The sequence below is a fragment of the Luteibacter sp. P4_D7_3 genome (genome assembly GCF_056401735.1).
This window is the reverse complement of record NZ_JBFUIT010000012.1, coordinates 1-40,720: the sequence shown is the minus strand read 5'-3', so window position 1 is coordinate 40,720 and position 40,720 is coordinate 1. Positions and strand designations below refer to the sequence as shown.

The window sequence follows — 40,720 nt, the reverse complement described above, 5'->3', positions numbered from 1 at the left end:
CCATTGATGTACGTCAGCGTCGGATCGTAGCCGGGTGTTTCGCTGTAGTACTTCATCTTCTGCTTGCCGTAGAGGGCGGTAAGCGTCAGGTCGTCGGTGATGTAGCTGGTGAACTTGGCAACGTAGACATCGGCACTGTCCTTCGTCGACGTGTCGTAGCTGTTCAGGGCGCCGGTGGTGTTGGTTGCATAGTCGTAGTCGTAGAGGTTGCCCTTGTACGAATGCTTCTGCGATGCRCCTGTCAGTTCGAGGATATTGTTGTCGGTGATGTTCCAGTCGACCTTCGAATACCATTTCGGATTGTGATATTCGTACGCCGTGTTGTAAGACGAGGTCACGGCGCCAACGCTGTCACCGACGTTCTTCGATTGCTCGACGGCGGCAAAGAAGAACAATTTGTCCTTGATCAGGGGGCCGCCGACATACGCGCTTTCGGTGGTCGTCCACGACGTGTTGTTCGAGTAGCGACGGTAGATGTCGCCCGCACTGGCACCCGAGACGTAGTACGAGCTCGGACTGACGCCTTCGAGCGAGGCCGGCGACCACTGCACCTGCGCGCCGAAATGCCACTCGTTCGTCCCGCGCTTGCCGCTCTGGCTGATGACGCCGCCGTCGGAACGGCCATAGGCCGCACCGTAGCCGCCACTGAGGATTTCCTCCTGGTCGATGGCGCCGTACGGCAGGCTGATGCCGCCAAAGCCGCTCAGCGGATCCGTCGTGTTGAAACCATTGAGGTAATAGGCGTTCTCGGTGACCGACGAACCGCTGAACGAGACCAGCGAGCCACCCGACGTATTGCCCGTGAAGCCGCTATAACCCGGCACGACACCCGGCGCGAGCAAAGCGATCGCTTCGGCGCTACGCGAGAGGGGAAGCTTCGCCAGCTGCTCGGAGGTGATCACGGTACGCGAGTCGACGCTCGTCACGTCGATGGCCGGCAAGGCATTGGCTGAAACGGTGACCGAGCCGAGGCTCGTGGCGGCCCCGGTAGCGGCGGCGAAGGATACTTCCGTACCCGAACCGACCCGTAGCGTGACATCGTTACGTGCATCGACGGCCTTGCCGCCCTGCATGAGCGCCACGGTGTATGACCCCAGCGGCAGCGAGCCGATGCTGTAGCGACCGTCCGTACCCACCGCCACTTCACGCGTCAGGCCCGACGAGCTCTTCGCCTGTACCGTCTCGCCTTCGGCGGCAGGCGCCTGGCCGAAGATGCTACCGGTAGTCGACTGGGCGATGGCCCCTGCGCTTCCGAGGGCCACGCCGAGCGCAAGGCTGATCCGGCTTAGGCGCACCCATTGAAGTTTATTGATTCGCACTTTTAAACACTCCCCAGAGAACGTGGCAATCCCCACGACCTCAATTTAGTGTTAAGACGACGTTCGCATGCGGCCGAAAGTGCCACGTAACTTGACTATTAATCGGACGTATGGACGTCCGTAATCGCTTTCGCCCTATGACTTCCATCGAGGACAGCCTGGCGGTATCCGCGCGGGGAAACACCGAAAATGTCGCGGAATGAACGACTGAAGTGGGTCATGTCGCCAAAGCCCCAGGACTGAGCTATCTGAGCGATACTGCGGTGACGCAATGCGGGATCCGCAAGTTCACGACGGCAACGCGCGATTCGCTCGGCACGTACCCAGCGCATCAGGGTCAGCTTTTCGTCGGCAAACAGCTCGAAGAGGTAGCTAGGCGAAAGTCCCACGCCAGCGCCGATCATTTCCACGCATAGCTTCGGGTCGGCAAGATGATCCCGCGCGAAGCGGCGTACCTGCTGTTTGTACTGCTGTCGAAGTTGCGATGGCGAAGCCTCCACCGAAACCATCGACTCGAAGGCAGCGGCGAGCATGTGCGGGACGGCATCCGCCACGCGGTCGGCCACGGCCTCGGTGAGCTCGGAGGCATGCGCGAACAGTTCCTGGAAGAGAACGCGCAGATAGCCGACGGCACTGAGGTGTCCGTGAAGGCCGACCGCCGACATCTGGTCCAGCCGCGGCATCGTCTCCCGCAAGGCGGCCAACGGCATGTAGAGCGTCTGTACCGTGGATTGATGGGTCTGCAGGCGAAAGGGACGGGACAGGTCGATCAGGCAGAAATCCCCCGGCGAGATGTCGCCGCGACGACCGTGTTGTTCCACCGATGCGCTGCCCTCCAGGTGGTGACTGAGCAAGGCGGCGCCTCGGTGAATTCGCGCCACGTTGTCGTAGGTCAGGACATGCGGCGCATGGCGGAAGGTCCCCAGCCGAAGGCGCTCCCCGGCGTAGCCGTCGAGCATCACGCTCATGCCTTGCCGCTGGCAGACGCTTTGCCAGAAGGTCCGGGCAGCGACAGTTCCGCCCTGGGCACCCGGGAGCGGCGATGAATCCTGGAACTGGGTCGACAACGGAGGCTAACTCCCTTGATCAGCGGATCGGGCGGCGCGGCGGGGGCCCGCCGTCCGGGCCTGGCGGTGGACCGGGCGGTGCATCGAAGCCCTTGTCGTCCATGCACAGATCCATCAGGTCGGCATCGACGCCGTCATCCGGGTCGTCCGCCTTGCCATCGATGTCGATCCAGCAATCGTCCAGCGCGGCCGCGAGCTGCGGGTCCTGGGGCAGCGGGGCGCGCGGCGGCTCCTGCGCGGCGGCAACCGCCGCTAGCGCCGTGCCGAAAGCGAACAGCAGGGAGGGCAGCGTGGGAAAGGGCTTCATGCGTTGGATATCCATGGACCGACGTTGAAGCCAAACTAAGGGGCGCCCGTCACCACCGGTTGTCCGTGTGTGTCCGGTTTGTGTCGGCTTTTTTGCCGGGCTGACAAACGCGCCGTAGACTGGTCTGGTATCAAGCTATCGCATGGCCATGGATCTCCAGTCGCTCATCCTTGTCGTCGACGACGACCCCGAACTGCGCCGCCTGATCACGGCGTTTCTCGGTGGTCACGGCTATAGGGTGCAGGCGGCTGAGAATGCCCTGCAGATGAACCTGGCGATCGAGCGTGAGCGTCCCGATCTGGTCGTACTCGACGTGATGATGCCGGGAGAGGACGGCCTGAGTGCCGCCCGCCGCCTGGCCGCGGACAAGGGGCCGCCGGTGATCATCCTCAGCGCCCTGGGCGGCGATACCGACCGCATCATCGGTCTGGAGGTCGGGGCCGACGATTACCTCGCCAAGCCCTGCAATCCGCGTGAGCTGCTCGCGCGCGTGCGTGCGGTGTTGCGCAGAACCGGCAACAGCGAACCGGTAGCGGTCGAGGATGCACGCCCCTACGGCTTCGCCGGCTGGCGCCTGGACGTGACCCGCCGCGACCTGCGCGATMCCACGGGCATCTTCATCAACCTGTCCGACGGCGAGTTCGCTCTGCTGCGAAGCTTCGTCGAGCATCCGCAGCGCATTCTCAGTCGCGACCAGCTGCTCGACCTGGTACATGGCGGACGCTCGGAAGTATTCGACCGCGCGATCGACACCCAGATCAGCCGTCTGCGACGCAAACTCAACGACCGCGTGCACGAGGAGATGATCCGCACCGTGCGCAACGAGGGCTACATGCTGGTCCCCAGGGTGTCGCGCCTGTGATGCATCTGTCCCGCYTTTCAATTTTCTCCCGCACGTTCCTCATGATGATCTGCGCGGTACTGGTCGCCGCGGCGATCGGCTTTGCCGTGCTGTTCATCAGGCCACCCTCGCGCCTGTCCGCCGTGAGCCTGTTCGAACTGGCGGCCGTGCTGCAGCCGGAAACCTCGCCCTTCGGCAACCGGCCTTTCGGCGCACAACACCCCTTCCCCGGCGAAGGCGGCCCTCCGCCGGGCGCCGATTTCGACCGCGGCGGCGACGCCGACCTGGAGGTCGCCACGATGCCGGGCCCGCCAAGCGCCCCGGCCTCATTCGACGAGAAAGGTTCCGAACGCATCGCCATGCACGTGGCGGACATGTTCAAGGTATCCAGCGACCAGGTTCGCGTGTTCATTACCGAGCACGACATGCCCGGCGCGCATGGCCCGATGCGCCTCGGTCTCGGAGGCGGCTCGGTGGTCGCTCTGAAGMAAGCGGACGGCCGCTGGCGCGTGGCCACCGTTCCGGTCGAGTCGTTCCCCACCGTGCTCCAACAGCAGGTCTTCCTGTTACTCGCACTCGGCATCCTCGTCCTGCTGCCTCTCGCCTTCCTCTTCGCCCGCGCCCTTGCCGCACCGATCCGGCGTTTTTCAGAGGCCGCACAGCGGCTGGGCAGCGACACCAGCGCGCCGCCCGTCGTGCGCGAAGGGCCGCCAGAGATGCGCCAGGCCGTCGACTCCTTCAACGCCATGCAAGCGCGGATCAATCGCTTGCTGCAGGAGCGGACGCAAATGATCGCAGCGATCGCGCACGACTTGCGCACGCCGCTCACACGTCTCACCTTCCGCCTGGATGGACTGCCCTCGCCGCTCGCGGAGAAAGTCGACGCCGACATCCAGGAGATGAAGGCGATGATTTCCGCCGCGCTCGATTTCATTCGCGACCGTTCCCTCGGTGTGCATCGCCAGCGCCTGGACGTCCGATTGCTGGTAGAAAGCGTCGTCGACGACCTGGCCGACATCGGCCACGACGTGACCGTACAGGAGGGTTCGGCCATCACGATCGAGGGCGACCCGATCGCGCTGCGTCGCGCGGTGGTGAACCTGGTGGAGAACGGATTGAAATACGGTGAGCGCGTGCGGCTGCGACTGCGTAGCACCGGCGACGGCTGCATCCTGGAGATCGACGACGATGGACCGGGTATTCCCGAAGCCATGCAGCAGCAGGTGTTCGAGCCGTTCTTCCGCCTCGAGGCCTCGCGCAACCGCGACACCGGTGGGATCGGCCTGGGACTGGCCACCGTTCGTGCGATCGTCCTGGATCACGGTGGTACCGTGACGCTGCGCAATCGCAAGGATCGCGGCCTTCGCGCCGTGGTGAGCCTGCCCGCCACGGCGCCTCCAGGCAGCTGAGCCTGGCCATCCATGACTTCCTACCTACGCGGGAGCACCCTCGCGTAGGGTCATAATCGACCTTTCCGTCCCCGGGGGTCCCCATGCGCCATACGCTTCGTCTCCACGCGCTCGCCGCGTGCCTTGCGCTCGCCTTTTCCGCCCATGCCGCCGACAAGGCCACGACGATTCCGGACAAGGCCGTGACCGCGGCGACCGAACTGCGCGACCGCGCAATGAACGACAACACGGGCTATGAGTTCGTTTCCGCACTCACCACCGAAGTCGGCCCGCGCCTCGCCGGTAGCTCCGCCGACGCCCGCGGCGTCGCGTGGACCGTCGCGAAGTTCAAGGCAATGGGCTTCGACAAGGTCTACACCGAGAAGGTGAGCTACCCGTTGTGGCAGCGTCGGAGCGAGCACGGTGCGATCGTCGCACCCTTCCCGCAGCCGCTGGCGCTCACCGCGCTTGGCTACTCCGCAGGCACACCTGCCGGCGGCCTCACCGGCGAAGTCGTCGCCTTCAACGACCTTGATGCACTCAAGGCGGCGGATCCGTCGACCGTCAAGGGCAAGATCGTCTACGTCAGCACCCACATGCAACAGCAGAAAGACGGTCACGACTACGGCATGGGCTCGGCCACGCGTACCCACGGCGCCGTGCTCGCTGCCCAGATGGGTGCTGCCGCCTACCTGCTCCGCTCCGCCGGCACCGATGCGCACAGCCGCACGCCGCACACCGGCGTCACCGGTTTCACCGACCCGAAGCAGGCCATCCCCGCCGCCGCCCTCTCACTGCCCGACGCGGACCAGCTGGAGCGCGTGCTGAAGGAAGGCAAGCCGGTCACGCTCAAACTCGATCTCGATGTCGGCTTTGCCGGGACATACGAAGGCGCGAATGTGATCGCGGAAGTCACCGGTCGTAAATACCCGAACGAAGTCGTCGCTATCGGCGGCCATCTCGATTCATGGGACCTGGGCACTGGTGCGATCGATGATGGTGCCGGCGTTGCCATCGCCGCCGCAGCCGCAAAGCTCATCAAGGACATGCCGCAGCGCCCGGACCGCACCATTCGTGTCATCGCGTTCTCGAACGAAGAGATGGGTTTGTGGGGTGGCCGCGCTTACGCCGAGGCCCATGCGAAAGAGGTGGCGAAGTTCCAGCTAGGCACCGAGTCCGACTTCGGCGCCGGACGCATCTGGCGCATGAGCGCGAGCGTGAAGCCGGAAGCCCTCGGCGCAATCCAGCAGATTGCGAAGGTGGTCGAGCCGATCGGTGTCGCTTACGACGCCAGCAAGCCCGGCGGCGGTGGCTCCGACCTGTCGCAGATGCACGGCAAGGGTATGGCCGCCCTGTCGCTCACGCAGGACGGCACGGACTACTTCGACTACCACCACAACGCCAACGACACGCTCGACAAGATCGATCCGAAGGCCCTGGCGCAGAACGTGGCGGTGTATGCGACGTTCGCTTACATGGCGGCGCAGGCGAATGGCGACTTCGGCTCGAAGCCGGGCGCGTTCGCGAAGGATGGCGCGCACGACTGATCCATGCCGAAGCACGCCGCAGCCCTGTAGGAGCCGCTTCAGCGGCGAACCCTCCGCGATGATGTAGCGAGAGAGGCTTTGTGTTGACTCGGGCGACGGTTTAACCGCTTGCGTGATCAGGGCAAAGCCTCAATCGCAGATCGGTTGAGCTGAGGGTTCGCCGCCACAGCCGGCTCCTACAACAGCACTGGCATCAGTGCACTGGATGAGGCTGCAGCTTCTTCGCGGGCGCGAGGCGCTCCTGCAGGCGGTTCATGTAGAGATAGATCACCGGCGTGAGGTAGAGCGTCAGGATCTGCGACACCACGAGGCCACCCACGACGGCAAGGCCGAGCGGCTGTCGTGTGGAGGCACCGGCGCCGATACCGAGGGCGATCGGCAGGGTGCCCGCAAAGGCGGCCGCCGTCGTCATCATGATCGGGCGAAAACGCACACGGCAGGCTTCCGCAATCGCCTCGGACGGCGCGACGCCACCGTCGCGCTGACGCTCCAGGGCAAAGTCGATCATCATGATCGCGTTCTTCTTCACGATGCCCACCAGCATGATGATGCCGACGAAGGCGAACAGGTCCAGCGACGCGTTGAAAATCACCAGCGTCAGCAGCGCACCCACGGCTGCAGCGGGAAGCCCCGAGAGAATCGTCAGCGGGTGGATGAAGCTCTCGTAGAGGATGCCCAATACCAGGTAGATCACGAACACCGCGAGCAAGAGCAGCAGACCCATGCCCTTGACCGAATCCTGGAAGGCCTGCGCCGTGCCCTGCACGCTCCCGCTCAATGTCGGCGGCAGCTTGAGCTCCGTCGTTGCGCGACCGATGCTCGTCACGGCATCACTGAGCGACACGCCCGGCGCAAGGTTGAACGATACCGTCACGGCCGGAAGCTGGCCCTGATGATTGACCGTCAGCACCTGCGGCTTGCGCTCGAAGCTTGCCACGGTATTCAACGGCACCAGCTTGCCGCTGTCTGAGGTGACATAAAGCCTCGACAGCACCGCCGGGTCGTCCTGCATGCGACGCTCGACCTGAAGGATCACCCAGTACTGCGTGGCCGAACCGTAAATCGTCGAGATCTGGTTCTCACCGAACGCCGAACCGAGTGCCGTCTGCACCTGGTCCATCGTCAGCCCCAGCGGCGCGAGCTTGTTGCGATTGACGGTGACGACCATCGACGGACTGTTGAGGTCGAGATCGGTGGTGACGTCCTGGAAGCCCGGCAGCTTCTGGAACGCGGTGACGAGCTTCCCGGACCAGTCGTAAAGCGCATGTAGATCGGTCGACTGCACGGTGTACTGGTACTGCGCCTTCGACTGGCGGCCGCCGACCTGGATCGACGGTGGATTCTGGATATACGTGCGGATGCCCGGCACCTCGGCGAACTTATGCCGCAGTTCCTGGATGATCTGGTCAGGCGTGGTGTGCCCGCGCTCAGCGGGATCCTTCAGCCGGAGCAGCAACGAGCCGGAGTTGATCGTCGCGCGCGCGCCTCCGGCACCCACGCTGGACATGACGCCTTCGATGTTCGGGTCTTTCTGTGCGATCTCCGCTAGCGACTGCTGGCGTGCGGACATCGCGGAAAAGGAAATGTCGGTCGGGCCTTCCGTGGTGACACGCAGCTGACCGCTGTCACCTGCCGGAATGAAGTCCTTCGGCGTGATCACGAACAACACGCCCGTCGCAGCGAGGCTCAGGGCGAACACGCCGACCACGGTTCGCGGATGGCGCATGCACCAGGCGAGCGTACTCGTGTATCCGTTGGTCATCGACGCGAAACCACGATCGAACCAGACGACGACGAAGCTGCGCTTGTCGTGTGCATGCGCCTTGACGAAGCGACTGCACAACATGGGGGTGAGCGTGATCGAAACGAAGCCGGAAATCAGGATGGAAACGCTGATGACGACCGCGAACTCGTGAAACAGCCGACCGACGATGCCGCCCATGAACATCACCGGGATGAACACGGCGACCAGTGACAAGGTCATCGAGAAGATCGTGAAGCCGATCTCGTTGGCACCCTTCACGGCGGCATCGAAGGGTGTCTCGCCGAGCTCGATGTGACGCATGATGTTCTCGAGCATCACGATCGCATCGTCGACGACGAATCCCACCGCGAGGGTCAGGGCCAACAGGGAGAGGTTGTCCAGGCTGTAGCCCAGCGCGAACATCGCACCGAAAGTACCAAGCACCGAGATAGGCAAGGCGACGGCTGGAATGAGTGTCGCCGAGGCATTGCCCAGGAACAGGTAGATCACGATGACGACGAGGATGCCGGCGAGGATCAGGGTGAACTGGACGTCGTGCACCGAATCGCGGATCGAGTCGGAGCGGTCGTACATCACGTCCAGCTTTACCGACGGTGGCAAGGTCGCGCTGAACGCAGGCAGCAGGGAGAGGATCTTGTCGACCGTCTCCACGGTGTTGGCACCCGGCTGCCGTTGAATGGCCAGGGTGATCGCACGATTGCCGTTGTACCAGCTCGCTTTCTGGTCGTCCTGCACGCTGTCGCGCGGCACGGCGATATCGGAGAGCCGCACGGGCGCACCATTTCGATAAGCGACGACGATCTGGCCGTAATCGGCAGCCCGCATCAACTGGCCATCCGACCGAATGGACAGCAGCTGCCGCCGACCATTGAGTGAACCGGTCGCCTTGTTGACATTCGCGGCGGCAATCGCGTCGACCATCTTGTCGACCCCGATGCCCGTCGCGGCGAGCCGGTCCGGATCCACGGCGATGCGCACGGCGTACTTCTGCGAGCCGTACACGCTCACCTGTGCCACGCCATCGACCATCGAGAGCCGCTGCGCCAGCTCGGTCTCGGCGTAGTCATCTACCGTGGACAACGGCAGCGTCGTCGATTGCATGGTGAGGAACAGAATCGGTGCGTCGGCCGGGTTGACCTTGCGGTAGGTGGGCGGCGTCGGCATGTCCTGCGGCAGCTGTCGCTGCGCGGCGGAGATCGCGGCCTGGACGTCCTGCGCCGCGCCGTCGATGCTGCGATCGAGCGAGAACGTCACGGTGATCGTGGTCGAGCCCAACGAACTGGACGAGGTCATCGAGTCGATGCCGGCCACGGTCGAGAGCTGCGATTCGAGCGGCGTCGCCACCGACGACGCCATGGTCTCCGGCGACGCTCCGGGCAATGAGGCACTGATGTTGATCGTGGGAAAATCGACGTTCGGCAGTTCGTTCACGGGCAGCCGCGGGTACGCAGCGATACCGAAGATGACCAGTGCCGCCATCAGCAGCGTCGTCATCACCGGGCGACGGATGCAGAGTTCCGGCAGGTTCATGCGCCTTCCTCAGCCTTTGTCGGCGCGTACGCGCGCACCGTCCACCAGAAGCATCTGCCCTTCGGTGACGACCTGTTCGCCGCCCTCGAGACCCTTGTCGATCACCGCGCGATCGGCCGTGGTCGCTCCGGTGGTGACGCTTCGCTGCTCCACGGTCTTGTCCGCTTTGACGACGAAGACGAACGAGCCCGACGTGGAACTCTGCAGCGCGATCACCGGAACGCTGACCGCGTCCGTAAGACGCGTCGTGGGCAGGGTCACGTCGGCGAACTGGCCGGGCGTGAGCCGACCGTCCGCGTTGTGGAACCGGCCTTTCAGGATGATCGTTCCCGTGGTCGGATCCACCGCATTGTCGATGAACTCGAGTTCGCCCTGCAGCGGTGTGCCCTTGTCGCCGGGAATACTCGCCTGCACGGGCAACGGGCCCTTGCGCACGCTGCTGCGCACGGCGGAGAGGCTGTCTTCCGGAATGGAGAATGCGACACGGATCGGGTCGACTTCGTTGAGCACCACGATGTCGGTCGTGTCGGCCGTAAGCGTGGCGCCGGGGTAGGCCAGCGGGGCGCCGGTCACCCCGTCGAAGGGGGCGCTGATCGTCGTGAAGTCGAGCTGGGTCTGCGCGGCTCTCGCCGCGGCCCGATCGCTTTCCAGTGCCGCACGGGCGACACCGAGGTTGGCCTTGTACAGGTCGTAATCGGCGCGGCTGACGAAGCCCTTGCCAAGCATGTTTTCGTAGCGGGCCAGGTCGGCCTCGGCTTTCACCAGCTGCGCCTGGTCACGCGACACATTGCCCTGCGCCTGGTCGTAGGCGGCTTTCAGCGGCCGCGGATCGACCCGGGCCAGCAGATCCCCTTTTTTGACGTGGGTGCCGGGAGTGAACGCGAGTGCCTCCAGCTGCCCACTGACCCGCGAACGCAGATTGACCGTGGAATACGCTTCGGCCCGACCGATCACCTTCAGCGATAGGTCGATCTCGCCGCGGGTCGCGAGCGCGGTGGTTACCGGCACGCCGGCCGCGGTCTTATCGCCGGGCTTCGGGCCGTCCTTGCCGCCGGCGTCGTGGCGCCAGATCGTCGCGGCAATGGCACCGACGGCGACCAGCACCGCTATGACGAGAAATTTCTTCCCTGGGGAACGTTGCATGTGGGCTCCGGCCGAATCCTGGGGGTCCGGTCGCCGCGCTCGGGAGCGCGGACTGGTTTTGGTTCGGACATCCTTCGTATAAACGCAGGTCGTGGCGTTTGGTTGACCGGCCGGTCAGCTTTCTTCGGACGGGCCGTCGAGGCTCTGGAGGTTCTCTTTCATGCGGTCCAGGACCGCAAGCATCGTGGTCAGGTCATCGGGAGAGATGCCGGCCGTGGCGTCGCGGCGAAGGCCACGGGCGATATCTTCCATGCCATCGATGACACCACGCGCCTGCTCGGTGTCGTGAAGACGCCAGGCGCGCCGGTCCTTCGGGTCGGCGCGTCGTTCCACGAAGCCGGCGGCCTGCAGGCGGTCAATGACGCGTCCCACGGCGATCGGCTCCATGTCCAGCTGTTCAGCCAGTTCGTTCTGCCGCATGCCGGGGCGCCGGTGAAGGGCCTTAAGGGCACGCCACTGGGCACGAGTCAGGCCGAAACGCACGGCTCTGCGGTCGAAGTGCTTGCGAAAGAGCAAGGTAACGTCATTCAGCAGGTAGCCGAACGAGATGTCTTCAACTTTGAGCTGATCGGCCATAACCTGGAGCATGCTGCGAAAGGGAGTACATCCATCGTAGCCAATTGCGGCGCCACCGTCACAGAAGGAGGCGAGATGGCTTTGGAGCTGATCGAGACGGATATCACGCGGCTGGCGGTCGACGCCATCGTGAACGCTGCCAGCGAGTCCCTGCTGGGCGGCGGCGGGGTGGACGGGGCTATCCACCGGGCCGCCGGACCGGCCCTGCTGGCCGCTTGYCGGGCGCTTCCGGAAGTGGCTCCCGGTGTGCGCTGCCCAACCGGGGAGGCCCGTCTCACGGCAGGCTTCGCCCTCCCCGCGCGCTTCATCATCCATACGGTGGGACCCGTGTGGCAGGGCGGTGGCCGGGACGAGGCCGACCGACTGGCCGCCTGCTATAGGAATGTTCTCAAAATGGCAGAGACGCATGGCATCGCGTCCATCGCGTTTCCCGCGATCAGCGCAGGGGTCTACGGCTACCCGGCCGATGCCGCCGCGCGCATCGCGGTCGATACGCTGCGCGCGGCGCCATGGCGTCCTGGACGCGTGGTGTTATGCACGTTCGGGCCGTCGATGACGCAGGCGTACGAGCGACTGCTCTGATCGAAACTACCGGGGATACAGGGGCGGRAGGCCCGACGGCTCCTTTCCATCCGGCAGGGTCGACCAGTCGAATCCCCGTGTGAACGCTGCCTTCAGCACGACGGGGTCGACCGCGCCACCGGCGAAGCGCGCGCGCTGGAGCATGACGATCGCGGCCCGCTGATCCTCTCCGGCCAGCGCCTCCGACAAAGCACCTGTGCTGCGAAGGGACGGCCGTACCGCCTGTGCCCAGGCCAGCAGCAGAGCGTCCAACGTCCCGGCATCAACGGATGTCGAGGAAAGAAACGCATCGCGTGCCGGTCGTTCGCGAACAGGCCCGTGGGACACGGGCGCCGCGGCGTTTGCCGCTGCCGTTGCCGATCCACGGCGCCGACCGAAAAACAGCCATGCCGCGACCGTAGCCAACCACAGCAGCACCGCCGCCAGGAACAGCCAGCGCCACGGCGTGGAAGAAGCTGACGGTGCCAGTGAGGTAGCGGAAGAGGTCGAGGCGGCCGCGGAGGGCTGCGCGACGGATGCGCCCGAGACGGGTGGCGGTGTCGCACCCGCACCGGATGCCACCTCGATATCGTGGGCGGGCACCGTGGCGACTTCCGGCTTGTCGGTCACCACGTTCCACCAGTGCAACGTGGTTTCGGGAATGTGCAGCGTTCCGCTGCGCGTCGGCACGACGGCGAAACCCTGCTGGCGACGACCGGTTATCCATGCCCCGTTGCTGCCACCACCCGTGACGGCTTTGTCCGGATAGACGTCCGCGCCGTCGATCCTGGGCAGCGAGAGCGCGGGCAACGCTTCGAAAGGCATGCCGACGGCGTCGAGCCGCATCGTCAACGTGATCGGCTGGCCGACGCGCCCCTTGCCATCGGCCGGCAGGCCTTCGAGGGAGAGCCTGAGCTCGCGCGCCGGAATCCAGGCGGCGTCCGGTGCCGACGCCGGACGATCGCGAACCGTCACACGCAGCCGCTCGGCCACGGCGCTGACCGGCGCGCCGGCACCGAAGAACGAGCCCCCATCGGATGGATCGATCGCCGTTCCCTGGAAGGTCGGTGGCTGGATATCCAGGCTGCCTGCGCGCTGCGGGAAAATGGCGTAGTGACGTTCGAGGACATTGAATCGCCGACCGCCACGCATGGCCTGGTAGTTCGCGTCCTGTCCCACGCGACGGACCTCGGCACCTTCCGCCGCAGGATCGCCGAGTTGACCGTCAGCGAGGTTCACCGCGAGATAAAGACGCAGCGTGTAGTCGATCTGTTGCCCGACATAGGCCTGCGTCGGCTCGGCCTTGCCTTCGAGCACGACCGGACGATCGGCGGCGGGTGCACTCGTGTTCGATGACGTCGCGACATCGAGCGGTACCGGCTGGGTGCGTTGACCGCCGACGACGAGGGCCGGGATCGTGACATGCCCCTCGCGGCGCGGACTCAACGAAACGCCAAGAATGGTGTGGGCTTCGCGACGTCCGTTGACGATGCTGAGGGAGTGGTTGGTCGACGTGCCCAGGATCACGAAGTCGTTCTGTAGCGGCGACAGGTCCGGTTCGTCCACGGACTCATCGCCAATCTCGATATTCAACGTCACCGTCTCGCCGACGCCCACGCTGCTGCGATCGAGCGAAGCGACCGGCGGCGCGGATTGCGCCATGGCCATCGAGGGGATCGCTAGCGCAAGGACCAGCAACAGGTAACGCATCGTCACTCCTCCGGCTCGGCGCCGTGACGACGCTGGTATTCGAGCATGAATTTTCTTCGCAGCAGGCCACCGGGATCGTCGGGGACGCGCATCAGCGCGCGGCGCACGTCGGCCGGCAGCTTCGACGAGGCGTCTTCGGCGGAGAGCTCGCCGAGGTCGTGTCCCTTGTCATCGGCCGGCTTGCCTTTCTTGCCGGCAAGCGCCGCATCCATCTGCTGTTTCAACGCGGCCTGGGCCTGTGCAGCCTGCTGGCGCTCGGCAGCGGACTTGGCTTCCGCATCGCCCTGGGGCGCCTGGGATTTGCCTGGCTCCTTGCCCTTGTCGCCACCTTCGCCTTCGCCGGTCTTGTCCTGTGAACCCTGTTGTTTCTGCTGTCCGTCCTTGCCATCGGCGCCGGGCTGCTGACCTTGCTGACCCTGTTCGCCCTGCTGGTCCTTGYCCTGATCGCCCGATTGGCCCTGCTTCTTGTCTTGCGGGCTTTTTCCGCTCTGCCCTTCGTCTTTCTTGTCCTGCTTCTGCTTCTGCTTCTGCAGAAAATCCGCAACCGCCTTGCGATTCGCCGCAGCATCCGCGTTGCCTGGATTCACTTTCAGGGCACGGTCGTACGCGGCAAGCGCATCGTCGTAGCGCTCTTGTTTGGCCAACGCGTTACCGAGATTGTATTGAGAATCGCTATCGGCACCCTGGGCAAGGGCGGCCTCTGATCCCGCGTAATCACCGGCCCGATAGGCAGCGGCGCCGAGCAGGCCCTTGCTCGTCGCCAGCGACTGCGCGCGCTTCGCATCGCCATCGGCCAGCGCCTTCGCCGCCTGCTGGTCGCGCGTACGGAATGCGTTCGTGACGCCGTCGGCGCGCGCGGGCGCCAGGGGCATCAACGTCAAGGCCAGCACGAGCAACCATCCACGCCGGAATGCCAGGGCGACGATCGGCAGAAGCGGAATGAGCAACCACGGCCCCCGATCCTGCCATAGGCCCGACGTGGCGCCTTCGACGGCCTTGCCCCCGCCATCGCCATGCAGCGCCGATGCGAGCGAGGCCACGTCGGACTGGTCGTCGGTGGTGACGACATAACGGCCACCGCCGGCGACAGCCACGGCGGACAGTGACGTGTCGTTACGGGCCGCCATGACGATCGCGCCTTGCTCGTCCTTGAGAAAGCCGCCGTCATCACCGGGAACCGGTCCGCCGCGCGGGGTGCCAAGACCGAGAACGGACACGGTGTTCCCGGCGGCACGTGCGCGGCCGGCAGCCCCCGCGGCCGAGGCGTCGGCGTGATCGGTCACCAGGACGATCGAACCGCCGCGAATACCGGCATGACGAATAAGCTCGGCAGCCATGTCGATCGCCTTGCCCGGATCGTCACCGGCCACGGGCATCGTGTCGGGTGCCAGCGCGGTGAGCAGGTCGTCCACGCTATGAGCGTCGGTCGTTAGAGGAGCCACCGTGAACGCTTCACCGGTATAGGCAACCAGCGCGTTCATCCCGTCACGATTCGCGGCATAGAGTTCACGCACCTTGTAGCGCGCACGACTGAGCCGGTCGGGCACGACATCGTGCGAGAGCATGTGTTGCGACATCGAGACGACCACGACCTGTGCGGCACGCTCGGCGAAAAGCGGCTGCGACTGGCGATCCCAGGCGGGGCCGGCCAGGGCGAGAACGGCGAGGATGGCGGCGGCGATAAAAGCGACCACGGGAGCGCGTGACGCACCGGGTTTACCGTCGAGCAGATGCGGCAACAAGAGCGGATCCGCGAGGCGCGTTAGCATGCGCACTGCCGCCGACCGCCTGCCGACAAGCCACGCGAGCACGGGCACCGAAAGCAGTAGCCAGAGCCAGCGTGGCTCGATGAAATGCAGATGGCCGAGCCACTCGGTCATGCGAAGGCCCTCCGCCCGAGATAGCGCGGCAACGCGCCGATGGCGAATAGCACGAGCGAGGCCAGCAACGGCCAGCGGAACAGCTCGTAGCGCGGCCTGAGGGCGGCGCCTTGCTGAGGTACGGGCTCCAGCGCATCGATCGCGCGGTAAGCCTGGGCGAGTTCGGCGCTGTCCGTCGCGCGGAAGAATCGCCCGCCCGTCTGGTTGGCGATATCGGTAAGCATAGACACGTCGAGATCGGCCGAAGGGTTTACCTCGCGACTCCCAAAGAAATCCGGAACGCGCATGGACGTCGCGCCGATACCGATCGTATAGACGCGAACCCCGGCAACCTTGGCGGCGCGCGCCGCCTCACGCGGCGAAATGGATCCCGCATTGTTTACGCCATCGGTGAGAAGTATGACCACGCGCGCCTGTTCGGGCATGTCGGCGAGGCGCTTCACGGCGACAGCCAGGGCATCGCCGATGGCCGTCTCCCGACCGGGCAAGCCGACCACCGCACCGTGCAACTGCGCGCGGACCGCATCCAGATCGTAAGTGAGCGGTGTGACGAGGTAGGCCTGCGAACCGAACAGGATGAGGCCCAGCTCATCGCCCGCGCGCCGATCGATGAAGTCGCCGGCGATCGCCTCGACGGCGGCAAAGCGCGTGACGTTGCGGCCAGCCAACTCCATGTCGTCGAGCGACATGCTGCCGGAGAGATCCACCGCGAGCATGGTCGCGCGTCCGCTACGCCGCTGTGGCTCCGGTGGTCCGAGCCACTGCGGTCTGGCCGCGGCGGTGACGAGGCAAAGCCAGGCAAGCGCCAGCAACAAGGTTGCCGAGAACGGCGCCCGGGTCACGGATGCCGCCACGAGCGACAGGCCCGGCTGCGGCAGGTTCATGGCCTGCGCGGGTTTCAAGGGGCGCAACACATGACGCAACAGCCAAGGTAACGGCAGGGCAGCGAACAGCCACGGCCATGCGAACTCAGGAAGCGACATGCGGCAGCCTCCTTCGCAGGGCGACGCGCACCCAGGCTTCGACATCGAGCGCTGTCGACGGCACGTCGAGCGCTGCCTCGGGACGGTAGATGGCGTCTTCAATCCGCGCCAGGCGGGTGACGTCCTGTCGGGGTGCCATGGCGGCGAGGGCATCGCGCCACGCCACGCCTTTCAGCACCACGCTGCGAGGGTCGTTCGTGCGGGCGACGCGACGCAGAAGCTGGCTTGCAACGGTGGCGAACGCGGCGACATTACCGTCTTGCGCGCAACGCGCGGTGGCGTCGCGAAGGTCGGCCAGCGCGGCATCGACACGACGGTTCCACGCCGCACGACGACGAAGGAACACTATGACAGCGACCGTCGCCGCGACGAGCAGGGCGAACAGGACCCACCACCCGGGGGCCAGCGGCCACCACATGGATACCTGTGGCACGTGGATGTCGCGCAGTTCGGGGCCCGGGGTCGGCATCAACGTGCCCTTCCCGAACCGAGTAGCGCGACCACGGCATCGAGCGGATCGGCCGTGGTGTCGATCGTGCGCGCCCGCACGCTGAGTCCATCGGCAAGCACGGATAGTCGCCGCACGCCTTCACCGAGCGTGCGCGCGAAATCCGCGCGCTGGCGCTCACCCTCAAGGACGATGTCGTAGTGAATGCCGCCGTGCGCAAGCGGGTAACGACCTGCCGGCGGCGGGGCGAGCTCCAGCGCATCGGCGACAGTGAGCACGGACACCTCCGCCTTGCCGACCAGGCCGAGCATCCGTCCGCGCGCGGTATCGTCCACGGCGAAACCGTCACTGACGATCAGCACACGCGATGCGCCGTGCATGAGACGGCCCGCACGTTGCAGGGCCGACGAAAGGGTTTCGTCCGCGCCGGGCGGCAACGCGTCCCATGCGGCGATCGCACCCACGACGGCAAGCGCCCCGCGAGCCCCGCCAAGGGGACGAAGCAGGTGGCGTTGACCACCGAACGCAAGCACACCGACGCGATCGCCGCCACGCACGGCATACCACGCGGCCATCGCCGCGGCGCGTGCCGCCTGCACGGATTTGAATCGCGTACGGGTGCCGAAGCGCATGCTCGCGTTGCTGTCGAGAAGGATCAGGAGACGACCTTCACGCTCTTCCTCGAAGAGCTTGGTATGCGCGACACCGCTACGTGCGGTCAGTCGCCAGTCCATGCGCCGTACGTCGTCACCGGCCTGGTAAACGCGAGACTCGGCGTAATCCATGCCCCGGCCGTGTAACCGGCCGGGCCGCTGGCCGCTGCGCTGCACCCTCGACACGACAGGGGGCGTCGGCGCACGTGCCACGCGTGCACGTAGTGCGATCAGTTCGGGCAGCGACACGTGGACGCGCCCCTCCGGAATGGGGACGACGGCACTCACGGCAGCGGCACGAGATCCAGCAGGCGATCGATCACCGAATCGATGCGCACGCCTTCCGCCTCGGCCTCATAGCTGGGCAACACACGGTGACGGAGCACTTCGTGCGCAATGACATGGATATCTTCCGGGATGACGTAATCGCGACCGGCAAGCCAGGCATGCGCGCGGGCGCAGCGATCGAGGGCGATGGTGGCGCGCGGGCTGGCACCCCAGGCGATCCAGCGCGCGAGCTCCGGGCCATATTTCGCAGCGTTACGGGTGGCGACCACGAGCTGGGTGATGTACAGCTCGAGCGGCGCGGCCATGTGTACGGCAAGCACGGCGTCGCGCCCGGCAAACACGTCAGCCGGACGCAGCATGTGCGCGGGAGGCGGCACCGGGTGCATGGCTTCGCGTGCCTGGTCGCGCGCCAGGCGAAGGATCGCCAGTTCGGCATCGGCGTCGGGATAGCCAATGGTGACGTGCATCAGGAAGCGATCGAGCTGGGCCTCCGGCAGGGCGAAGGTTCCTTCCTGCTCGATGGGGTTCTGGGTCGCCATGACCATGAACAGATCGGGCAGCGGCCAGGTGCGTCGGCCAATGGTGATCTGTCGCTCCGCCATGGCCTCGAGCAGGGCYGACTGCACCTTGGCCGGCGCGCGATTGATCTCGTCCGCCAGAACGATGTTGTGGAACAGCGGCCCCCGCTCGAACTCGAAGGTGCCGGTCTGCGGACGGAAGATATCGGTGCCGGTGAGGTCGGCGGGCAGCAGGTCAGGGGTGAACTGGATACGGTGGAAATCCGCCTCCACGCGTGTGGCGAGGGCCTTGATCGCCGTGGTTTTAGCCAGCCCGGGCGCACCTTCGACGAGCAGGTGCCCGTCCGCCAGCAGGGCGATCAGCAGGCATTCGACCAGGTGCGGCTGACCGATGATGCCGCGGGACAACTCCTCACGCAGGCGGACGAACGCTTCCTGGAGAGGCGTCGTGGCAATCGGCAGCTCGGACATCGGGGGCTCTCGTGCGGGTAGAGGGACGATGAGACCACAGCCGGCCGGAGAAGTTTAGGGGCGAAAAAAAAGGGGCGGCCCTGAGGCCGCCCCTTTTTTTCACTGCAGCCAGGTTATTGCAACGAATCGGAAAGGATTCGCGGCGTAACGAAGATCAGCAGCTCGGCCTTGTTGTTCTGGCGGTTCGTGTTGCGGAAGAGGACGCCCAGACCCGGAATATCGCCCAGGCCCGGCACCTTGTTCGTCGTATTGGACTTGGTGATCTCGTAGATACCGCCCAGGACCACCGTCTGACCGTTGTCGACCAGCACCGAGGTGTTGATCTCGCGGGTATCGATCGAGGGCACGAAGCCACCGCCCGGCGACGGGGTCTGGCTCGCCAGCGCGTCCTTCTTGACGTTGATCTTCAGATACACGCGGCTGTCGGCCGTGATCGTCGGGGTGACGCGGAGTTCGAGCACGGCGTCCTTGAACTGGACCGTCGCGTTCTGCGCACCGCCGCCCGAGCTCGAGGCCTGGTAGGTCACGTAGCCGATCTGGGTACCCTGCTTGATCACCGCTTCCTGCTGGTTGGCGGTAATGACACGCGGGCTGGAGATCACTTCGCTACGGCCTTCGGTCTGCGCCGCCGAGAGTTCCAGGTCTACCGCATAGTTCGCCCCGAGGATGCCCAGGCCGATGCTACCAGCCGGGTTCGAGACGGGCAGGTTGACGTTGTAACCACCCGGGAAGGTCAGCGTGTTGTCCGTCTGCGTACCGTTGTTCAGGTTGTGGACGTTGGTCAGCAGACCCGGCGTACCCAGCTGCGTGCCGGTACCGCTGCTCAGGTCCGGTGTCGTGCCGATGACCTGGCCGCCCGGGTTCGTCTTGAACGCCTGCACACCCCAGCGAACACCGAGCTGACGGGTGAACTGGTCGGTGGCGACGACGATGCGCGACTCGATCAGCACCTGCTGCACGGGACGGTCGAGCGTCCCGATCAGTTCACGCAGGTCACGAATCTTGTCCGGCGTGTCGTTGATCAGCAGGGTGTTGGTACGGTCGTCGAACGAAACGCTGCCGCGGGTCGAGAGGAAGCCTCGCGAACCACCCGATGTCGAACCGCCGCCACCCGAGCTCTGCATGCTTCCCGAGGTCAGGAGCTTGGCGATGTCTTCCGCCTTGCCGTAGCTGATCGGGATGTAGTCGGAGATCAGCTCCGCCGATTCCTCGGCCTTCTGGCGCGCATCGGCGAGGCTCTGCTCGTAATTGGCGAGTTCGGCCTGCGGGGCGATCCAGATGACGTTGCCGCTACGACGCTTGTCCAGGCCCTTGGCACGCAGGATCACGTCCAGTGCCTGGTCCCACGGCGTATTGACCAGGCGCAGGGTGACACTGCCACCGACGCTGTCGGACGCGACCAGGTTGAGCTTGGCTTCGTCGGCGATCAGCTGGAGGGCCGAGCGCACCGGAATATCCTGGAAGTTGAACGTCAGTCGCGAGCCCGAATAGGTCGGTTCCTGACCCTTGGCGGCCTTGCCCGTCAGCGCGGCAGTCTTCTTTGCAGCGACTTCGATCACATACTCGGTGCCGCTCTGGTAGGCGGACGTCTCGATTTCACCCTTGGTACGGATGTCGAGGCGGGCGCCGCCCGGGGAGGCCTTGGAGTCGATCGACTGGACCGGCGTGGCGAAGTCGAGCACGTCCAGACGCTGGGCGAGCTTTGCCGGCAGGCTGGAACCCGCCAGGCTGACGATCACGTGATCGCCTTCGCGGTGCATTTCCGGCGTCGTCGCGGTGCTGCCGAGGGTCACGATGACGCGACCTTCGCCATTCGGACCGCGCCGGAAGTCGATGTTCGACACCGGGATACCCGCACTCGAGGGGAGTGCCTTGGTCGGGTCGGACACGATGGCCGTGGTCGTCGTCGCGCCGGTCGGACCGTTGTTCACGGTGACGATGAGGTTCTTGCCCTCGGCGCGCGTGCGGTAGGCCGATTCGCGGAACAGCTCGATGGTGACGCGAGTGCGCCCACCGGCGGCGACCACCGAGACACCCGCCGTGGAGCCCTTGGCGATGTCGATGTGACGACTGCTGAACGCGTTGGTCGTGTCAGGCAGATCGATGGCGATGCGTGGCGGATTGTTGGTCGTGAAGACCTTCGGATCCGGCGCATTTTCAGAGAACGCGAGGGTCAGTTCGATGCGCCCCCCGGGCTGTGCATCGTAGCTGACATTCTGCAGGGCGTTGGCCGCCGATGCGGTGCCTGCGAACACGCCGGTGAAAGCAAGCGTGGCGCCGAGCACCCAGCGGCGCGCGCGCTGGCGCGCGCTACCCGGCAGATGATGGAAGTTGGTCGTCATGTGCGTCATCCCCGAGTTCTTATTTTTCGCCGACCGCGATGCTTGCCGGACGCTCCATCCAACCGCCCTGGCCGTTAGGCACCAGTTCGACCAGATCGATCCGATCCTCCCCGACGGCCGTCACGCGACCGTAGGCCTGCCCCATGTATTCGTTGCGGTGGATGCGATGGATCACCCCACCCGGATCTTTTACGAGAGCTTCGAGACTGGAACCAGCACCAACCGTGCCAACCATCTTCAGGGTGTCGAGCGAGAACATCTCGAGCGGCTCCTTGGGACGGTTCTCATCCGGCCGCGGCCCCGAAGACACGTTCGTGTCCATTTCAGCCGTGCTCGGGCTGAACGGGTCGCGAGCGCCCTGGTCCTGGTAAGCGAACGTCTCGAACGTGCGAATCACCGGAAGAACCGGAATTGGCTCCCCCTTCTTGTGCTTTTCGGCATCGACCCACTCGCGCAGGTCCGACGTTCCTTTCGTGCAGCCAGCCAGGGCGAGGGCCGCGAAAAGCATGGAAGCGGCAGGCCGCAGCTTGATGGACATAGCGTTCATCACTTGGCCCCCTTGATCGGAGTCGCCGGGGCCGTGGTCTCGTCGTCTTCCAGGTAGCGATAGGTTTTCACCGTACCCTGGAGAACCAGCTGACCGGAGTTGGCGCTGTTCTTATCGCCGGGCTTCGGCGACAAGGACACGTCGTGCAGCGTCAGGATGACGACGCGAGGCAACGACGCCACGCCACTGATGAACGTACCGAACTGGTGATAGGTACCGACCATGCGCAGCGTGATCGGTTTCTCGGCGTAGAAGTCTTTCGGTGTTTCCGGACCCGGCTGGAACAGCTCCGTCTCGATGCCGGCGGCGAGCGCCGTCTGCGAGATGTCGATGAGCAGCTCGGGCATTTCCGTACGGCTGGGCAGCTGACGCAGCAGGGTGCGCAGCATGTCCTGCATTTCGGTCAGCTGCTGCTCGAGGGCTTCCAGGTTGGCGGACTTCGCCTGTTTCTGGGAGAACTCGACCTTGAGCGACTCTTCCTTGGCCTCTGCCGAAGCGAGGTCATCCTGCTGCGTGCTGATCTCGAAGTACCAGCCGGCGAGCACGACGACCACGAACAGCAGGCCGGTGAAGAACAGCTTGATCGACTTCGGCCAGCCGCCGACGTTATGGCGATCGAGGTTACGCAGATCGTCAAAGAACTTCATGGCTTGGCTCCTGCCGTGGTGGCGGAAGCCGGACGCGGTGCAACGGCCGGTGTAGCAGCCGGGGCCGCGGCGGCGGTCGACGAAGCGGGAGCGGCGGCGGGCTTACCGACCACGGCATTGGCGCCGTTCACCAGTGCCGCCGGAACCGTCGCGACGGACGAAGCCGACGCCGGAGCCGCGCTGCTGGACGAATCCGCCGGCGCGCCATCCGGCGTATCGCCCGGATGATTCAGGCGAACGTCGAGCCCGAACACGTAAGGCATCCGCGAGGCGTCGTGCGTGTTTTCGGTCTTGCGCAGGTCCGCATGGCCCATCCAGGGCGACGCTTCGATGTTGCGCATGTACTCGGCCACGCTGGAGTTGGACTGCGAGACGCCGTCGAGGCTCATCGAGTCACCCGACTGCTTCATGCCTGCCAGGCGCGCGCTCGACGGGATGGTCTTCACCAGTTCGTCGAACAGGTGGACCATCTGCGACCGGTTCGCCTGCAGCTGCTCGATGATCTGCTTGCGCTGGAGCAGGCCCGCACGGACCTTTTCGAGGTCCTTGATCTTGGCGATGCGGTCGTCGAGCTGCTTGATCTCGCCCTGCAGGTACGTATTGCGCTCGGCCTGGTTGTCGATGCGAGCGTCCATCCAGAAGGACCACGCGATCAACACCACGAGAGCGGCGCCAAACGCCATGCCGAGCTGGATGTAGAACTCGCGTTCGCGGAGTTTGCGCCGCTCGGCGCGCCAGGGAAGCAGGTTGATATGTGCCATCAGTCGAAGCTCCTCATGGCGAGGCCGACGGCAATCATCAGCGCGGGCGCATCCTGGGCCAGGGTCTGGGCCTGGACACGGCTGGAAAGCGCCATCCGGGCCAGCGGGTTGGCGACGACGCAGGGCACGCTCAGCTGCTGCTCGAGAAGTTCCGTGATCCCTTCGATGGACGCGCAGCCACCGGCCAGGACAACCTGGTCGACGCGGCTGTACTCGCTACCGGCGAAGAAGAACTGGAGCAGACGGCTCACCTGCTGGACCAGCGATTCCYTGAACGGCTCCAGGGCTTCCATCTCGTAAGACTCGGGCAGGCCACCCTTGCGCTTGGCCCGACCGGCTTCCTCGTAGGAGAGACCGTAGCGACGCATGATCTCGTCGGTGAGCTGCTTGCCGCCGAAGACCTGCTCGCGGGAGTAGATCGTCCGCTGGTTCTTCAGCACGGCCAGGGTGGTCATGGTGGCGCCGATGTCGACAACCGCCACCAGGGCATCCCGGGAGACCGCCAGCTGGTCGGCCACCATGGCGAAAGCGTTCTCCATGGCGAAGGCCTCGACGTCCACGACCCGGGCAGTGAGTCCGCCCAGGTCGAGCGCGGCGATGCGCATGTCCACGTTCTCGGTCCGCGAGGCGGCGAGAAGGATGTTGTTCATCTCGGGATTGTCGCGAACCGGCCCTACGATCTCGAAATCGAGGCTAACTTCCTCGATCGGGTAGGGAATGTACTGGTTCGCCTCGACCTGGATCTGACCTTCGAGGTCATCCTCCGAGAGGTCGGCCGACATGGGAATGATACGGGTGATCACGGCGGAGCCGGCCACGGCAGCAGCGCCGTGTTTGAGCTTGGATCCGGATCGGGCCAGTGCCCGCCGAATAGCCTCGCCCACCGCTTCGACCTCAACGATGTTCTTTTCGACGACGGCATTGGGCGGCAGCGGCTCAACGGCATAGTGTTCGACGCGATAGCGTCCACCTGCCTGACTGAGCTGCAGCAGCTTTACTGCGGTCGAACTGATGTCGACGCCTATCAAAGGCGCCGCCTTGGGTGTAAAGAGCCCCACGTTGTCCCCCTTCCCCGCGCCTTTGTCGGAATTGGTCTTCGGCGCGAAGGCATTAGATCTAAAACTTAACAGATTGGCAACGGGCGAAATCGACCCTTACCGGCACTAATTCACAAATCCTGTCACTGGGTTAGCGAAAACCCTTCACTGCTGGTCGAGCGTCCCCCAGCCCTTCGCGTCCCCGGCTTAGCTCTATACTCCGCCACGACCCACACGGCGGTGACCCCTTCCCCCTCCATGCGAATCCTCAAGCGTCTGCTGCGCATTGCGCTGTACCTCGCCCTGGCCGGCATCCTTTTCGTGGCAGGCGCCATTGGCGTCGCCTACTGGCTGCTGGCCCCGCGCCTCCCCTCGGTCGCGGTCCTGCGCGACTATCACATGCAAGTTCCGCTCCGGGTACTGAGCTCCGACGGACGGCTGATCGCCTCCTTCGGCGAGACCCGACGCATTCCGGTGCACATCGCCGACGTGCCGGCACGGCTCAAGAATGCTGTGTTATCGGCCGAAGATGCCGATTTCTATAGTCATCCGGGCATCGACTGGCACGGTATCGCCCGCGCCGGCATCCACGTCATCGTGTCCGGCGGCGACAAGGGCCCCGGTGGCTCGACCATAACGCAGCAGGTCGCACGCAACTTCTTCCTCAGCCCCGAAAAGCTTTATTCGCGGAAACTGACGGAAGTATTCATCGCCTTGCGCATGGAGAACGAGCTCACCAAGGACCAGATCCTGGAGCTCTACATCAACAAGATGTTCCTCGGCCATCGCTCGTACGGCCTCGCGGCGGCGGCCTCGTACTACTACGGCAAGACGCTCGACCAGCTGACCGTAGCCGAGAGTGCCACCCTGGCTTCGACCTTCCAGCTGCCCTCGGTGGTCAACCCGCTGAACAACCCCAAGCGGATGATCGCCCGTCGCGACKGGGTGCTCGGCCAGATGCTCTCCAACCGCTTCATTACCCAGGCGGAGTACGACGAGGCCGTCAAGGAACCCAACGACGCCTTCCCGCACGAGCAACAGATCGAGGTGGACGCGCCGTATCTTGCCGAAATGGTGCGCCAGCAGGTTCTGGAGAAACTGGGCAATGACGCCCTTACCGAGGGCTACGTGGTCCACACCACCGTGCCGAGCGACAGCCAGGCGGCCGCCAACGATGCGCTCCGCGGGCGGCTGTCCGCCTATGACCGGCGCCACGGCTACCGTGGCCCGGAAGGTCATGAAGAGCTCTCTGCCCAGGCTGGCCCCGAGGACTACGACCGCGTTCTCGCCGGCTACACGAGCGTGGCGGGCATGATGCCGGCCATCGTCACCGAAACCGGGGCGAAGGAGGCGACGGTGTACCTGTCCGCGAAGGAGTCGGCGACCTTGAGCCTGGACTCGATCGCCTGGGCCCGGCCCTACGTGAATGAGGGACGCGCGGGCGCGGCACCGACGCGTGTCGACGCCGTCCTCAAGCGCGGGGACGTGATTCGCCTCATCCGCAGCGAGAAGGACGACATCAACGAAGACGCGAAGGCATCGGACACCGCGAAGGCCACGACGGAAGCGAAGCCCGATCCAGGCAAGGGCGCCTGGCACCTGACCCAGATCCCCGCCGTGCAGGCCGCCCTCGTCTCGGTCGACCCCGAAGACGGTGCCGTCCGTGCGCTGGTGGGTGGTTTCAGCTTCCTTCGTTCGAAGTTCAACCGTGCCGTGATGGCAGCGCGCCAGCCGGGTTCGAGTTTCAAGCCATACCTGTATTCGGCCGCCTTCGAGCGAGGCTTCACGCCCGCCTCCATCGTCAACGATGCGCCGGTCGCCTTCCCCGATCCGTCGCGCCCCGATGGCATGTGGACGCCGGCGAACGACGACAACAAGTTTGCAGGGCCGATGCGCCTGCGCGAGGCGCTGGTGYAGTCGAAGAACCTCGTTTCGGTTCGCCTGCTCGATGCCATCGGCGTGCGCTATGCCCGCGAATACATGACGCGCTTCGGCTTCACGCCGGACGCCCTGCCACAGAACCTGTCACTCGCCCTCGGCACCGCATCGGTCTCGCCAATGAGCATGGCGCGTGGCTATGCCGTATTCGCCAACGGCGGCTACCTCGTCACCCCGTATTTCATCGYGCGCATCGACGACCGTGACGGTAATCCGGTGTACCTCGCCAACCCGGAACGCGCCTGCGCGGATTGCCAGGAACGCTTGCTCAATCCCGCTCCGGCCGGCCCACCGACCCAGCCTTCCACCGCCCTCATTCCGGCCAAACCGGCGGCTGCCAGCAGCACGGGGGGTAACGGCACGGGCGATGCCGTGCTTCCCGCCGATGCCCACGCCGACCAGGCGAAGGTGCCGAAGCTCGCTCCCCACGTGATCGACGTGCGCAACGACTACCTGGTGACGTCGCTCATGCAGGACGTGATCAAGCGCGGCACCGGTTCGGCAGCGCGGGCCCTTGGTCGCGACGACCTCGCCGGCAAGACGGGCTCGACCAACGACCACCGCGACGCCTGGTTCGTCGGCTTCAACGGCGACGTTTCCACGGCTGTCTGGGTCGGCTTCGACGACTTCAGCTCGCTCGGTCGGGGCGAGTTCGGCGCGAAGGCCGCTTTGCCCATCTGGATGGACTACATGGGCGCGGTACTCAAGGACAAGCCGTCGCACACGTTGGCCATGCCGCCAGGCATCGCCACGCTACAGATCGATGCGGGTTCGGGCCTGCCCTCACCGGGTGGCATGAATGAAATCATGAAGGTCGAGGATGTCGACCGTCTTCGCGAGCAGGCAACGCAGAAACAGCAGGAGGAACAGCAGGACCACGCCTACGATATTTTCTGACGTACACATACACACCACACGGGGGTGAGTCATGGCACGAGGCGAGCACCACAAAATCCACGCACAGGACCGGACGCAGCGTCATCGCGCCCTTGTCGCCCAGGAAGCGGCGCGCCTGATGAGTGAGCACGGTATCCGCGACTTCCACCACGCTAAGGTGAAGGCCGCGGAGCGACTCGGCATCGCCGACACGCAAGCACTGCCCCGTAACAACGAGATCGAAGATGCGCTTCGCGAACATCAGCGGATCTTCAAGGCGGATTCGCAACCACAGGCCTTGCGCGCGCGACGCGAAGCCGCTGTGGAAGCGCTGCGGTTCCTCCGCGGATTCGACGCTCGACTGGTAGGCGCCGTCCTCGAAGGCACGGCCGATGAACACTCCGCCGTTTGCCTGCATGTCTTCAGCGACGATCCGGAAGCACCGGTGCTGTTTCTCCAGGAGCAAGGCATTCCCCTGGAGACGCAGACGCGGCGGCTGCGCTGGTCGGGCAACGAGCAAAGCGAGCATCCCGTATTGCTCTTCGGCGCCGACGGCATCCCGTTCGACCTGACCGTGCTGCCGCTGGATGCCCTGCGTCAGGCACCGCTGGACCGCGTGGACGACCGACCGATGCGCCGGGCGACCGCGTCGATGGTGCAGGCATTGCTTGCCGAGGAAGACATCGAGGCGTTCAACGCGTCGACACCTGCATTTGATCGGTAGGAGCAAAAAAAGGTTCTTCGCGGAATGCCGGGGACGCCGAAGACGGTGAGGCGCAGAGCCTTCGGCGTGTAGACGTGGCGGCGCAGAGCCTTCGGCGTGCAGGCGTGGCGGCGCAGAGTCTTCGGTGCCCACCCTCGCTGCTCAGACACGTCCTCCGCGTTTCGTACCGGAAAGGCCGCTGCGCGGCCCCATGTACTTATTTGGCCTTCGGCCGCTCCACTTGTGCGGAACTCGCCTCGAGGGTGGGCACCGAAGACTCTTCCCATCCYTGAGGTTCGYGCGGGTCGAGCCGACGAAGCAACGCCGCTTCGGCYGCTGGCKCRTCGCCATCGYKRAACSGTCAACCGCGTCGCGCYGGTYGCGRTCGTCCKCGCGAGGCAGCGCGGTGGCTACGAAGGCTCACCGAGCCGGAAATGACATGCCAGCACGACCGCCGTAACGGYCCGCTTGGGCGGCCACACCCACGCCAACGGCTCTCCTGCCACTCMACCGTAYCGTCGTGAGAGACCTTGGTGTCCACCCTCGAGGCGAGTTCCGCACAAGTGGAGCGGCCGTAGGCCAGATAGATACATGGGCCGCGTGAGCGGCCTTCCTTTTCGAACGCGGAGGACGTGTCTGAGCAGCGAGGGTGGACACCAAGGTCTCCCCGCGAGACGCCCACGTGTACGAAGCGATGGCAAAGCCGAGCCCGCAAGGCCGAAGGCGAGCCAGGTGCGAGGTGCGAGGTGCGAGGTGCGAAAGAATGCCCTCCCAAAAGCCGAGCGCCCGGGCCCCGGTAATCCGCGATGAACCAAAAAAAACCCCGCTTTCGCGGGGTTTTTTCTTCTTAGCGCTTGTCGTTCGGAGTGTAGTCGCGAACGTCGGCGCCGGTGTAGATCTGGCGGGGACGACCGATGCGGGCACCCGGGGTTTCGTGCTGCTCGATCCAGTGCGAGATCCAGCCGGAGGTGCGCGCGATGGCGAACATCACGGTGAACATCTCGGCCGGGATGCCCAGTGCCTTGTAGATGATGCCCGAATAGAAGTCGACGTTCGGGTAGAGCTTGCGCTCCACGAAGTAGTCGTCCTTCAGCGCGGCTTCTTCCAGCTTCATCGCGACATCGAGCAGCGGATCGTTGACGCCGAGTTCCTCGAGCACCTTGTGGCACATCTCGCGGATGATCTTGGCGCGCGGGTCGAAGTTCTTGTACACGCGGTGGCCGAAGCCCATAAGGCGGAAGGAATCGTTCTTGTCCTTCGCGCGCTTGACGGCGGTCTCGACCTTGTCGGCGGTGCCGATCTCGCCGAGCTGCTTGAGCACGGCTTCGTTCGCACCACCGTGTGCCGGACCCCACAGCGCGGTGATGCCTGCGGCGATCGAGGCGTACGGGTTCGCACCGGTCGAACCGACCAAGCGGACGGTGGAGGTGGAGGCGTTCTGCTCGTGATCGGCGTGCAGGATGAACAGCAGGTCGAGTGCCTTGGCGACGACCGGATTCAGCTCCAGCGGCTCGCTCGGCACTTCGAACATCATGTGCAGGAAGCGGGTGACGTACTCGAGGTTGTTGCGCGGATAACGCGTCGGCCAGCCGATCGAGTGACGGTAGATGGCGGCGGAGATCGTCGGCATCTTCGCGATGAGGCGGATAGCGGCGAGCTTGCGGTCTTCCGGGTTATCGACATCGAGCTTGTCGTGATAGAACGCCGACAACGAGGCGATCGAACCGGCCAGCATGGCCATCGGATGCGCGTCGTGGTTGAAGCCACGCAGGAAGAACTTGAGGTTCTCATGCATCATCGAGTGATGCGTGATGTCGTGCTCGAACTTCGCGAACTCGGTCTTGTTCGGCAGTTCGCCGTTGAGCAGCAGGTACGAGGTCTCGAGGAAGGTGGACTTCTCGGCGAGCTGTTCGATCGGGTAGCCGCGGTACAGCAGGACGCCCTTGTCACCATCGATATAGGTGATGGCGCTCTTGGTGCTGGCGGTGCTGCCGTAACCCGGATCGTACGTGAAGTAACCGGTGTCCTTGTACAAGGTGCCGATGTCGACGCACTCGGCGCCAAGCGTGCCACCGATGACCGGCAGTTCGCTCACGGGCTTGTTGGATTCATCGACCAATTTGACGGTTTTGGCGTCGGACACGGCGAGCTCCTCTTTCTCTCTGTACCCGTTCCGCCAGCAACTGGCGAAACGTAGCGATGTTGGGAAAAAACGACCCCGGGGGAGAGGTGTCGTACCGGCCGCCGCGTGCGGCCGAAGTTCCCCATTATCGCACAGAGGCTATTCAAACGTCCGTTGGCCAGCATCCGAATCGCACACGCAAAAAGACACGGGGCAAGCCGTGGGCTCACCCCGTGTCTGTCTATCCTCGCGAAACGCCACCCCGCAGGCGGCGCGCGGATGGAACCGTTTTACTTCTGGCCGTAGCGCTGACGGAACTTGTCGACGCGGCCGCCGACGTCCAGCGTCTTCTGCTTGCCGGTGTAGAACGGGTGCGAGTGGCTCGAGATATCGAGCTTGATCACCGGGTATTCGTTACCGTCTTCCCACTTGACCGTTTCCTTGCTGGACATGGTCGAACGCGTAAGGAACGCGAAATCGGACGACAGGTCCTGGAAAACGACGGACTGGTACTTCGGGTGGATGTTCTCTTTCATGGCGTGACTCTAAGAATTAGCGGGGTGAAAAGAGCGGCATTGTAACCAGCGGTGGTCGGGACATCAAGTCCAGCTCCTGGCCCGCCGCCGGGGGAGCGCCGATGAATCGGCTCCTACAGGGGCAGCGATCAGGCGACGCCTAGCGCCTGGGCAATCAATTCGCCAAACCGGGCCTGGTCCACCTCGAGCACGATCCGGGCGTTCGGCTTGCCGCCGAGCCTGCGATGCCAGTCGACCACGGTCGCACCGCGGGTGAGCCGGCCGTCCAGTTCGATGGCCACATGGCGCGTCTCGGCGCGGGTCACTATGTCCGGATCCAGTGCCACGGCCATGGCGAGCGCGTCGGCGGCGATGAAGCCCGTCCGCTCGTGCTCGGCGTTGAAACGGCGCGCCGTACCGAAGATCTTTTCAAAGAAGGAAGCGCGGGCGTCGCCGGCGGCGACCCAGCCTTCGTAGGCCTCGTCGGAGAAGGCATGGCGCACCGTCGCCTCCCAGTCGACCAGGTCGAACGCGTCGAAGGCCTCGAAAACCACATGCGCGGCCTCCGGGTCGAAACCGATGTTGAACTCGGCCGGTATCTTCCCGGTATTCCCATGCCCGGTCACCGCGCCCCCCATGACAACGAGGCGCTTTACGCGCTGCGGCAGGGAAGGATCGAGCCGGACCGCCAGGGCGAGATTCGTCAGGGGACCCAGGGCCACGAGCGTCAGCTCACCCGGTCGTTCACGGGTCAGTCGGATCAGCGCGAGGGCCGCGTGCTCCGCCTGCACGGGATGCGCCGGCTCCGCGAAGCCCACATCGCCGAAGCCGTCGGCACCATGGACGAAGGCCGCATCCTCCTCCGGCGCGCGCACCAGCGGCGAGGGACAACCGCCGAACACCGGCGTCTTCGCCCCGACCAACTCGACCAGCGTGCGCGCATTGCGCAACGTGTGACCCAGCCCGACGTTACCGGCAGCGACGGTGAGCGCCGTTACATCGGCGTGCTCGTGCGCCATGAGGATGGCGAGGRCATCGTCCACGCCGGGGTCGGTGTCGATCAACAACGAGGGTCGGGTCATCGCAGGTCAGGTCCGTGAGCGGCCGGACAGCATACCGCCGGCCGCCCGGTTCAGACAGCCTGTGACGACGTGGCGTCGACGCCTTCCAGGTCGAAACCCAGCTCCCGCGCCACCTGGCTTACACCCGCGCATGCGGCGTCCAGCGCCGGCGTGCGCTGGGCGATGCGTGATCGCAGGTCAAGCGTGCACGCCAGACCCATCTGCAACAGGTCGGCGTGTGCGACGTGCAGCGTGTCGGCCTGCGGCTGGGTGAACAGCCCCACCGAACGCAACGCGTCGATCAAGGTGCTGCTGGACGTCGTGTCGAGGATCGCCGGATGCTCGGCCGCGTGAGCCAGCACCATGCCCTGCAGCACGAACTCGATATCGATGAGTGCCCCGACGCCCTGCTTGAGGTCCAGGCGCATGGCATCCGAACGATCGCGCTCGGCACGCCAGCGCCGCCGCATCGCACTGACCTCGGCGATCACGCGGGTGCTATCGCGCGGCGTGGAAAGAATGTCGCGGCGTATATCGGCGAGCACACCACCCAGCCGCACGTCGCCCGCTACCGCTCGTGCGCGCAAGAGCGCCTGGTGCTCCCAGGTCCATGCGCGATCGCGCTGGTAGGCCTCGAAGGCATCGACACTGGCGACCAGTAACCCTTTCGAGCCATCCGGCCTCAGGCGCGTATCCACGTCATAGAGCTTGCCGGCGTGCGTTTGCGCACTCAGCCAGTGCATGACGCGTTGGGCAAGGCGCTGGAACCAGCGTGTCCCGTCAACCGGTCGCGCACCATCGCTCATCGCGTTGGCGAGCCTGCCGTCGTAGACGAACACAAGATCGAGATCCGAGGCGAAACCGAGCTCCTCGCCACCCAGGCTGCCGTAGCCCAACACGGTAAATCCACCCCCCTCGCCGGGCAGGCGTCCGTGCTGCGCCGTCAGCTCGCGCGTCGCCAGCGCCAGCACGGCGGCCACGATGGCCTCGGCAAGGCCCGCGAGCCGACGCGCCGTGGCCGGCGCGTCGGCTCGCCCGTCGTTGAAGGCCAGGCCGAGACGGAACGCGATGCTCGAACGGAACTCGTTGAGCCGCTCCAGCTCACGCTCCGCGTCGCGTTCATCCAGCGTGCCCAGGGTGCGCGCGATCTCCGCGGAAATATCCGCGCGCTTCAGCGGAAGCTGGTCGATGCGCGGATCGAGCACGTCGTCCAGTAGCAGGGGCTGCGCGATGACGCGCTCCGCCAGAAAGGCACTGTCGGAAAAGACGCCGGCAACGCGGCGCCGCGCATTCGGCTGCTCGTCGAGCAAGGCAAGGTAAGAGGACCGTCGCGCCACGGCCTGCACCAGCCGGACCATGCGCAGCAGGCTCGCGGACGGCGATGCGCTGGCACGCGCGGCGCCAATGAGCTGGGGCATCAGTCGTTCGAGACGCTCGCCGGAGCGGGCGGACATGGAACGTACCGCTGCAGCCTGGGGAAGTTTGGTCAGCTGCTCCGCGGCGTCGACGGCGCCCGTAAAACCCGAGGCCTCCAGCGTCGCCGCGCTCAGCGAGCCGTCGCGTGCCGCCGTCCACAGTTCGATGTCGGCGACCGGGGCCGTCGCGGTCTGCCCCGCTTCGGGCACGAGCACGGCGGCGAACTCGGCCGAGACGGCCGCGCGGTGTGCCGCCAGCTCGATGGCCAGGGCGTCCCACGACGGATAATCCAGGCCCAGGGCGAGGCGCTCGCGAGACAGCTCGTCGTCGGGAATGTCATGCGTCTGGGCATCGCGCAGCATCTGCACGCGGTTCTCCACGCGACGCAGGAACAGGTAGGCCGAGCGGAGCAGCTTGGCACGCGCGGCAGGAATGTAGCCGCGTGCCTCGCACGCACGCAGCGCGGGCAACAGGCCGCGCACACGCAGCGCGGGATCGCGGCCACCGCGGATCATCTGCGTCAGCTGGACCACGAACTCGATTTCGCGAATGCCACCGGGACCGAGCTTGAGGTTGCCAGCGAGATCCTTGCGCGCCACCTCCGCATCGATGAGCGACTTCATCTCGCGCAGGCCGGCGAAGGCGGTGTAGTCGAGGTAGCGCCGGTAGACGAACGGACGCAGCATGTCCTGAAGCTCGCGTCCTGCCGTGCGATCGCCGGCAACGGGACGCGCCTTGATCCATGCGTAGCGCTCCCAGTCGCGACCTTCTCGCTGGTAGTACTGCTCCATGGCGGCGAACGGCAGTGCGAGACGGCCGGCATTGCCGAACGGACGCAGGCGCAGGTCCACCCGCGCACAGATGCCGTCCACGGTCGGTTCCGCAAGCAGTCGCACCAGCTGGCGTGCCTCGCGGATGAAGTATTCGCCGTTGTCGAGCGAACGCGAACCGTCGGTGTCGCCCGCCGAGGCGTACGCCAGGATGAGATCGATGTCCGAGGAGAAATTCAGTTCATTGCCGCCGAGCTTCCCAAAGCCGACGACGACCATGCGCTGCTCGACGCCCGCACTGTCTCGGGGCACGCCGAACCGCGCGTGCAGCGAGTTCTCCGACCAACGCAAGGCGGCGGTGAGCAGGGTCTCGTAAAGGGCGCTTGTCGACGCGAGCGTCTCGTCGATGTCATCGAGGCCGTTGACGTCACGAAACACAAGGCGAACGGCTTCCGCATGGCGGAACCGACGCAGTATGGACATGCAGCGGTCTTCGTCCGCCGGGAGGTCAAGCAGACCACCGCGCGTCGCGGCGTCCGCGCTGGCGCGCAGCCGCTCCAGACCGGCCGGCGCGAGCAGCTCCGGCTGGCGGCGGAAGACGTCGAAGGCGAAATCGGAGGCGACCAGCGTGCGGCGGATACGCTCGGCGACGCCGGCGTCGTCGTGAACGGGAATCCGGGCAGCCCGGCATGCCGCCATCACGTCTGCGTAACGATGGTCGATGAGTGCGCGTAGTTCTGGGCTTTCGCGCGGAGCCGGCGTGGAGGCGTTCATGAGGTCACCATTGTGCCTGAAGCGTCAACTTACGAAGAATCGTAGAAAAGTCCGCGACTTCCCATGACAACCGATTCATGTCCGTTCCGTTACAGTCCCTACCCCCAGTGGGATTGGATGCGGACGTCGGCTTCTATGGCTAGCGAATCGAAAACCTGGCGTGACCGTGCGGGGCGCATCGCGCTCCCGGTCGTCTCGGCGCTCATGTTCGTTCTCTTCACAGGATTCATCGACGGCAATCCGGGCGTCGGTACGGACCAGTGGATGGCCCGGCCCGGCCACCTGATCGCCAACGCCATGCCGGGCCTGATGCTGGCCACCCTTCTGCTCACCCTCACGCGCCGCACCTGGTTGTCCTTCGGCATCGCGTTCCTTGCCCAGGGCATCGTGTTCGCGGTAAGCGCGATCAAGGTCAAGAATCTTGGTACGCCGCTGTTGCCTGCGGATTTCGGGCTGGTCGGCCAGCTGAGTAACGGCGGTCTGTCGCTCCTTTCGGGTTATCTACCCCGGGAGATCGCACCGTATCTGGCTATCGCGGCACTGATCGCCGTCGTCGTTCTGCTGGTGCGTTTCGAGCCACCGGTCTTCGCACGCCGCACCTACGGCCGGCGCATCGTCGCCACCTTCGCCCTCGGTACCCTCTTCGTCACACTCTTCGCGGGCACACCGGGCTGGGCCAAGATCTACAACGGCCAGCGCCTCGGCATGATGCCCTGGTCGCCGTCGGAAAACGCGGGATACAACGGCGTCGTCTCCAACCTCATGCAGTTCCATCTTCAGGCCTCACGCAACAAGCCCAAGGACGATCCGAAGGCCGCACTGCAACTGATCAGCGATAACGACGGTGCGTTGCGTGAGCACATGGCCGCCGCGTCACGGCACACGAGACAGCCGCCGGACATCGTCATCATCCAGAGTGAATCGTTCTTCGATCCTTCGGGTGTCAATGGCTACGACGAGGATGTCGCGCCCAACCTGCATCGCCTCACGCAGGAAGGCAGCGGCGGCGGCCTGCATGTTCCCACGTTCGGAGGCGGGACCATCCGCACCGAGTTCGAAGTACTCACGGGTCTCTCGCTGCGGTACTTCGGCAACATGCGCTACCCGTACCTGGATATGCACAACCAGGTCGTTCCCAGCATGGTTCGCGCCCTGCGTTCGCACGGCTATGAAACCGTGGCCCTGCATGGACACAACCCCAATTTCTGGAACCGCCCGGCGGCGTTCAAGGCTATCGGCTTCGATCGGTTCGTCTCGCGCGCCGGCTTCCCCGCGAACGCGAAGAACGACGGCACCTATATGGCTGACAGCGGCATGACCGACGAGATCATGGCGCAGCTGCCTGACGCCGGTCCACAGCGCCTCATCTTCGCGATCAGCATCGAGGCGCATGGCCCTTACGATGGCTCCGACAACACGAACGTCGCGGAGCGCGACGCCATTCCCGTCCCGGCCGGCGTCGAGGGCAAGGACAAGCTCGAGTGGCAGAACTACGTCTATCACATGCATCACGCGGACGCCGAACTCGGCCGTCTGGCAGACCTCCTCGCGAAACGCGAGCGTCCGACTATCCTGTTGTTCTACGGCGATCATCTTCCTGCGTTGACCAACACGTATAACCACGCCGGGTTTCGTGACGGCCAGCCGTTCGATACGCAGATGGTCCCGTGGGTGCTTGTAGACGCACACAACGACGGCCCGCCGGCAGTTCATGGCGATATGGCGTCGTGGATGTTGCCCGGCCTCGTACTGGAACGCGCCGGCATCCACGACGACGCGTATTTCGCCCTCACCCAGGTGCTCGGCGGCCAGCTCGCCTCGCTCACTCGCTCACCGGACGCGAACGCCGCGCCCGAAGACGCCGGCACGAAGCAGACCGATACCGCCATGGGCAACATCGCCCTGCTTCGCCTGACGAACAAGCTCGATCCGCTGCTTGCGCGTTACGCCCTACCCGACGCGGGCATCGATGTCGCCCGCCAGCCGGGCGAGGCGGAACATGATGCGGAGTCAGGCGCCGGACAGTAGTTGCCGCGGCGCGCAGGGACGTGCATTGATCGTCAGCGAACGACGGCCTGGTCCTCCACCCGGTAACTGAAGGGCTCGATATTTTCGTCCACAGTGAAGCGGACGATGGGAATAACCCGGCCCGTGACCAGCTGGTAATCGCGCTGAATGAGTTGCGCTCCCTTCAGGCCCTTCTCCTCGTAGGGCCCAGCGGTGTAGAAGAACGCCTCGAAGGGCACATCCTGCGGCTTATCCAGTGGCCAGGTCGCGACCATCAGCTCCATGTGCTGCATCACGTCAACCATGCCGGCGGGCACACGAGAGGCGATGCTCAGCGCAAACGAGGGCTGGTCGACGCCGAAGCCGCATTGGTGATTGAACTGGTTGGGAAATGAGGTCACCGCCGCAAAGTGCTTACGCCATGCGTCGACGGTGTCGATGCCTTGCTCTTTGCACGGCACACTTTCGACGGGATACAGAGAACTGGCTCCGCACCCCTTCGGCCCTCTGCCACCCGTAATGGCATCGTGGGGAAAGGAGCAGAAAAGGGTGATGGGAAACGTATCGGGGCTGCCGTTTACCTCGGCCTCTTTCAGGATCAGCCCATGGGGACGTGCGTGCTCGCCGTAGAGGATGCGACTGCCCACGTCTTTGCGCAGATAGCTAAAGGAAAGTGCCTCCGGCGTCCCGGTCCACGGGGACGGCTCCCAGGCGTGGCGATCGGGTTCATCGTCAGTCGGAACCGCATCGGTCGCGCGAATCAGCACGCCGTTGCAGTAATAGGCGGCCCTGCCGCCGTCACAGGCCATATCCGTCTTGTCGTAACGGGCGTTGAGCCGCGACGCGGTGTCGTCACCGGCGGCCTGCGGCCGCGACAGATGTGTCTGGCAGGCGGCGCATTCGAACGCCAGGCAAAGCGAAAGAAGACTCAGTTTCCATGTCATGGCCGTACTCCTTGGGTGTGTACACGATCATTTTCTACGCCGCCGCCACGTGGTCCGCAAGACGTTACGTGTAGTTGCCGATTCGACGCACTGATCCATGAAAGGATGTTCGCGCTCGCATACAAAAAAGAAGCCCCGCTTTCGCGGGGCCTCTTCGTATAGCGAGCCGGAGGGCTGGACTTAGAAGTCCATACCGCCCATGCCGCCCATGCCACCACCGCCGCCGCCATGGCCGTGGCCGTCGTCCTTCTTCGGCAATTCCGTCACGGCCGCTTCGGTCGTGATGATCGAACCGGCAACCGACGCGGCGAACTGCAGTGCCGAGCGGGTGACCTTGGTCGGGTCCAGGATGCCGAAGGCGATCATGTCGCCGAACTCACCCGTGGCGGCGTTGTAACCGTAGTTACCTTCACCGGCCTTGACCTGGTTGACGATGACCGAAGCCTCTTCACCGGCATTGGTGACGATGGCGCGGAGCGGAGCTTCCAGCGTGCGACGCGTGATCGCGATGCCGAGGTCCTGGTCCGTGTTCTTGCCCTTGAGGCCTTCGAGCGCCTTCAGTGCACGGATCAGGGCGACGCCGCCGCCCGGGACCACGCCTTCTTCGACGGCTGCGCGCGTAGCGTGCAGGGCGTCTTCGACGCGGGCCTTCTTTTCCTTCATTTCGACTTCCGTCGCGGCGCCGACCTTGATGACGGCAACGCCGCCGGCAAGCTTGGCAACACGCTCCTGCAGCTTCTCACGGTCGTAGTCCGAAGAGGTCTCTTCGATCTGCGCCTTGATCTGGCCGATGCGCGACTGGATAAGCGTGGCTTCGCCGGCACCATCGATGATCGTGGTGTTTTCCTTAGTGATCACGACGCGCTTGGCATGGCCGAGGTCGGTGATCGTGGCCTTGTCCAGCGCCAGGCCGACTTCCTCGGAAATGACCGTGCCACCGGTGAGGACGGCGATGTCTTCCAGGATCGCCTTGCGACGATCGCCGAAGCCCGGCGCCTTGACGGCGGCGACCTTGACGATGCCACGGATCGTGTTGACGACGAGGGTGGCCAGGGCTTCGCCTTCGACTTCCTCGGCAACGATCAGCAGCGGCTTACCGGCCTTGGCGACAGCCTCGAGCACCGGCAGGAGCTCGCGAACGTTCGAGATCTTCTTGTCGTGGATGAGGATGAACGGGTCGTCCAGCTCAACCTGCTGCGACTGCTGATTGTTGATGAAGTACGGCGACAGGTAGCCGCGGTCGAACTGCATGCCTTCAACGACGTCGAGCTCGTTCTCGAGGCCCGAACCTTCTTCAACCGTGATCACGCCTTCCTTGCCGACCTTGCCCATCGCCGTGGCGATGATGTCACCGATGTTCGAATCGGAGTTGGCCGAGATCGTGCCGACCTGGGCGATCGCCTTGTCGTCAGCGGTCGGGTTCGACAGCTTCTTCAGCTCGGCGACGGCGGCGATGACAGCCTGGTCGATACCGCGCTTGAGGTCCATCGGGTTGATGCCGGCGGCAACCGCCTTGAGGCCTTCCTGGATGAACGCCTGGGCGAGGACGGTCGCGGTCGTGGTGCCGTCACCGGCCACGTCGGAGGTCTTCGAGGCGGCTTCCTTGACGATCTGCGCGCCGATGTTCTCGTACTTGTCGGCGAGTTCGATTTCCTTCGCGACCGAGACGCCGTCCTTGGTGACGGTCGGGACGCCGAAGCTCTTCTCGATCACGACGTTGCGGCCCTTCGGGCCCAGGGTGACCTTGACCGCGTTGGCGAGGGTGTTGACACCCTTCAGCATGCGAGCGCGGACGTCTTCACCGAAGCGGACTTCTTTTGATGCCATGGTCTTTGAATCCTTAGATATTTAGTGGATGAGATCGGGGAGAACGGGGCGAGCGAACGCTCAGCCTTCCAGAACCGCCACGATGTCGTCTTCCTTCAGGAAGACCAGGTCTTCGCCGTCGACCTTGATTTCCTGGCCGGCGTACTTGCCGAACAGGACCACGTCGCCTTCCTTCACGCCCATCGGGCGGAGCTGGCCACTGGCCAGGAGGAGACCGGTACCGGCAGCGAGGACCTTGCCGCGGGTGGGCTTCTCGGTGGCGCTATCCGGGATAACGATGCCACCGGCGGAAACGCGCTCTTCTTCGAGGCGCTTGACGATGACGCGGTCGTGCAGCGGGCGCAGTTTGCTCATGACTTCTCCAAACATGTGTTTGACGGATAAGGAAAAAGGTCCACCCTGTTAGCACTTGCTCAGGGTGAGTGCCAGAATTTTAGCCCTAAGCTTTCCTGATTCGGAAGAGCTGCGGTTGCTCGACAGATGGCGGCGGCACGAAACCGTTCAAGGCCCCGGGTTCAAAAAAGGGCGGAAGAGACGACAATCGGCCCATGTCCGAACCCATCGCCGTCCTCATTGCCTGCCCATCAGGCGAACCCGCCGAATCGCTCGCCCGCGCCCTTGTGGAGGCGGGTCTGGCCGCCTGCGTGAACCGGCTACCGGGAGTGCGCTCCACCTACCGCTGGAAAGGCGAGATCGTCACCGACGAGGAAGACCTGCTGGTGGCGAAGACGACCCGAGAGGCGTTCGCCGCCCTGGAGCGCTTCGTCCTGGCGCGACATCCTTATGACGTACCGGAAATCGTCGCCCTCCCCGTCGTGGCCGGGCATGCGCCCTACCTGGCGTGGCTGGAGGCCAGCGTCGGCGTCGACGCAAGCTAACCCGGGTTCGCCCGGTCATAATGGTCGACGCCCCACGCGCCTCGTCACCGCTCTTGCTCCACGGAGATCACCATGTCGTCGCTTCGCCGCCTTGCGCGGAACCTGGTCGCCGTATTCGGCCTGTTGCTCGTTGCCCTGCCCGCGTTCGCACAAAGCGACGACGACCTGCTGCCCGTCACCGAGGCTTTCCACCTCACGACGGATGCCAGCCAGCCGGGCATGGTCAAGCTGCACTGGCGCATCGCGCCGGATTACTACCTCTACCGTGGCCGGATCAAGATCAAGGCGGCGGATCCTGCCGCGGTGTCGCTCAGCGACCCGACGCTGCCCGACGGCCTGAAGAAGCATGACGAGTACCTGGGCGATGTCGAGATCTACCACGGCGATATCGAAGCCCGCGTGCCGTACAAGCTGCTCACCACCAGCACCACAACGCTTGCCCTGGACATTCAGTACCAGGGCTGCCACGAAGTCGAACCGAAGATCTGCTATCCGCCGAATACCGAGCACCTGAAGCTCACCATCGGTGGCGCATCGACCATTCCTACCGGCCCCGCACC

General features: G+C 65.0%; 33 protein-coding genes. 9 read left to right on the top strand and 24 right to left on the bottom strand.

Annotated features, from left to right (window positions below):
• The 3 genes from AC1DSN_RS02785 to AC1DSN_RS02775 all read right to left on the bottom strand — a co-directional run.
• Positions 1 to 1,319, bottom strand: a 1,319-nt coding sequence (locus AC1DSN_RS02785; protein WP_477329506.1) for a TonB-dependent receptor, incomplete at its 3' end; no start/stop codon positions are given.
• A gap of 98 nt (positions 1,320 to 1,417) precedes the next feature.
• Entirely contained in the window at positions 1,418 to 2,386 is a 969-nt protein-coding gene (locus AC1DSN_RS02780) for a helix-turn-helix domain-containing protein (protein ID WP_477294906.1), read from the bottom strand.
• 19 nt (positions 2,387 to 2,405) lie between these two features.
• Positions 2,406 to 2,693, bottom strand: coding sequence for a hypothetical protein (locus tag AC1DSN_RS02775; protein WP_063574337.1), 288 nt, complete (start codon positions 2,691 to 2,693; stop codon positions 2,406 to 2,408).
• Between the two features lie 148 nt (positions 2,694 to 2,841).
• Between AC1DSN_RS02775 and AC1DSN_RS02770 the strand changes: the two genes are divergently transcribed.
• From AC1DSN_RS02770 to AC1DSN_RS02760, 3 genes are all read left to right on the top strand, one after another.
• Positions 2,842 to 3,555, top strand: a complete 714-nt coding sequence (locus AC1DSN_RS02770; RefSeq protein WP_477329508.1) for a response regulator — start codon at positions 2,842 to 2,844, stop codon at positions 3,553 to 3,555.
• Complete coding sequence (locus AC1DSN_RS02765; protein ID WP_477329504.1) at positions 3,555 to 4,943, top strand: HAMP domain-containing sensor histidine kinase; 1,389 nt, start codon at positions 3,555 to 3,557, stop codon at positions 4,941 to 4,943. Before AC1DSN_RS02770 ends, AC1DSN_RS02765 begins: the two co-directional genes overlap by 1 nt.
• Before the next feature lie 83 nt (positions 4,944 to 5,026).
• Positions 5,027 to 6,469 carry a M20/M25/M40 family metallo-hydrolase gene (locus tag AC1DSN_RS02760; protein ID WP_477329502.1) on the top strand — a complete coding sequence of 481 codons (1,443 nt, stop codon included), beginning with the start codon at positions 5,027 to 5,029 and terminating at the stop codon, positions 6,467 to 6,469.
• A gap of 193 nt (positions 6,470 to 6,662) precedes the next feature.
• On the opposite strand, the gene AC1DSN_RS02755 is transcribed toward AC1DSN_RS02760, so the two are convergent.
• The 3 genes from AC1DSN_RS02755 to AC1DSN_RS02745 form a co-directional block, all read right to left on the bottom strand.
• Positions 6,663 to 9,764, bottom strand: a complete 3,102-nt coding sequence (locus AC1DSN_RS02755; protein ID WP_477294911.1) for an efflux RND transporter permease subunit — start codon at positions 9,762 to 9,764, stop codon at positions 6,663 to 6,665.
• Between the two features lie 9 nt (positions 9,765 to 9,773).
• A complete protein-coding gene (locus tag AC1DSN_RS02750; RefSeq protein WP_477329500.1) occupies positions 9,774 to 10,907 on the bottom strand; it encodes an efflux RND transporter periplasmic adaptor subunit in 1,134 nt (377 codons plus the stop codon).
• Positions 10,908 to 11,021: 114 nt separating this feature from the next.
• Positions 11,022 to 11,483 (bottom strand): MarR family winged helix-turn-helix transcriptional regulator, encoded by a 462-nt coding sequence (locus tag AC1DSN_RS02745; RefSeq protein ID WP_477294915.1) that lies wholly within the window; start codon positions 11,481 to 11,483, stop codon positions 11,022 to 11,024.
• 75 nt (positions 11,484 to 11,558) lie between these two features.
• Here AC1DSN_RS02745 and AC1DSN_RS02740 point away from each other — a divergent pair, with 75 nt between their 5' ends.
• Entirely contained in the window at positions 11,559 to 12,065 is a 507-nt protein-coding gene (locus AC1DSN_RS02740) for an O-acetyl-ADP-ribose deacetylase (protein ID WP_477294917.1), read from the top strand.
• Between the two features lie 6 nt (positions 12,066 to 12,071).
• On the opposite strand, the gene AC1DSN_RS02735 is transcribed toward AC1DSN_RS02740, so the two are convergent.
• From AC1DSN_RS02735 to AC1DSN_RS02685, 11 genes are all read right to left on the bottom strand, one after another.
• Complete coding sequence (locus AC1DSN_RS02735) at positions 12,072 to 13,754, bottom strand: BatD family protein (protein WP_477329498.1); 1,683 nt, start codon at positions 13,752 to 13,754, stop codon at positions 12,072 to 12,074.
• Positions 13,755 to 13,756: 2 nt separating this feature from the next.
• Entirely contained in the window at positions 13,757 to 15,634 is a 1,878-nt protein-coding gene (locus AC1DSN_RS02730) for a VWA domain-containing protein (protein WP_477329496.1), read from the bottom strand.
• Complete coding sequence (locus tag AC1DSN_RS02725; RefSeq protein ID WP_477295439.1) at positions 15,631 to 16,617, bottom strand: VWA domain-containing protein; 987 nt, start codon at positions 16,615 to 16,617, stop codon at positions 15,631 to 15,633. The genes AC1DSN_RS02730 and AC1DSN_RS02725 overlap by 4 nt, the downstream gene beginning before the upstream one ends.
• Positions 16,604 to 17,086, bottom strand: coding sequence for a DUF4381 domain-containing protein (locus tag AC1DSN_RS02720; protein WP_213949747.1), 483 nt, complete (start codon positions 17,084 to 17,086; stop codon positions 16,604 to 16,606). The genes AC1DSN_RS02725 and AC1DSN_RS02720 overlap by 14 nt, the downstream gene beginning before the upstream one ends.
• Positions 17,086 to 18,006, bottom strand: coding sequence for a DUF58 domain-containing protein (locus AC1DSN_RS02715; protein ID WP_477295441.1), 921 nt, complete (start codon positions 18,004 to 18,006; stop codon positions 17,086 to 17,088). The genes AC1DSN_RS02720 and AC1DSN_RS02715 overlap by 1 nt, the downstream gene beginning before the upstream one ends.
• The gene (locus AC1DSN_RS02710; protein ID WP_063571738.1) at positions 18,003 to 18,995 is read right to left on the bottom strand and encodes an AAA family ATPase; all 993 of its coding nucleotides are present in this window, start codon (positions 18,993 to 18,995) and stop codon (positions 18,003 to 18,005) included. The genes AC1DSN_RS02715 and AC1DSN_RS02710 overlap by 4 nt, the downstream gene beginning before the upstream one ends.
• 113 nt (positions 18,996 to 19,108) lie before the next feature.
• Entirely contained in the window at positions 19,109 to 21,337 is a 2,229-nt protein-coding gene (locus tag AC1DSN_RS02705) for a type IV pilus secretin PilQ (RefSeq protein WP_477295445.1), read from the bottom strand.
• Positions 21,338 to 21,356: 19 nt separating this feature from the next.
• Entirely contained in the window at positions 21,357 to 21,884 is a 528-nt protein-coding gene (locus AC1DSN_RS02700; RefSeq protein WP_063573072.1) for a pilus assembly protein PilP, read from the bottom strand.
• Positions 21,884 to 22,531 (bottom strand): type IV pilus inner membrane component PilO, encoded by a 648-nt coding sequence (locus tag AC1DSN_RS02695; protein ID WP_213949750.1) that lies wholly within the window; start codon positions 22,529 to 22,531, stop codon positions 21,884 to 21,886. The genes AC1DSN_RS02700 and AC1DSN_RS02695 overlap by 1 nt, the downstream gene beginning before the upstream one ends.
• A complete protein-coding gene (locus AC1DSN_RS02690) occupies positions 22,528 to 23,292 on the bottom strand; it encodes a PilN domain-containing protein (protein ID WP_477295448.1) in 765 nt (254 codons plus the stop codon). Before AC1DSN_RS02690 ends, AC1DSN_RS02695 begins: the two co-directional genes overlap by 4 nt.
• On the bottom strand, positions 23,292 to 24,350 hold the full coding sequence (locus tag AC1DSN_RS02685; RefSeq protein ID WP_477329494.1) for a pilus assembly protein PilM: 1,059 nt from the start codon (positions 24,348 to 24,350) through the stop codon (positions 23,292 to 23,294). Before AC1DSN_RS02685 ends, AC1DSN_RS02690 begins: the two co-directional genes overlap by 1 nt.
• A gap of 237 nt (positions 24,351 to 24,587) precedes the next feature.
• On the opposite strand from AC1DSN_RS02685, the gene AC1DSN_RS02680 reads away from it, so the two are divergent.
• Positions 24,588 to 27,164 carry a penicillin-binding protein 1A gene (locus tag AC1DSN_RS02680; protein ID WP_477329492.1) on the top strand — a complete coding sequence of 859 codons (2,577 nt, stop codon included), beginning with the start codon at positions 24,588 to 24,590 and terminating at the stop codon, positions 27,162 to 27,164.
• Positions 27,165 to 27,195: 31 nt separating this feature from the next.
• Positions 27,196 to 27,867, top strand: a complete 672-nt coding sequence (locus tag AC1DSN_RS02675) for a hypothetical protein (protein ID WP_063573800.1) — start codon at positions 27,196 to 27,198, stop codon at positions 27,865 to 27,867.
• 826 nt (positions 27,868 to 28,693) lie between these two features.
• Here AC1DSN_RS02675 and AC1DSN_RS02670 read toward each other — a convergent pair.
• The 4 genes from AC1DSN_RS02670 to glnE all read right to left on the bottom strand — a co-directional run bounded on the left by AC1DSN_RS02670 (position 28,694) and on the right by glnE (position 34,504).
• Positions 28,694 to 29,989, bottom strand: coding sequence for a citrate synthase (locus AC1DSN_RS02670; protein WP_063570990.1), 1,296 nt, complete (start codon positions 29,987 to 29,989; stop codon positions 28,694 to 28,696).
• A 269-nt stretch (positions 29,990 to 30,258) separates the two neighbouring features.
• Positions 30,259 to 30,504, bottom strand: a complete 246-nt coding sequence (locus AC1DSN_RS02665; protein WP_046966218.1) for a type B 50S ribosomal protein L31 — start codon at positions 30,502 to 30,504, stop codon at positions 30,259 to 30,261.
• A gap of 128 nt (positions 30,505 to 30,632) precedes the next feature.
• Positions 30,633 to 31,565 carry a nucleoside hydrolase gene (locus AC1DSN_RS02660; protein ID WP_477329489.1) on the bottom strand — a complete coding sequence of 311 codons (933 nt, stop codon included), beginning with the start codon at positions 31,563 to 31,565 and terminating at the stop codon, positions 30,633 to 30,635.
• Positions 31,566 to 31,615: 50 nt separating this feature from the next.
• On the bottom strand, positions 31,616 to 34,504 hold the full coding sequence (gene glnE / locus AC1DSN_RS02655) for a bifunctional [glutamate--ammonia ligase]-adenylyl-L-tyrosine phosphorylase/[glutamate--ammonia-ligase] adenylyltransferase (RefSeq protein WP_477295171.1): 2,889 nt from the start codon (positions 34,502 to 34,504) through the stop codon (positions 31,616 to 31,618).
• A gap of 135 nt (positions 34,505 to 34,639) precedes the next feature.
• On the opposite strand from glnE, the gene AC1DSN_RS02650 reads away from it, so the two are divergent.
• The gene (locus AC1DSN_RS02650) at positions 34,640 to 36,532 is read left to right on the top strand and encodes an LTA synthase family protein (RefSeq protein WP_477329487.1); all 1,893 of its coding nucleotides are present in this window, start codon (positions 34,640 to 34,642) and stop codon (positions 36,530 to 36,532) included.
• A gap of 32 nt (positions 36,533 to 36,564) precedes the next feature.
• On the opposite strand, the gene AC1DSN_RS02645 is transcribed toward AC1DSN_RS02650, so the two are convergent.
• The 3 genes from AC1DSN_RS02645 to AC1DSN_RS02635 form a co-directional block, all read right to left on the bottom strand.
• Positions 36,565 to 37,455 carry a hypothetical protein gene (locus AC1DSN_RS02645; protein WP_477295167.1) on the bottom strand — a complete coding sequence of 297 codons (891 nt, stop codon included), beginning with the start codon at positions 37,453 to 37,455 and terminating at the stop codon, positions 36,565 to 36,567.
• 180 nt (positions 37,456 to 37,635) lie between these two features.
• Positions 37,636 to 39,282: a chaperonin GroEL gene (gene groL, locus AC1DSN_RS02640; RefSeq protein ID WP_063570985.1), complete on the bottom strand. Its 1,647-nt coding sequence runs from the start codon at positions 39,280 to 39,282 to the stop codon at positions 37,636 to 37,638.
• Between the two features lie 60 nt (positions 39,283 to 39,342).
• Complete coding sequence (locus AC1DSN_RS02635) at positions 39,343 to 39,636, bottom strand: co-chaperone GroES (RefSeq protein ID WP_046968171.1); 294 nt, start codon at positions 39,634 to 39,636, stop codon at positions 39,343 to 39,345.
• A gap of 194 nt (positions 39,637 to 39,830) precedes the next feature.
• Between AC1DSN_RS02635 and cutA the strand changes: the two genes are divergently transcribed.
• Both cutA and AC1DSN_RS02625 read left to right on the top strand, forming a co-directional pair.
• Complete coding sequence (gene cutA, locus AC1DSN_RS02630) at positions 39,831 to 40,160, top strand: divalent-cation tolerance protein CutA (protein ID WP_213949756.1); 330 nt, start codon at positions 39,831 to 39,833, stop codon at positions 40,158 to 40,160.
• 72 nt (positions 40,161 to 40,232) lie between these two features.
• Positions 40,233 to 40,720, top strand: a 488-nt coding sequence (locus AC1DSN_RS02625; RefSeq protein WP_477329485.1) for a protein-disulfide reductase DsbD domain-containing protein, incomplete at its 3' end; no start/stop codon positions are given.

What these genes read in the sequence shown, in the direction of transcription:
- AC1DSN_RS02665 (WP_046966218.1), bottom strand. Translation starts at nt 30,504, where the DNA reads ATGAAAGAGAACATCCACCCGAAGTACCAGTCCGTCGTTTTCCAGGAC.
- cutA (WP_213949756.1), top strand. Translation starts at nt 39,831, where the DNA reads ATGTCCGAACCCATCGCCGTCCTCATTGCCTGCCCATCAGGCGAACCC.
- glnE (WP_477295171.1), bottom strand. Translation starts at nt 34,504, where the DNA reads ATGAACGCCTCCACGCCGGCTCCGCGCGAAAGCCCAGAACTACGCGCA.
- AC1DSN_RS02760 (WP_477329502.1), top strand. Translation starts at nt 5,027, where the DNA reads ATGCGCCATACGCTTCGTCTCCACGCGCTCGCCGCGTGCCTTGCGCTC.
- AC1DSN_RS02750 (WP_477329500.1), bottom strand. Translation starts at nt 10,907, where the DNA reads ATGCAACGTTCCCCAGGGAAGAAATTTCTCGTCATAGCGGTGCTGGTC.
- AC1DSN_RS02650 (WP_477329487.1), top strand. Translation starts at nt 34,640, where the DNA reads ATGGCTAGCGAATCGAAAACCTGGCGTGACCGTGCGGGGCGCATCGCG.
- AC1DSN_RS02705 (WP_477295445.1), bottom strand. Translation starts at nt 21,337, where the DNA reads ATGACGACCAACTTCCATCATCTGCCGGGTAGCGCGCGCCAGCGCGCG.
- groL (WP_063570985.1), bottom strand. Translation starts at nt 39,282, where the DNA reads ATGGCATCAAAAGAAGTCCGCTTCGGTGAAGACGTCCGCGCTCGCATG.
- AC1DSN_RS02635 (WP_046968171.1), bottom strand. Translation starts at nt 39,636, where the DNA reads ATGAGCAAACTGCGCCCGCTGCACGACCGCGTCATCGTCAAGCGCCTC.
- AC1DSN_RS02700 (WP_063573072.1), bottom strand. Translation starts at nt 21,884, where the DNA reads ATGAACGCTATGTCCATCAAGCTGCGGCCTGCCGCTTCCATGCTTTTC.
- AC1DSN_RS02775 (WP_063574337.1), bottom strand. Translation starts at nt 2,693, where the DNA reads ATGAAGCCCTTTCCCACGCTGCCCTCCCTGCTGTTCGCTTTCGGCACG.
- AC1DSN_RS02745 (WP_477294915.1), bottom strand. Translation starts at nt 11,483, where the DNA reads ATGGCCGATCAGCTCAAAGTTGAAGACATCTCGTTCGGCTACCTGCTG.
- AC1DSN_RS02725 (WP_477295439.1), bottom strand. Translation starts at nt 16,617, where the DNA reads ATGTCGCTTCCTGAGTTCGCATGGCCGTGGCTGTTCGCTGCCCTGCCG.
- AC1DSN_RS02755 (WP_477294911.1), bottom strand. Translation starts at nt 9,764, where the DNA reads ATGAACCTGCCGGAACTCTGCATCCGTCGCCCGGTGATGACGACGCTG.
- AC1DSN_RS02675 (WP_063573800.1), top strand. Translation starts at nt 27,196, where the DNA reads ATGGCACGAGGCGAGCACCACAAAATCCACGCACAGGACCGGACGCAG.
- AC1DSN_RS02690 (WP_477295448.1), bottom strand. Translation starts at nt 23,292, where the DNA reads ATGGCACATATCAACCTGCTTCCCTGGCGCGCCGAGCGGCGCAAACTC.
- AC1DSN_RS02645 (WP_477295167.1), bottom strand. Translation starts at nt 37,455, where the DNA reads ATGACATGGAAACTGAGTCTTCTTTCGCTTTGCCTGGCGTTCGAATGC.
- AC1DSN_RS02695 (WP_213949750.1), bottom strand. Translation starts at nt 22,531, where the DNA reads ATGAAGTTCTTTGACGATCTGCGTAACCTCGATCGCCATAACGTCGGC.
- AC1DSN_RS02720 (WP_213949747.1), bottom strand. Translation starts at nt 17,086, where the DNA reads ATGCCGACCCCGGGCCCCGAACTGCGCGACATCCACGTGCCACAGGTA.